The following is a 40,656-nucleotide window of genomic DNA, read 5'->3' as shown; positions in this document are numbered from 1 at the left end:
TCAGAAGTGAAACATCGTAGCGCCAATGGTAGTGTGGTTCGCCCATGTGAGAGTAGGTCATCGTCAGCTCTCTATTCTAGATAAAGCCCCCTTCGCTAACGCGGAGGGGGCTTTTCTTTGTGTCTATCTTTTATTCCTAATGATCTACGCAGAAAATCCTATTTAAAGGTGAGCAAGGAGTAACGACTGTCTGGGAGACAGTCGTCCGTAGCGCAAGACGGAAGGCTATGCCGGTAGATAGCTCTTGCGTTGCCTAGCAAAGCAATGTTTTGCCTTAACGGTGCTCTTCTCGTTCGTCAGCTCTCTATCCTTGAAAAGCTCCTTGATACTGACGTATCAAGGGGCTTTTCTTTGTGCGCGGTTTGGTAATAAAGCTTAGTGCTAGATGTTTCGGTCAAAACTCAAACCTTCCTACAAATCAGTTTGATGTGATACTATTTATTCACTTTTAGAATCTACTATTTGTCATTTATTTTGGAGCATATTATGGGCGTTTCACTCTACTATACTGCTGAACGTTCTACTCTCTTGACTCAACAGGAGCAAGAAAAGATCGCGTCAATAGTCGATGAATATAATGAAAACTTCAAGCATGCAGATGATGCAGAGACTTTCGATCTCTATGCATATGATGATAGTGAGTCTGAGGTCATATTAGCAGGAGCTACAAAGCTACCTGCTAATATGGATGTAGAAGATCTTATGTATACCCTAGAGCATTGGCTACAATGTTTGACTGAGATTCGCCTTGTGGTAACTGATGCAGAATGGCATGTACATCTAGATGATAACGATGCTGTATGGGTAGATGATAAGTGGCAAATGGAAAAGTAGCGCTTCATCGCTATTATTATTTATCTAAATGCTTATATCAGTTTCTATATATTCATATGATATTTACAAAAAAAGCTCTCAACTGCGTAGCAGGCTGAGAGCTTTTTTATGAGGAATTATTTTATTCTGCTTACTTTTTACTATTATCTATATAGACAATTCAAGTATTAAGATTATATTTATAATATGAATATATCCTTTATAATATGCTTAAAATGATTTGACTTCTATCATTATAGCTGCTAATTTTAAACTGTATTTTTATTACAGGTGTGTAAAAAATATATCTAAACCTTGTAGACAATTTAATCTAGGATGAATCAAATTGTCTGCTCGTAACACATTACTCCTATTCTCATAATTATCAAAAGGAATTGATAATGAAGTTAGCTCCTCTTTTTTCAATTGGTGCTTTAGCCGCTATTAGTCTTCTTGGCTGTTCTAACCAGTCTGCTGATACGACTGATGGCTCATCAGCTACTTCTCAAGAAATTACCGTACTACGGTTTTCACATTTTTGGCCAGCAACCTCATCTATCAGTAAAGAAGTCTTCGAGCCTTGGGCAAAACAGATAGAAACAGATTCTAATGGTCGTCTAAAAGTGGAGCTTTATCCATCAGCGGGTCTTGCTAAAGCAGACGTTACTTATGAATCTGCTGCTAAAGGTACGATCGATATCGGTTCACAAGCGCATGGTTATACCAACGGTCGCTTTCCTTTGACTCAGATTACTGAACTTCCAGGTTTATCAAATTCAGCAACTCAAATGGGCTGTATGCTACAGACCTTATATGATGACGGTACTTTAGCAGGTGAATACGAAGACTCACATTTATTATTTATGTACGGGGCTGGACCTGGGGCGCTTCATACAACTGATAAGCTAATTCGAACACCTGAAGACATGAAAGGTATGCGTATTCGCCGTCCTTCAGCTGTTGCTGGTGATATTATTGAAAGCGCTGGTGCCTCGCCAGTAGGTTTACCTGCTAATGATATGTATACCTCGTTACAGCGCGGCGTTGTTGATGGTTTGAGTTTCCCTTGGGAAGCAGTAACAGCGTTTAAAATTGATGAGATTACCAAGTATCATACCAATATTCCTTTCTATAGTTCAGCGCTTATGGTCACGATGAATAAGGACAAATATGACAACTTACCTGATGATCTAAAACAAGTTTTGGATAAAAACTCAGGGATGGCATTAGCTAATAAGGTCGGTGAAGTGTTTGATAAACATGACCAAATGGCAATTCAAGCTGCTAAAGATAAAGGTGATGAAATTATCGAAATTCCTGATCCATTAAATGATCCAGACTGGAAAGGGCCACTTGAAAGAGGAACACAAAAATATCTAAAGGATGTTAATGCTTTGGGTTTGGATGCTGATAGTGTCTATGAAAAAGCAAAAGCTGCCAGTGCTGCCTGTAAGGTTTAACCTATTGGAGGTGTCACATGGCATTTTTAGTCAAGCTCAGCGTCTTAATCTCTAGATTATGCCAGTTCATTGGTGGGATCAGTCTCATCATCATCGTACTAACCACCATGCTCGACGTCAGCGCGCGCTACATATTCAAACTCACCGGCGGTGAGTTTGGCTTTACCGTCAAAGGCAGTGTAGAGATCGTCTCCTACTTCATGCTATTTGCATTACTCGCTGCCTTTGCTGCCTTCGTTGAACGCTCACAAATCATCGTCGACGTCTTCACCCAGAAAATGCCCCAATCTATCAAGGGCTACCTCATGGCTATCTTTATGATGGGCTTCTTTGTCATCGGCATCGTCTTCTCATGGGGACTCTACGAGAGCGCCATTGATGCCTTAGAGTATGGCAAAGTCACCCAAGACCTTCGCATATCTATGATGCCTATCTATATGGTTAGTGCATTCTTAAGCATCCTACTGGCCATTCGCTCATTGATCGAATCCATCAACATCTTTAAGACAGGCGAATTCTTTGACGCCGAGGAGACAGGCGCATGAGTCCAGAAATTATCGGTGCGATTGGCCTAGTGGTCATGATCCTGCTTGTCGTCTTACGAGTACCTGTCGCACTTGCCATGTTAGGGGTAGGCTTAGTCGGTTTTGGTGCGGTTACCGCGCCTAGTGGTGCTCTGCAAATGCTCAAAGATATCCCAGTTGATGTCTTAGCAAAGTATGACTTTAGCGCCATCCCTTTGTTTATTCTGATGGGCGTGTTTGCTACTCACTCAGGTATGGCAGGAAAACTCTTTGAAGCCACCCGAACCATATTTGGCGGAGTAAGGGGTAGTCTTGGTATTGCAGGTATTGGTTCATCCGGTATCTTTGCCTCTATCTCAGGCTCATCGCTTGCCACTGCCTCTACCATGACCAAAGTGGCGTTACCGCAAATGGAGAAGTACGGCTATCAGCCAGGCTTTGCCTGCGGTATCTTAGCCGCTGGTGGTACGCTTGGTATTATGATTCCGCCCAGTATTGCGCTACTGGTCTATGCCATCTTAACCCAGCAGTCAGTAGGTGACATGTTCATCGCTGGGTTTTTACCCGGTATGCTCGGTATGGTGATGTACTCACTGACCGTCATGGTGATGGTACGCTGGAAACCACACTTGGCAAAACGTGGTGAGAAAACGTCTTGGAAAGCCAAGCTATTATCGCTTACGGGGCTGATACCGTTTAGCTTTATCTTTATTGTGATTATTGCCGGTATCTTCTTTGGGTTATTTACCCCAACAGAAGGGGCCGCAGTAGGGGCGTTTGTCTCTTGGGCTTATGCCTTTGCTAAAGGCATGCGTTTAGATGGTCTTAAGCAGTCATTGATTGAGACGCTAGCACTCTCTGCAGTGGTGTTCTTTATGCTACTGGGTGCAGAGGCATTGGGATATTTTATCTCAGTCTCACGCTTGTCTTATACCTTGGCATCTTGGATCGGTGGGCTAGCGGTCAGTCCAATGATTGTGCTGATCTGTATCCTGTTCATGTACTTCCTATTGGGATTGTTCATGGATGCCTTAGCGATGCTAGTAATCACCATTCCCGTGGTATATCCCATCATTCTAGCGTTAGGGTTTGATCCGGTCTGGTTTGGCATCATTGCGGTATTGACGGTGGAGCTTGGTTTGATTACGCCGCCGATGGGCATGAATATCTTTGTGATTAAGGCGATGGCACCGCACATTAAGCTGAGCGATATGTTCCGAGGGGTGGCACCATTCATTGTCTCTGATGTGATTCGTTTGGTTATTTTGGTGATGTTCCCTGCGATTTCACTTGTGCTATTGGGGTAGGCTGAATCTAAACCATAGCTTATATAGCTATTGCATGAAGCCATATTGCTAATAAAGCAGTGTGGCTTTTTTATTGGCTGATATTTTGACTAAGAATTAAGAGAGGAACATTTTACAAACTCACAATCTGCGATGCTGCATGATGATAACTTTTCTTAGTGTTATAAAGGCTTGTGAATGTAGTAAACTGGTTTTCATTCATTTTCCTATATAATTTTATAAGTAGAGATAGTCATGGCTGTCGATTTTAGTAATACGCTTATCGTCGCAATTTCTGCGACGGCACTTTTTGATTTGACTGAGTCAGAAAACTATTTGCTAGAGCTGCTAGAGCAACGACCTACAAGTGCTATAAAAGAGTTTAGGGAGTACATGACCGAGCGTGAAAATGATCCCTTGAATATTGGTGCAGGTTATCCGTTGATCAAAGCGTTACTAAACCTAAATAAGTATTCTGATAATAGCGATGGACAAGATTCAGACATTGAAACACCATTGGTCGAAGTCGTTATCGTGTCAAAAAGTAGTCCAGACACTGGTATTCAGGTACTTAATGCAATTCTAGAACATGACATTAATATCTCCCGTTCTGCTTTTATTTCAGGTAGCCCTGTTGCGCCTTATATCAAAGACTTTAACGTTGATCTGTTTTTGACTACCAATCGTGATGATGCTCAGCAAGTTGCGGATGCCAATATCTGTGCCTGTGCCATACTAGACGCTACGCCTGTGAATACTTATGAGCTGGATACTGAGCAGCTGCGCATTGCCTTTGACGGGGACGCGGTACTTTTTGATGATTCAGGTGAACTGCTATACAAACAAAAAGGGCTACGAGCCTTTCATGATCGTGAAGTACAAATGCGTGATTTACCGATTGAAAAAGGTCCTTACGCTGAATTATTGATTAAATTATCAAATCTGCAAGAGCGCCTACCTGCTGATCTAAAATACTCGCCAATAAAAATTGCGCTTGTGACCGCGCGTAATGCACCAGCTGACTTGCGTGCTATTAAGACATTGCGAGAGTGGGGCGTGAATGTTGATATGGCGTTTTTTTTGGGAGGACTAGAGAAAACAGCGGTACTCAGAACATTTGCGCCGCATATCTTCTTTGATGATTCAATCAAGCATATCGATGCGGCACGTCGCTTTATTCCTACGGCCTTGGTTCCTTATCATTCGACGTCATTATTGCATGGTGATAACTATCTCACTGCGGATGAAGATGCATCACTATTATCGTTCAAACCTGCTGTACGCCCACTATTTGCTGTAAATCATTAAATAGGCATAAAAAATTTAGATAATAAGGATAGGATGGTATATGAATTGGCAGCAGTTGCTTCACTTAATTGTCGTACGAATAAAGCAGGTCATCGGACTATATGCTTTTGTACTTATACCGATGTGGGGTATGTTTTTTCTAAATGAAGTGGCCTTATTTGGACTGTGGAATATCTTTGGTATTGTACCGCGTGCTTTAGATGTGGGTAGTATGATAGGGGTATTTGCTTCATGGACCATGCATGGCAATTTGTCGCATTTGACTGGCAATACGGTGACGCTATTACAGATTTTGTTTTTGTTTGGACTGTTTGAGAAGAATGCTTATCGCACGGTAATTAAACTGGTGGTCGCCTCAGGACTGGTCACTTGGGTTATCGGGTCGCCATCTTCTATCCATATCGGCGCATCAGGGCTTTGTTTTGCAATGTTAGGTTATATGATAGGCGGAGCTATATTTGCGCGGCGTTGGGGTTATCTGATTGCTTGTATTGTTATGGGGACTGGTTATTGGCTGACCATTAAGCAAGGATTGATGCCGCAACAAGGTATCTCATTTGCGGCACATTTTGGTGGCTTGTGCGCTGGGCTATTGCTAGGAGCTAATTCAAAGCATACTTATTCAGCCGCTTCTCAACGCTATTAAAAGCAACTGGATGTCAGTATTTAATGAACCAGCATAATCATAACCGTACTAAGCGTTATAGGATCAGACGATTTCATCAGTACAGATTTTGATAAATAAAGGATCGTCTGTAGTCAGCTCTCGCCACGCAGTGGTCTGTTTAACATGTTCATTCACCGTCAGTGTGTTACCTTTTTCTGGTATTACGTAGTCTGCACGCGCAGGAACACTGCAATCGATAACTTGTGGAACTTTCTCTACACTTCTTCGTCTTTCAAATAAATATAAATTGAATAAATATATATTTGGGTTGTCTACTTGCACACTAGCATTTCCAGTATCAGCAGCGATAAAACGTAATATTTGTGGTTTAGCATAAGACCATGGGCGGAACCATTCCTTGCTTTCTGCTGTTTTGACAACTTCTACGCCTTCTGGCAGATCTCGCACTTGTTGACCATACCAGCTGTATTCCTGGTTTATCTGGAATGCAAACATCCCAATAGCAGCAAATAAGGGAATCAGCCATTTAGGTGCACGTTTGCCTGCCAGTTTGCTGAGGTGAGTTATGATAAGTGCTAGTCCAGCCATACCAAATGCGGCAGCGATGGTAGCGATAAACTCAAAAAGCATAAAATATTCCTTAATGCGTTAGATGTGTCTAATTGAACCTCTTAGATAAAGTAAAAATCTAAAATTTAGTTATTATAGCTATAGGATAAAAAAATCACCCACAAGCAGCTACTGCCTGTGAGTGATATATAGTAACAGAAGATATATCCTCAGTTGTGAGCTTAGTGGTCGACCGCACCGCCAGCGCCACGTGGAGAACGTACGCTCTCAACCAGCTCTTGAATATGTGCTGGTGGTGGCGCAGTAGCATAAGATACAGCGAATGCTACGATGAAGTTAAGCAATGCACCAACTGCACCAAATGATAGTGGTGAGATACCAAATAACCAGTACTCTTCAGTATCAGGGAAGTTCGCTGTACCACTGATGAAGAACCAACCTTTGAACATAAAGATATAGACAAGAACGACTATTAAACCAGTCAACATACCTGCAATAGCGCCAAGATTGTTGATGCGTTTAGAGAAAATACCCATCATTAACACAGGGAACAATGAAGAGGCAGCAATACCGAAGGCCAGTGCTACGACCTGTGCGGCAAACCCTGGCGGATTCATACCTAAGTAAGTTGCTACTACAATCGCCACACCCATAGTGATACGAGCATATTTTAGCTCTTGTTTATCAGTGATATTTGGGTTTAAGTTACGTTTGATCAAGTCATGACTGATGGCTGATGAAATTGCGAGCAGTAGGCCTGCAGCGGTTGATAGTGCTGCTGCCAAACCACCTGCAGCAATCAGACCAATAACCCATGGTGGAAGCTGTGCAATTTCTGGATTCGCTAGAACTAAGATATCAGCGTTAACATCAAGCTCGTTACCTGCCCATCCAGCGTTAGCAAAACGACCATCAAGCTCTGCATCATGTGCAATACGAGCGGTTTCTACCGCTGCAGTTGCTGCAGCAACATCGCCACCGTCAGTTTGAGCAGTATTGAGGGCGATCTGAGCAGCACCTAACCCACTATCACTGTACAACTGAATACGACCATCATTGTTTAGATCGTTATACTTGATAAGACCTGTTTCTTCCCATGTCATCATCCAGTCTGGACGTTGATCATATTCTAGAGGCGCTTCTGCAACCCCTTGTGGGTAAACGGTGTCAATTAGGTTTAGACGAGCCATGGCACCTACTGCTGGAGCAGTAAAGTATAGTAGCGAGATAAATACCAGTGTCCAACCTGCTGTCCAACGTGCATCAGCCACTTTAGGTACAGTGAAAAAACGAATGATAACGTGTGGTAGACCTGCTGTACCGATCATTAGCGTCAAGGTAAATAGCACCATGTTTAGCTTGTTAGGAACATCAGCCGTATAAGAGGCAAATCCTAAGTCAGTCACAACTTGGTTAAGCTTAGTCAAAATAGGGACACCTGACTCGACATGGTTTGAAAACAAACCAAGGCCTGGAATCGGGTTACCGGTCAACTCAAGTGAAATAAAGACAGCAGGAATAGTATAGGCAATCATCAGAACCACATACTGTGCAACCTGCGTATAGGTAATCCCTTTCATACCACCAAGTACGGCATAGAAGAAGACAACAATAGCCGCAATGATAAGACCAGTACTACTCTCAACTTCTAAGAAGCGCGAGAATGCAACACCAGCACCGGTCATCTGACCGATAACGTAAGTGGTCGATGCGGTAATCAAACAGACCACAGCAATCATAGCAGCCGTTTTTGAGTAAAAACGATCGCCGATAAAATCAGGAACCGTGAACTTACCGAACTTACGTAAATAAGGCGCTAAAAGCATCGCTAGCAGAACGTAACCGCCAGTCCAACCCATCAAATAGGTAGAAGCGCCATAACCACTAGCAGCAATAAGACCTGCCATTGAGATAAATGACGCCGCACTCATCCAGTCAGCAGCTGTTGCCATACCGTTAACGACCGGATGGACACCACCACCAGCAACATAAAATTCACTGGTTGAACCAGCACGAGCCCAAATCGCGATACCGAAATAGAGAGCGAAGGATAGACCCACAAAAATAAGATTAATTACAAATTGACTCATGGGGCTATTCCTCGTCTACGCCATATTGTTTGTCTAACTTATTCATACGCCAAGCGTAAAAGAAAATTAGGATGATAAATATACCAATGGATCCTTGCTGAGCAAACCAAAAGCCCAGATCAGTACCACCGATTTTGATACCAGCTAACAATGGACGAAACAAGATACCAAAGCCATATGAGCATAGCGCCCAAACAACCAAGCTGCCGAGAATGAGACGAATATTGGCGCGCCAATATCCAGATGGATCGTTGTGGTTTTCCATAGGACAACTCCTTTTGTCTTACCTAAAAAATATCAACCATATAAAAAGAACTGCGATTATTTCTTACCACGAAAAGTATAAAAAATAGTCAGGTACTGCTTTATATAGTGAAAATGATGATGCGTGATAGTACGTTTAATGCTCGGTAATTCTCTACTTCAAATAAAAGTAGTTAACTATTTAAGCATCGTATTGACCTAAACCATCGAATGGCAAAAATAACGTTTCTTGAGGAAGACAGAAGGGTGGACTATCCAGTGTCTTTTTAACAATCTCGTCTTCCTGACAAGAGTTTTAATCTTTTTAACGCGCTAACCTGTTGTACTGCTTGATAGCTTCGATAACCATAAAACAGTCTAAACGGATATAGAATTCATATTAGCACGGTTTAATAAAGATAATTGCAAACTACTGCGCATAAATAATAAGTAAATTACTAAAAATTAGTTTGCTTAGCCTTCAATGAAAAACCCGACGTTACGGAAATGGTACGGCAACCGTGTAGTTTGTGCGATTAAATTATCACTTAATCTATTCTATATAAGATGAAACATAAGCATTATTTATTTTGAAAATAGTTATATGAATTCGATAAGCAAACGTGATGGTCATATGTCGCTCAATATCTATATCATGCACGGGTCTTTTTGGTATCAGGTATTTTGTGCAGAGGCTTTTATAGTCCATGGCAATCAAAATATGATATCGATATGAAATTTAAGTAACGCGTATAAAGAATGAATAAGGAGCCCATATGAACGAAGGGATAGTAGGTTGGTTTAATAACATCGTAAATTATGGTGTCGGTATTATCTGGGGTAACAATGACTGGCTGATTGCTAGCAACCCTTGGTATGGATTACTGATGTTCTTACTAATTGGTGCGGGTCTTTACTTCACCGTCGTGACACGTTTTATTCAGTTTCGTCATTTTGGTCATATGTGGAAGTTGCTACGCGTGTCCAATCAAGGACGCAAAGATGGTGGTATTAGCTCGTTTGAAGCATTGATGACGTCACTGGCAGCCCGTGTTGGTACTGGTAACTTGGCAGGTGTGGCAATTGCCATCTATCTAGGTGGACCAGGTGCTGTATTCTGGATGTGGATGACGGCACTGGTCGGTATGTCGACCAGCTTTATCGAGTCAACCTTAGCACAGGCCTACAAAGTACCGCACAATGATAATGTGTACCGCGGTGGCCCTGCTTATTACATCGAAAAAGGCCTAGGCAAACGCTGGCTTGCCGTGTTTTTCTCATTATGTTTGTTAGTGGCTTTTGGTTTGGCATTCAATGGCGTACAATCCAACACCATCGCTCAAGCAACCAATGAAGCCTTTGGTGTGCCAACGTGGATGACAGGTTTGGTACTGGTAGTACTGGTAGCGCCAGTGGTATTTGGTGGTTTGCGCTCAGTAGCTCGTATCGCGGGTAAAATCGTACCAGTGATGGCCATTTTGTACATCTTGCTAGCGCTATTTATTATCGTGACTAATTTTAGTCAATTCCCAGCAGCGATCGCGTTGATTGTAAAATCAGCATTTGGCTTTGAACAAGCGGCAGGCGGTGTCATTGGTTATGGTATTGCGCAGGCAATGATTAACGGTATCAAACGTGGTTTGTTCTCTAACGAAGCAGGTATGGGTTCAGCGCCGAATGCTGCAGCAACGGCAAAGAGTCATCCAGATCATCCAGCAGTGCAGGGTTTTATGCAGATGCTAGGTGTATTTATGGATACCCTTATCATTTGTACCGCGACGGCGTCGATTATTATCTTGTCTGGCGTGGTCGACCCTAATGTCGAGCAAGAAGGTATTCAGTTAACCCAGCTAGCCTTATCACAGTATGTGGGTGACCTAGGTGTTGTGTTTGTGGCGATTGCGATTTTCTTCTTCTCATTTACGTCTATTATCGCCAACTATAGCTACGGTGAGTCAAATCTTGAATTTATCTCTGGTGCCAAAAATGCCAAAGTAATGATTATGGTTTTCCGCTTCCTAGTATTAGGTATGGTATTTATCGGCTCTGTTGCTAGTTTACCTGCTATATGGAACTTCGCTGACTTGTCTATGGGTCTGATGGCCTTGGTCAACTTAGTGGCCATCTTGCTCTTATCTCCTGTAGCGCTAAGAATACTGCGTGACTATGAGCGTCAGGTAAAAGAGGGTAAAACAGGGGATCAGATTAAGTTTGATCCTGATAACTTTGTAAAACTTAGAGATGAAGCTAACCGTGACGCTTGGACGGACTAAGCAGCATCGATTAGTAAAAGTTGCTTGTTCTAAGCATTAAAAAACCGCCCGACTCTTATGCAGAGAAGGGCGGTTTTCATTGGAGTACAGTTTTAACGATATTAACTGTACCAGCTCAAATCAGAATTATCCTGATTTACATGTTTGGGTAGTTAGGACCACCGCCACCTTCTGGCGTTACCCAGGTGATGTTCTGTGAAGGGTCTTTGATATCACAGGTCTTACAATGCACACAGTTCTGCGCATTGATGACAAACTTAGCACCTTCAGCGTCTTTGACCACTTCATACACACCCGCTGGGCAGTATAAACGTGCAGGCTCAGCGTACAACGGTAGGTTGATTGAGATAGGTACCGTTGGATCAGTAAGTTTTAGATGCGTTGGCTGATCTTCTGCATGGTTGGTGTTAGAGATAAATACCGACGACAATTTATCAAATACCAACTTACCATCAGGCTTAAGATAAGTTGGTTGATAAGCATGATTAGCACGCTCCAACTGATCGTAATCTGGGATATTGTCATGCAAAGTGAATGGCATTTTACCTTTTAACAAGTTGTGCTCGATAAAGGTGAAAGCGCCGCCCATGAACAGACCCATACGGTGAATCGCCGGTGAAAAGTTGCGCGACTCATAGTTATCTTGATACAACCATGACTCTTTGTACATTGTACTATAAGCAACCACTTCATCATGCTGACGTTCAGCTTGTAGCGCCTCAAAGATAGCTTCGGCTGCGAGCATGCCTGACTTCATCGAGGTATGCGTACCTTTGATTTTTGCTGGGTTTAAGAAACCAGCGTCATCACCTACCAACACGCCACCTGGGAAGGTGAACTTCGGTAATGAGTTTAGACCACCTTTGGTCAACGCACGTGCGCCGTAAGAGATGCGCTTACCGCCTTCTAAAACATTTTTGATAACAGGGTGCGTTTTCAAGCGCTGCATTTCATCGAATGGAGACATGTAAGGGTTGTGGTAAGACAAATCCGCCACAAGACCAAAGCTTACTTGGTTGTTTTCATCAAAGTATAACCACCAGCCACCAGTAGAGCCAGTTTCAGTCAATGGCCAGCCAAGACCATGCATGACAACGCCTTGCTCATGCTTTTCAGGCTCAACTTCCCATAGCTCTTTTAGACCGATACCATAATGCTGAGGATCAGAATCTTTATCTAGATCAAAACGGCTGATTAAGCGTTTGCCTAAATGCCCACGGCTACCTTCGGCAAAAATAGTGTATTTGGCAAGAAGCTCATAACCAGGCTCAAAGCTCGGCTTGGCTTCACCATTGGCGGCTACACCCATATCACCAGTTAACACACCTCTGACCGAACCGTCGTCATTGTATAAGATGTCATCGGCAGGGAAGCCTGGGAACATCATGACTTCAAGCTCTTCTGCCTGTACGGCCAACCAACGAACGACATTACCTAGCGAGACAATATAGTTGCCGTCGTTATGCATCGGACCTGGAATCAAAGAGTCAGGCACTTTAGTTGAGCGTGTGGCAGAGTTTAGATAATAAAAACGATCTTCTGTCGCTGGCACGTTAAGCGGTGCGCCTTTTTCTTTCCAGTCAGGAATCAGCTCATTTAGAGCACGTGGCTCGATGACTGCACCAGACAACGTATGGGCACCAAACTCAGAGCCTTTTTCGACCACACAAACCATAAATTCATCATTACCAGCTTCAATAGCGAGCTGACGCAAACGTATGGCAGCAGACAGACCTGCAGGTCCACCGCCAACAATGATGACATCGAACTCCATTGATTCGCGTTCGACTTCAGGTTCCGCGGCAACTGGCGCTACGACTGGTTCTACTTTATCTAGCGTTGCGGTCTCTGTCGCTACTGGTGCGTCAGCATTCACAGTATTACCATCAATAACTGGCGTTTGATTGTCTTGCTCTTGCATACCTACTCCTAAACTTTTAGTGGCTTATCTCAGGGCATCATTAGCTTAACAACTGAATAATAGACTTGCGGCGCTAACGTCACTCAGACATATGGCTGCCCGATAAAACTGTCTTTGCGGCATCAATTGACCCGTCATGGTTAATACCAATTTATCTAAGAATATCAACGCATAACGTAAGATGTGTCATCAATACAACACCCACTTGACCATTTCAATAAAAAATCGTTACTCATTATAAAAGAAAAGTCCTACAAACACGATACGCATTTATGAGTATCGATGCTAAGGTAATGTTAAGAAAATGAGGTTGTTATAACGATAAAGTTTCATCATACCTGAAACAAAAATTTATAGTAATAATAGATAAGCCAAACTTTGAATACTAAATAAAGGGATTAATAATGAATAACGACAATAATAGTGTTGAAGACAGCCATGAGAAAATAGCAGAAGCCCCGACCAGTAAGACTTCTAGCTTAGATAGCTTAGATAATTTGGATGCACTAAGCCAGTATATTAAGTCTACGAAAGGCACTCGCGAAGGGCGTGCAATACCACCGCTTGAAAAATGGCATCCTAAAGATATTGCTGATATGGATTTGACTATCAAGGCAAACGGAGAGTGGTGGCATGAAGGCGGACAAATGACCCGTGAGTCACTGGTCAGCTTGTTTGCCACGATACTATGGAAAGAAGAGAATAATGGCATTACTGAGTACTTCCTCAAGACCCCTGTACAGAAAATCCGTATCCAAGTTGAAGATGCACCACTTCTGATCAATGATGTTGGTATTGTCCATGAAGATGATATGAGTTGGTTGGAGTTTACAACGACGACAGGAGATGTGGTTCGCTTAGACGATGAGCATTCGATTGTATTAAAGGCGTATAATTCTAATAAGAGCGATTCTAATGAAAGCGACTTTAATAACAGCGACTTCAATAACAGTAATCAAGCGAATCAAGCGAATCAAGTGAGTACAGCTGGCGATGTTGCAGATTCTCAGGAATTAGCATCGACAGAACAGGTACGCCCATACATGATGGTTAGAAATGGTTTAACCGCGCTTATCGGCCGCAATACTTTTTATCACCTAACTGAAATTGGAGCATTATCAGAAGAAAATGGCAAGGCGATATTGACGCTACAGAGTGGTGGCCAGTCTTATTCATTATCGATGCCTACTGATTAAGTATTATGTTTATCTATTAATTGCTGTATGCCGATGAATGCTATAATTTTATAATGTCGCCTGATTCTATTGGTTTGAAAAATTCCTATCGTATAAAGGTAGTTGATATATAGCTGACGTAGAGTAACGCCACACACGCAATATACATATAACGCATTTAACTGGGTAATAAGATTGATGAATAATATGATAATGGCATTAGCATAAAGATGGATATCAAAAACCAGACAGTCGGAAAGCTCAAACCGTGTGTTGATATATCTGTTGACCAGAGTCTCAAAGCTATTGATCTAGTAGATGTCAATAAACATGCTGGTAACACAGTTGTAAGCGATAAAAACCGTAGCGCGCCCATTGGCGTGTTTGACTCTGGTGTTGGCGGTTTGTCTGTTTATTTGCATTTAACACAGCAGCTGCCTACTGAGCGTTATGTATATTATGCTGATACATTAAATGTACCTTATGGTAATCGTGACAGTGAAGATATTGAAGCGCTAACGCTAAAGGCCGTAGAGTGGTTACATCAGCAAGGCTGTAAGCTAATAGTTATTGCATGCAACAGTGCTTCAGCATATGCGCTAGATACTGCTCGACGCTGCTATCCACATATACCTATTGTGGGTCTTGTCCCTGCATTAAAGCCTGCGGTATTGGCCAGTAAGAGTGCTCATGTAGCGGTGTTAGCAACCAAAGCGACGTTGAATGGCACCTTATTAAATGATGTTATTGTCAATTTTGCTCAACCTAATAACACAGTAGTCACTAAGTATTTTGATCCGCAACTGGTACCTTGGGTAGAAGCAGGTATGTCAGAACAAGACGAGACCGCTGAAAGATTACGTCAACAGGTACGAATATTTGCTAATGAAGGTGTCGATCAGTTAGTGCTGGGATGTACACATTATCCGTTTTTTAAGACATTCTTATTGGATGAGATTGTACAGCAGCAGCTATCAATACAAGTCATTGATTCTGGTCAAGCGATTGCTGAACGAGTTAGACAGCTATTGATTGCAAACAACTTATCTGCATCATTGATGAGTGAAAAACAAGAAAATCTGTCACAAAAAACCAGTAAGAAAAATACCATTACTAGACCGCCATTAACTTTTCATGCCACAAAATATAGTGATAGACTATGCGCTTTAGTTGAGCGCTTACTCGGTACAGAAATGGCATTGCAATACTACTCTCATTAGTTATTATCAAAGCTAGTGATATCAATATGCTGTATGCAACGCTGACTCAGTTAAAATAAATTGAGTGCATCTTTTCAAGCCAAGAGTATGCTAGGCTGAGCAAGACAAGATTTTTGTGTTCTATTTTACATCCTATCCTTTTTATGTCACGACCTACGCTTAGAGGTAATTGTGCCGAATCGTCGCTATCATATTCATATTATATGCGCTGACAATGACCAGTTGTTGGTTCTAGACAGCTTAGCGATATTTTTTCAGGCACGCGCATTTCTGACCTATGATGTTTCTAGTAAATTATCTAAAGCCTCTTTTTATGGGCGCCAGTGTATTGACTCTTGCGATTACGCAGTCATGATCGTTGGCGACAGCTACGGAACTGTGCAAAAAAACGGCGTCAGCCAGATGCATTTGAGTTATCTAAATGCCAAAGCGAAGCTTAAGCCGCTAATTGTGCTGGTTAAAAACCACTCTCCAGATGTCGTTATCAGCCGACAACTCCAAGAGTTCATTAAATTAGTGACCAAGCAAGATAACCAGCTACATTACTATGATACGGAAGAAGATATTGAGCCATTGCTAGTACAGGCTCATTATAATGCAATCACCAATAATAAAATGATAGGTGGCTGGGTCAGAGCGAACGACGAGGAGAGTACGACTAGTAAAAAGGTCGTGTATGAGAAGACCGTTGATGTATTACCTAGTACTACCGAGGTAGAGAAAAACAGTCCTAATGACGAAGACTTTATATCGGATAAGGTTAGTGAGCCAATTGAGTTAACAGAGTTTTTTGAGATTCAATATAGTGCTCAGGCTTATGAGGGTGGCAATCTAACGGACGTAACCCGATCGCTAACCCTCTCGTGGCACGAGATACTCATGACACTCATGAGAATACCGTCTACTTTTTCGAGCTATGGCTTGCAAAATGCTATTAATCGTTTGATTACCGCTAAAGCGGAAGTAGACATCAAAAAAGAGATGCCAAACGTTCATGCTGTCTCACGCTGCCAAATCTCTCAAGCTGATATCAATAATTTGCAACGTAAGCTAGTCGGTGCAAACTGGATACAACTAATGACTTATGGCACGCGGGTATCACAAGAGCTTTGGAAACTTACCTTCTACGCAAAATACCTACTGCAAAATCATACCTCAAATACAAACAAACAAGACGAGTAATTATTCGCTAGCGTACTCAATAATAGCCATCTAAAACGTTCACTTAGGCATCACGACTACGTTTTGTAATACAAAGCATACGTGCGATGCTTGTGAATCTTCTTCAGACCCGTAATAATAAAGTCAGTCAGTTAACAAGATTAACAACGTTAACTGTTTTAGAATGACAACTATAATATTAATAATTAGGGAGAGCGTACGATGAGCAATGCTAAAAATGACGAACTAAAAAGAGAGATTGATGGTCTAGAAAAGTCTATGCATGATGCTGATCAGTTTCATACGTTAGAAGAGCAAGTAGCAGATATGAAACGTCGCGGTATAGATCCTAGCAAGGCCTACAAAGATTTAGACAGTAAAGCCGAAGATGAAGATTGGGGCGATGCGACTTGGAAAGAGAATGGTAAGTGGGAGCCAAAAACGGCAGCCGATTTAGACGATAAAGCTCGCGAAAACTGGAATGGTGATAATGGTCAGCCTAAGCCACCGCCTATTGTTTAGATACGTATTTTGAGTCAATTAGATAAGTTCTATTAATAATTATCTATAAATAAAAAAGCCACGCTATCGTTAGCGTGGCTTTTTTGATGCGTCTAAATAGCGTTATTTATATTGCTACTACGAACCTTGGTCTATACGAACAAGTTTGATAGTGCCATCGGCGTCAGTAACGCGGCGATAACGTGTATTGCTAGAAGTTGAGGAGCTCACTGATGGCTGAGATGAGTAGCTACTAGGAGCAGTCGTTTGCTGCTGAATTAATTGTCCCATGCGATCGGCAGGTGCAGGATTCAGGGGTTTGCTGTTTGCAGGCTGGCCGTATTGAGTTTGACTCAGTGCTGCATTACCAACGATGGCGCGATAGAACTTCTGGCCTGCGCGTCCGTCAGCTGGAAAAATACCGCGACTAGTCTGGTATTGTTGGATAGCGGTACGGGTATTGTCTCCGATGATGCCATCTACACCGCCGATATCATAACCGGCATTTAGCAACGCTTGTTGAATGTCTTTGGCCTGCTGGCGGCTGATACCAGGATCGTCTGTCGGCCACGCAGTGATAAAGTCTGTTTTGCTGCTGTCTTCGCGAGTGATTAGATCTGATAAGTGTGCGATAGCCAGCGCGTAGTTTTCTGATGCGTTATAAGAGTAGAAAGTGTCGAAATTTTTACCCACCAAGAAAGCAGGGCCTTCCATACCAGCTGGTAACAATAAGCCTGCACTGCTCAAGTCATACGGTAACGGACTGCCATTAGCCAATGTCAGACCTTGATCACGCCAGTGGCTTATTGACTTTTTGTCTTTACGATTCGAAGCGGCCCAAAATCCATCAGGTAGTTTGACTTCATAGCCCCAAGGCTCACCAGTACGATAGCCGCGATTGTCCAAGAAGTTTGCGGTAGAAGCGAGTGCATCAGGTACGCTATTGACCAAATCACGGCGACCGTCACCGTCAAAATCTACTGCCAACTCTAAGAAAGTACTCGGCATAAACTGTGTCTGTCCGAAGGCACCTGCCCATGAGCCTGTCATATCATTTGGTGCGATATCACCGTTTTGCACAATTTTTAGCGCATTGGCGTATTCACCTTGGAAGTAGCTCTGACGACGATCAAAACAAGATAAGGTCGCTAAAGACTCAAATAATGGTTTTTTACCTAGCGTTTGACCAAAGTTAGACTCTACGCCCCAGACACCGAGCACGTGCTCAGCTTTTACGCCATAACGCGATTCGATTTGACGTAGTGTAGAGCCCCATTGACGCTTGGCTCGGATACCATCCTCGACACGCTCTTTGTCTACCAATGCTGACAAGTAGTCCCAGACGTCTTTTTGAAACTCTGGTTGATAATTCAGTGACTGAATGACACTAGGATCAGGCTGGCTTGGGCGATAGTTATTAAAGGTATAACCATCAACACCGCTAAATTTGCTAGAGTTTTTTAGATTGTCTAAGCACTGCTGAAACTCACTATTGGATAAGTCAGGTGCTGGCTGCTGCGCGGCTTGAGCAGTGGTAGCAAGGCTGATGCCGACAGCAACACTAAGCAGCGACAAAGTAGAAAAAGGAGTCAAACGCATGAAAATATCCTATAAACGTTAAAATAATTATCGAAAGGCAAAAAATGATATTAACGTAGAGTAACCAATCTAAACAGTAAAGAAAAGCTGTCGAAGTACCAAGGTTATAAATGGTTACGATAAATTGACGCTGCCGTGAGATTAGAAGAGGATTCTTAGCTAAAAAGATTTTTTCAACCAGAAATGCTAGATCAACATGTCAGACTATTTTTATCAGCATTGCTATACTGTTATCAGTTCTATATTGCTTACCTTATGAATATGAATAGATTAATCTTAAATTTCACTATTAGAAATAGTTGAGCGCACGCTTCGATTCTTTGAGGAAAAAGTATGACCATGAATTTTAATACCACAAATAGTACTTTCCGTCAGTTGTTAGGTAACGGCTTACGTTATAGTGTACCTCCCTTTCAGCGTGATTATTCATGGGCCGATTTAGAATGGGAAGAGCTGTGGCAAGATATAGAAGCACTGTTTATTGAAGATGCGGAATCTGCACATTATATGGGTTATCTGGTACTTCAAACTACAAATAATAAACAGTTTGATATTATTGATGGTCAACAGCGTCTAACCACACTAAGTATTCTAATACTAGCAGGACTAAGCTTTTTAAAAGATATGATAAGTAATGATGTTGATGCTGATCGTAATAGCCAACGCTTACATCAATTGAAAAACGACTATATTAGTTATACTGATCCAGTTACTCTTATTGAGACACCAATATTAAAATTGAATAGACACAATGATAAGTATTATCGTAATCACTTAATTACGCTGGATAAGTTACCACAGCGTGGACTCCATGCATCTGAGCACAGAATTCGCAAAGCTTTTGATTGGTTCAAAAGTAAGATGAAGCAGAGGTTTGGGATGGAGGAATCTAGTGGTCAGGACTTTGCTCAATTCCTCGATGACTTAGTAGATAAATTGTTTTTTACGGTTATTACTGTAAATGATGAACTTAATGCCTTCAAAGTATTTGAAACGTTGAATGCGCGAGGCGTGCGTCTTTCTTCTACTGATTTATTAAAAAATTATCTATTCTCATTAGCTAGTGTTGATGATTTACATGATAGTCAAATCAAACACTTAGAAGAACGATGGGAAAGCATTATTACATCATTAGGAAACGAAAGTTTCCCTGAGTTTTTACGAGTGTATTGGAATAGCCGGCATAAACTTATACGTAAAACTGACTTATTTAAAACGATTCGTAAGCATATTAGGAATAAAGAAGATGCATTTAGGCTGGTTAAAGAAATTGAGCTATCAGCCGATGCGTATACTGCACTGAAAGATATACAAGATTCTCGATGGTCTGAAGAGTCAAAGCATCTCAAACAATTGACTATGTATAGAGTGAAACAGCCTTTTTCAGTATTGCTTGCAAGTTATGAGAAATTTTTTGAAATTGATAGAAAAGGATTTCTATCAATTGTACGTGCGATAAGCATACTTTCATTCCGTTATAATGTAATTTGTAATAACCCACCTAATGAACAAGAGCGATTTTACAACAAGATAGCGGTTAAGATTGAGTCCAATGAACTGAAATCAGCGCAGTCAGTAATCAAATCTTTAAATGAAATCTATCCTGAAGATGATGTTTTCAGAAATGCGTTTATCGCTAAACAACTAAAAACTACTGATAATCGTAATAAAAAAATTGTTCGTCACATCTTATGTGAAATTGAAAAAGTAGTTAGTGGTGTGGCTGTCGATGAAAATAATGAGCAATTTAATATTGAGCATATCTTACCTGAAAACCCCGACGACTCTTGGAATAATATTGAAGATGCTAAAGTTGACTCAATGACTTATCGACTGGGTAATATGACTTTGCTAGAAACTAGCAGTAATCGTGATGCAGGCAACAAGTCCTATCAAGAAAAACTGATAATTTATTCTACAAGCAGTCTGACAATGACTAAAAATTTGCCAGAAAATTATACTAAATGGAATCTGAACAGTATAGATAGCCGTCAAAAACAGCTAGCAAATCGTGCAACTAGTATTTGGAAGATATCAGAATTATCCTAAGCTATAGTAATTTTTAGGTATTTGTATTAGCACTTTTTAGAGTTTGTAGAATACTCTATAAACTCTGAGCACGCTTGGGTTCCAAACTGCCTTACAGTTATTTACTTCCCAAAACCCCATCCAACTCTTCAATCAACTTATGAATACGCGCCGCATTTTTGCCCAAATCACTCTGTCCAACTCGTGACTTACTGCGGATATCAACTAAGCGCTCGCTATCGTTGTCAGTCACACGAATGATGATATCATCTTTGAAACCAAACCAAGCAGTCGTCTCTGTTGCTTCGATGATGCCTTTATCGGCATCAGTATTTACAAGCTCCCATCCTAAACTTTCTATGGCTTGTTTGGATGCTTCAACCAATTCAGGCTTCGATTGAGCATAGGTCAATGTTTGCAAATCAGGGTAGGCAGTACGTTGTTGTTCAGCCACTTCTGCGCCTGCGTATTCAACAGGATTTGACGCATCTGCACGTAGTGGCGCAATTGCGACAAACTCAGGCGGATTCACTAAATCGGTAGAAATATCGTGAATAGGCGGTACATTTTTGGCCGTATTCATCATGCTAAGCGGGACAGCAATTGCAGCGACAGCAAGTACGGCTGAGGCTAATGCGCTCCCAATACTGGCTGTATTTCGTTTAAATAATAGCTGTATAGCCAACAATACCAATGCTGCGATACCAGCAAATAACCCAAATTTAAACCCTGCAAACGCGGTGCCTAATTCTACAACGCCAAACTTGTACAATGGGCCTGCTAGAGCGACTAGCAGAATAGCAATTGCACTCATTAGACGGACTATCATTTTCATTCAATTTCTCTGTTGCGATTTAGCGGCTTGTTAAAGGTTATATGAGTTTGGTTCATTTACTGCTCAATAGCCAAACGTGTTCTGTGACGGTGATATCAGGTGCAGAACCTATAGAAGAAGGCACGCTTGCTAGCTCATAGATTTGGTAGTGAGCGCTATAATACTGCTCTAGTTGTTCGTTATTAATAGAGAAGGGTGGTCCATTTTTTTTACGCTGATCGTAATTTAGCGTGAGTAAAAGCTGCGGTGTTATTTCATTGTTAGCACCATTAACTTTACTGGTATCGCTACTAAGTTTCCGCACTTGCTCACTATATCTCACACGCATATCGTCTGGTAGGGCGATTAATGCCGCTTTATCATATACTGCATCAATAAAGCCAATATCTTCAAAAGTCAGTGCAAAGATATCAGCAACCCATAAAGTGATGGTTTGTCCCGACAACTGGCCTTGATAGTATTTCATCGTTGGGTTGTCTGCCTGTTGATAGACGGTAGGTTCGATGTTTTGCTCAGCAAAGAATTCTTGTACGGCTGTTTTGACCAACTCAACGCCCACCACGTCATAGCCTTGCGTCGCTAACCAAACCATATCGATAGATTTGCCACAAAGCGGCACAAAAATGCGGCTACCCGCAGTTAGATTGAGGTGGTCGAAATATTTAATCAATAATGGATTGACCATAGATTGATTGAATCCAATGCGACCTTCTTGCCAACGTTTTTGCCAAAACTCAGGGTTCATGCTGCAATCCTCTATTTGCAAGTTTCTATATATAAGGTTCTAATCTTGATCTGATATATCAAAGGAATAACTAATAAAAAGCCAAACACCTATAATATAAGTGTTTGGCTGGTATCTAATATTGGGCTAAGAAATTTTTTGAATAAATAATGTCTTATTTAATTTAACGAACCCTCATTTAACTAACCATATATTTGCTAAATTCTTTACGCAGTTTGGCAAGCTTTGGCGGTATTGCAAAGTTGCAGTAAGCCTGTCCTGGGTTTCTGTTGAAGAAATCTTGATGTGAGTCTTCTGCCTGATAAAATTCAACAGCAGGATGTACTTCCGTCACCACATTGACACCCATATCGCGTAACTTGTTAATGGTGCGGTCAACGGTCGGTTTTTGACTGTCTTCAGTGTAAAAGACCACGCTACGATACTGACTACCAACGTCATTGCCTTGACGGTCCATCGTGGTGGGATCATGCGTGGCAAAGAAGACATCGAGTATTACCTCTAATGGGACGATAGACTCATCAAATTCTACTTTGATGACTTCGACATGGCCAGTCGTTCCACTACAGACAGCTTCATAATTGGCAGAGACAGCATCGCCGCCCATGTAGCCTGAGACGACAGATTGCACACCTTTTACCGATAAAAATACAGACTCGGTGCACCAGAAGCAGCCGCCACCTAATACGATCGTTTGCATAATTTTTCCTATTATTATAAATATGGGTTAAGCGCTATATTTGGTAGTGATACTCTCATTTTTCAATGCTTTTTCAAACGTCTCATTACCCTTGGCACTATTTATTCAGCTTAGCAGGCAAGCCAAAGGCGATAAGTAACAAACAGTAATGTTATAATGGGCTTTTGCTATCTTACTTCTTTATCAACTGATAATGACAAGCAAAAACTACCAAGCAAAATTCACCAAGTAATTCTTAATTTCAGTTCTATTCTAAAAACGAGTCGTCCCATGAGCCAATCCCAGCCTGCTATCAAACATGACACCCTATTTGATAAACCGTTTACCACGCCACTGGATAAGGCCGCACGCTTTTCATTTGATGAGCAAGTGGTGGCTTGTTTCCCTGACATGATTCGCCGCAGTGTACCCGGTTATGGTCAGGTACTGGCGATGCTGCCTATATTCGCCCGTCGTCATTGCAAGTATCGTCAGCAGAGCGATAGTGGTCAGCGTGTTAGTCGTGTTTATGACTTGGGCTGCTCACTGGGTGCAGCCAGCATGACGCTAGCTGGTGAGTTCGACTCACAAGACTTACAGATTAAAGCAATTGATATTTCGCCTGCGATGACGACCGAGGCGACCACGCTACTGAGTGAGAATTATCCTAAGCATGACATCGAAGTGATCACAGCAGATATCCGCGATGTTGAGCTTGAGCCGTGCGATATGGTGATTTTGAACTTGACGCTACAGTTTTTGCCAGCTGCCGATAGAGTCGCAGTGCTAGAAAAGATTTATGCGGCATTGAGCGAAGGCGGCATATTGGTACTGACTGAAAAAACCCATGCATTTGATGAGCAATATGATGCATGGTTAGTAGAGCGTTATTACGACTTCAAACGTGCAAATGGCTACACCGAAATGGAGATTAGCGGTAAGCGTAATGCATTGGAAAATGTCCTCATTACTGACACGTTAGATGAGCATCATGCACGGTTAGATCAAGTTGGTTTTGCGCGTCATCTGACATGGTTTCAGTTTTTAAATTTTGTCTCCATTGTAGCGTTTAAATAGGATTTACTTTGGGAGCGAACAAGGTGTTCATATGATTCCGTCTATAGTTGAACAAAATATTCATCAAGTGTTAATAAAAAAAATGAGCGTACAATCATTTGAGCAATGGTTATATGAAGATGATGTATTAGAGTCTAGCAACCCTGATTTGTATCTTGAACTGATTTCATTTAATTATAGTTCTGAAGATAATTTTTATTACCGTTTTTATGATAGTTTTGCGAAATACGTCCATTTTTATAAATTTGAAGCTGACCGAATAAAAGAATATCTAAACTCAATTATTGATAGAGATGGAAATTGTAGTAATGCGATTTGGGTGATGTATGAGTTATATTGTAAGGGTTATGGTTTTCTCGGCAAGCTAGGAATTATATACGGGTTCTGCCTAGTAGACTACGAAACTTCGGAATCTAACCATAATATAGATACTATCTTAGATAAGTTGTATCCCGAGATTATTGATGATGCTAAAAATGTATTGAACTGGTTAGAAGAAGGCAAAGTTGTTTTCAAAAGTCAGGACAATGGTTATGGTGTTTTTGAATACGACGACCTTCGTAGTGAAACGGAAATTCTGCAAGGAAATGCGTAGTTCACGAATTTCAAAGAGTTTACATATTAAAACTTATCTTTCTTTATTTTAACCCTTTTAATTTTATTCATTTTGAATATTAATCAACACGGTAACCTGCTTTTATGCTCAACGACACTATCATCAACGCCGAACGCGAATTGTATCTAACCCTACTAGAGCTGGCACAGCAGCAGCCGAGCGCTTATGAATGGCTCAAGCAATTACCAACATGGCTAGGTGACATAAAAGATAAAGCCAACTATGCGCATGCGCCTGCCTACCAAGCGTCAGTTGCTCGTTTGCCAAACTTAGCTGTCAATCATGTCGATCTAAACAGCGATACATTGACGATTGAGGCAGATCTAAATGAATCTCAACGCAAACAAACAACAGCACTATTAAAGCAGTTGATGCCGTGGCGTAAAGGCCCATTTCAGATTGGCGGTCAAATCGGCGATGATGAGTCAGGTATTAAGATTGATACCGAGTGGCACAGTGATTGGAAATGGAAACGTGTTGCGCCGCATTTAAGTAGATTGGACGGTCGCCGCGTATTGGATGTGGGCGGTGGCTCTGGTTATCACGGCTGGCGCATGGCAGGGGCTGGCGCGGATACCGTTATTATTATTGATCCGTCATGCTTGTTTTATCATCAGTTTATGGCGATTCGTCATTTCATTGGTGCCGCAGATGCTAGTGATACAGGCAGCTATCGGACACATTATATTCCTGTACCGCTTGAAGCCTTACCTGAGCACAGTCAGCTGTTCGATACCGTATTTAGCATGGGAGTGCTGTACCATCGCCAGTCACCGTTTGAGCATTTACAACAGCTGAAAGGACAGTTAGTCAAAGGTGGTGAATTAGTACTTGAGACGCTAGTGATTGAAGGTGATGCCAATACTGTACTGGTGCCGCATGACCGCTACGCGCAGATGAATAACGTCTATTTCTTACCATCGGTGGCGGCACTAATTGGCTGGTTAGAGAAAGCAGGGTTCTCAGATGTGCGCTGCGTCGATGTGGCAGTCACCTCGACTGAGGAACAACGACAAACCGAGTGGATGACCTATCATTCGTTAGCAGATTTCTTAGATCCTAATGATTCTACTAAGACCGTCGAAGGATATCCTGCTCCAATTCGTGCGACTTTAATTGCAAAAAAGTAGCATTGATGATGGTAGCTAACATAAGGAAAGCACTATGAAGACATTGAAGACATCAAAGACTTTGATGGTAGCTACCATCAGCTTGCTATCGCTACCTGCTATGGCAGGTTATGGAACTGTATCCGAAGGCTGGGGCTTTGTAAAAGACGACTGGCAAGTGGTTTGTGATAATACGTGGACTTGTCGAGCTGCTGGATATGCCAGTGAATCGCTGATAGATGAGCCTGCTTCAATATTGTTCACAGCATTGCCAAAAGTAGCTCTACCAAAAGCGCAAATTCAGTTTGTCTCAGAAGTGCCGATAGGTGAGCTGAAGCGTGCTGAGCTTTGGCTGAATAACAAAAACTATGGTGTGATACAGCCCAATAAAGAAGACAGTCTACTATACGACTTGTCAGCCAAGCAGACGCAGGCGCTGCTTGATCATGCTCGTATCGCGACCAAGATAGAAATTAGAGCGGGCGATAACCACTGGCAGATCAGCGATAAAGGCATGTCAGCAGTATTGCTCAAACTAGACGATGAGCAAGGTCGAGTAGGGACGCCGATAGCATTGGTCAGTAAGAATAATCCAAATCGTCAACGTCCTAAAGCAGCCTTGCCAAAACCAATTATTCAAAAAGCATTTGCGTATTCAGCAAAAGACAACAAAACACTCACTCCATCAAAGCTGGCGTATTTTCAGAAAAATATTGATAACTGGGTCGATATTAATGCCGAGCAGCTTATAGGGTCCAAGGACGCGATGGGCGACTGTGAGCTGATTAACCCAAAAACTGAAACATATCAGCGGATGTCAGAGTATGGCTCTACGATGCTTGATTGGGACTTTATACCAGTTAATGATAGCTATACATTAGCCGCTCATAGTTGCTGGCTAGGTGCTTACAATTTTAGTAACGGCTATTGGCTCATTGATAATGCAAAGCCTAGCAAACCTACGCTTATCACGACAGCAGGGAATGATTATTTTGATGGTGAGATTTCGGCCACTCATAAAGATCGAGGCATTGGTGATTGCTGGAGCCGTACTGCATGGATATGGAATGGTGAGACATTTGCTAAGAGCGAAGAGTCTAGTACGGGAATGTGCCGAGGTTTTGCTGGTGGAGCGTGGGACCTACCAACGTATGTGAGTCAGGTTATAGAGAATAATGCTAAGGCTCAATAGCTTCTTTTATTTAAAAGGCCTTGATTTAAATGACTGACACCTTATCAAGCGCAGCAGTCATAGGCTGTATATTACGTTTTTAGTTTTGCTACTTATGTCCTAAGCAATATCAAAGGATAGTGATAAAAATGGCCAATTAGATTAACCATTTTTTGAAAGCGACTTCCATGACTATCTTAAGGATAAAACCAACAGAACCTGCGCCTAGGGCTAAGAATATCCAAAAAGTACCAGCGCGCCCCGCTTCAGACGTTTTAGAGATATCCCACATAATAAAAAACAAGAAAGCGATGAATATCGGCAACAAGACGTACAGTCCCCAACTGGTGACAGTACTGGCGGCAATGGCAAACATGGCGTAATCCTATAATAGAGTAGTAACGCGTCTTCTATATTTTAGAAGAGCCGTACAAACCAATATTATAACGTGGAAGTAGTCAGGTATAAACGACTGCCCAGTATTGAGCAACAGTAACGCTACAATTCACGTTATGAGTTATTTATCAGTTTTGCATCATTGATATTAGTCAGCCCAAATCCTGATAACGGTAAGATTTTAGTGCTAATTTTGGCGCAAATGGTGCAATAAAGCGCAAAGATTGTTATATTTACAGGTTACTTATCTTTTTACATTATTCTATCCCTGCAATGTCGGTCGCTATTATAATAAGCAGTTATCGATTGCTCGCATTCGCACCGTTTTTGTTGTTTATTTAATTGAGTTCAAATTCCTATGTCACAAGCCCAAATTGATACGCTTGCATCCCTATTTAACGATGCAATTCAAACCCTACAAGCAGATGGTACGCTACCAAGCGATTGGCAAAACAACAGTCAAATCACCCGTACAAAAGATTTAAGTCACGGTGATTTTGCCAGTAATATCGCGCTAACGGCAGCGAAAGCAGCTAAAGCCAATCCGCGTCAACTTGCTGAAAAAATCGTCAGTGCATTGCCTGACAATCAAGATATTCGCCAAGTAGAAATCGCAGGACCAGGGTTTATCAACGTATTCTTAAACTCGGAAGCTAAATTTTCTGTATTGGACGATATTTTCACGTTGCAGGACCGCTTTGGCTTGAGTAATCAGTTTGACGATCAAAAAGTCCAGGTTGAATTCGTCTCTGCCAATCCAACGTCAAGTCTGCATGTCGGTCACGGTCGCGGTGCTGCATTTGGCATGAGCGTCGCTAACTTGTTAGAAGCTATTGGCTATGACGTCACGCGTGAATATTATGTCAATGACGCTGGTCGTCAAATGGACATCTTGGCCACCAGTACATATTTGCGTTATCTACAGCTAAATGGTGAAGAGATAACTTTCCCAGTCAACGCCTATCAAGGTGATTATGTTAGTGATATCGCCCAGACGCTAAAAACACAGCATGGCGATAGCTACGTACATAGCTTTGCAGACGTTGCCAAAGATGTGCCAGAAGATGCCAAGTTTGAGATTAATGCTGATGGCGAAAAAACCGTCATTTCAGGTGATAAAGAAGCGCATATTGATGGCTTGATTGCCAATAGTAAGACTTTGCTAGGTGACAGCTATGCGTTATTTTTAAACGCGGCATTGAGCAGTATTTTGGCGGATATTAAAGACGACTTAAATGACTTTGGCGTGAGCTACGAGTGCTGGTTTAGCGAAAGATCTATCGATAGCGAGATTGAGCCTGTATTACAGATACTAGATGACAAAGGCTACCTATATGAAAAAGATGGCAACATCTGGTTTAAGTCGACTGATTTCGGCGATGAAAAAGACCGTGTTGTACGCCGTGCCAATGGTCAATCAACGTATTTCGCTTCTGACATCGCTTATCATAAGAACAAGTTTGATCGCGGCTTTGATAAAGTCATTAACGTTTGGGGCGCAGACCACCATGGTTATGTCCCACGCGTAAAAGCCGCTCTACTAGCCCTTGGTATCGATGCCGAACGCCTTGATGTAGTGCTTGTACAGTTTGTCGCGTTATGGCGCGGTAGTGAAAAGGTACAAATGTCTTCGCGCTCAGGTCAGTTTGTGACCTTGCGTGAGCTACGTGCAGAAGTCGGTAACGATGCTGCACGATTCTACTATGTAGCGCGTAAGCCTGAAGTGCATGTTGATTTTGACTTAGAACTTGCCAAATCACAAAGCAAAGACAATCAAGTGTATTATATTCAGTACGCTCATGCGCGCGTTTGCCGCGTGTTAGAAAAATTAGCAACTTATGATTTGACCGTAGATGATGCTGTTGGTTTGGCACATCAAGATCTGCTAAGCGCACCAAATGAAGACGAGCTGATTAAACTGTTAGCAGGATATCCAGCAACGTTACTTCGCGCAGCGACTGGTTACGAGCCGCATGTATTGACCAATTACCTAAAAGAGCTCGCGGCATTGTTCCATGGTTGGTATGACACCAATCGTATCTTGCCAATGAGCTTGACATCAGGTGAAACACCAAGTCAGGATGAGCTAGACTTAATGCAAGCACGTTTGCGCTTGTCCAAAGCCGTTAGACAGGTATTGGCAAATGGGCTTAGTCTGCTAGGCTTGTCTGCACCGTCTAGCATGTAGTACTTTTCTAATATGTGACATGAGTATAGACAGCTGATAGCATTAATTCGATGATGATAGTTAAATCCAGTAGGGAGAACGAGATCCATGCTAGCCAAAAAACCTAAAGGCGCGACAGAAAAGCGCAAATCAAGTAGCGTATCAGGCTTATTGTGGATGTTTGTTGGGGCCGTATTGACCCTTATGATCGGGGTGTTTATCTACCTCTCACCATTATTCAATTTCAGCCCCGCTGATGGTAGTGCTGAGAACGATCCTGATCGCCAAGTACAGCCACGCGTGGATACTGATACCGATAATGGCGATTACGAGTTCTACGATATCTTGCCAAATCAAGAGATGGCCACCATCCCTGACGAAGATATCGCTGACATTGATAATGATCAAATAGGCGATATCGGTGCGTTTGAACCAGACGTCGTCGTGACTCAACCAGATAGCGATGCAGGCAGTACAGCAACGGGCAGCTTCGGTGGTTCGGAAAATGCGACTGTCGAACCTGCTGGGTCTAATAATGCTGGGTCTAATGAGGATATCGTTGTCGTTGAAGAAGATGCAACTTATGATGGTACGCCGCCTGCTACTAGTAACGCTACAACCCGTAATAACAATGCAGCAGCAGGTACGGCGAGCATCCAAGCTGCCAAACCTGCGGCGACCTACATCTTGCAGATCAATAGCTTTAGTGATGCAGATGAAGCGGATCGTCGCCGTGCGCAAGTACTGATGGCGGGTGTCGATGCTCGCGTGGTCAAAAACACGACGGGTAATGGCTTGCCAATTTATCAAGTCATCTCGCGTCCTTTGAATAACCGTCAAGCAGTAACGACAGCACAGCAGCGCTTACAAAACAATGGTATAGACTCTATTATTGTTGAACAGCGTCGCTAGGTTCAGTTGTTTACAGTTATTGTATTTATCAAAAAAGCGTCGTAATGACGCTTTTTTTATCTCTTTATTTTATCAAAAGCTTTCTAGCTGTTTTATCCTATTAAACGTCCATTAAGAGTATGGTTATGACCGTATCTAACTCAGTAACACCGCAAGCAGTCATCATTAAAGCGTTCTTTCAAAAATACTTTATCGATGCTTTTACTGGTATGGCTTTAGGGCTATTTGTCACGTTGATCGCAGGTCTGATTATCTCGCAAATCGGTGGTTGGTTAGATTTACCAGCATTGGTCGCGGTCGGGAAGCTTGCCTCGATATTGATGGGTGCTGGCATCGGTGTAGGTATCGCTTACTACTTAAAAGCACCAACGCTAGTGATGCTTAGCGGTCTCGTAGCAGGTATGCTTGGTGCCCATTCCGAAGCACTAATGGCAGGTACGCTCTTTACGCCGCAAGTGGGTGGACCTGCAACCTTCGTAGCATTGCCGGGTAATCCAATCGGTGCTTATCTGACTTCTGTGTTTGCTTATCGTGCTGGCACTTGGGTCGCTGGTAAGACGAAGCTTGATATTTTATTGGTGCCATTGGTTGTATGCGGTATTGCTCTTTTAGTTTGCGCTCTGCTCAATCCGCCTATCGTAGCAGGGGTCGCAGCTATCGGTCAGGGTATTCATGCCGCTACTGAATTACAGCCACTGCTAATGGGTATCGTCATCGCTGTAGTGGTTGGTATTTTATTGACCTTACCAACGTCGAGTGCAGCTATTTGTATTGCTATTGGGCTGGGTGGATTGGCGGGCGGGGCAGCAGTGGTGGGTTGTGCAGCGCATATGATTGGTTTTGCTGTTGCAAGTTTTAAAGACAATGGCGTTAGTGGCGTTATCTCTCAAGGCTTGGGTACCAGTATGCTGCAAATCCCTAATGTGCTCAGAAAACCTATCGTTCTGCTACCTGCTGTCATTGCTAGCGCTATCGTTGGGCCGATCGCGACCGTTGGTTTTGGATTAGCTTGTACCGCGACAGGTGCGGGTATGGGTACTGCTGGTTTGGTCGGTGTGTTTGGGGTGATTGAAGCGTCACAAGCAATTATGAGCACTGGTCAGCTGTGGACAGCGATTATTCTATTGATGTTTGTACTGCCTGCGGTGATTGCAGGGTTAGTGGCTTATATTATGCGCCGTATGGGCTGGTTAGTCGCTGGCGATATGAAGCTGCCTTAATCTTTGAAGTATTGAGTTAAAATATCATCACCAGTCTCAAAATTCAGTCTTATCCTTCATCAATAATGGCAACTCTCAAAAAGCCCAGATACGGTTATAGTTGAGCTTTTTATATATAAATTCATCAATTTCTCATGATAGAGGGAATGTTGATAGCATACTATTTAACGGTCTTTAGCTTCTTATGACGACGTGGTTTTAGTTTGCGGGACAGTTGATGGAAGTCGTTCAGCACTTGGCTATAGTGCGATGGAAATACACGTTGAACGGCATCGACTATCTTGGCATCGTTACCAATCAGGCAGCGCTGTTGGTTGGTCGCTGCTGCCTGTAGGATAATCCAAGCTGCTTCATTGGCATCGAATTTTAAGAATTTATTAAAATTTCTGATGGCTTTGGGCCTGGTACTCATGCCAATATCATGGATGCTCTCATTACCGCGCGCGCTGTTGGCGATATTGGTTTTGATGCCGCCCGGATGGATACAAGTCGCTGATACCCCGCAGTTCTGGATATTTAGCTCTTGACGTAAACTCTCTGTGAAGCCGCGTACGGCAAATTTGCTAGAGTTGTAGGCTGACTGTGATGGCTGAGCGGTCAAACCAAACAGACTTGAGATATTGATAATATGTCCATGCTCGCCAAACTGGCTCTGTTTCGCGCTGTTTTTGATTAACGGTAAAAACGCCTTAGTACCGTAAACCACACCCCAAAAGTTAATGTTCATTACCCATTCAAGCTCACTAATACTACTGCCTTCGACGGTAGAGTAGAGTGCGACACCTGCATTGTTAAAGATGAAATTTACTTTACCATGATCGCTCATCACACTATCAGCCCATGCTTCTACAGCTGTATTGTCTGACACATCGAGTACGGTCATAGTGACGTTGACATCATAATTGGCAAGTAACTGTTTGGTCGCTGCCAGCTGTTCAGGATTGATGTCCGATAGTGCAACATGACAGCCCATTTTCGCTAAATGAATGGCCAGCTCACGCCCCATACCAGAGCCTGCGCCCGTAATAGCAGCGACATGGTTGCGATAGTAGGATGCAATGTCTGAGTCATCCAATGAAGTATGGTTAGAAGAAAACGGTAGATGTTGGCGCAATGAAGTCGCCATAGCGGTCACATGGTTGAGCATAATAAACAATCCTTTGTCTTATTAATCATATGAGTTGTACGGACTATATATAGTGGTATATAGAAATAAAGTATAAAGGTCAAAACAGTCTATCTACATTAGCATGGTTTGTGCTGATGTCTGCTAGCGATTGATAAACGCTGCTGTCATTTCAGAGCAGGTGTAATGGAAATCGCCAATTTTCAGTAGGCAAGTTATCTAACAGGCAAGCTATCCAACAGACAAATTGGTTAAATAATAGGCATAAAAAAAGCGCCTTAGCTTATTCAGCAAGGCGCTTTTTGAGTAGTCCGTTAATGATAACGGACTATTTATATCAGTTATAAATTAAGCAATTTTAGGCACTTTACCTTCATTGATAACGTCCGCATCAACCATTACAGTTTTAGCATTTTCCATAGAAGGTAGCTCATACATAGTCTCAAGCAGGGCGTTTTCTACGATAGAACGTAGACCACGAGCACCAGTTTTACGCTCCATGGCTTTTTTGGCGATGGCATCTAGGGCTTCTTGGGTAAAGCTAATCTCAGCACCTTCCATATCGAACAAGTACTTGTACTGTTTTACCAGTGCGTTCTTAGGTTCGGTCAGGATTTGTACTAGGGCCGCTTCATCTAGCTCTTGCAGTGCCGCAAGTACTGGCAGACGACCGATTAGCTCAGGAATCAGACCAAACTTGATCAAATCTTCTGGCTCGACTTCTTGTAGCAAGTCTGAGCTGCGACGGCTGTCGTCTTTTGAGCTGACATCAGCGTTAAAGCCGATACCGCCTTTTTCGGTACGTTGCTGAATGACTTTATCAAGTCCAGCAAATGCACCACCAACGATGATTAGGATGTTGCTGGTATCCACTTGGATCAGCTCTTGCTGTGGGTGCTTACGACCACCGTGCGGCGGGATAGCAGCCACAGTACCTTCGATTAGCTTTAGCAACGCTTGCTGTACGCCTTCACCTGATACATCACGGGTAATAGATGGATTGTCGCCTTTTTTACTGATTTTGTCGATTTCATCAATATAGATGATACCTTGCTCAGCTTTGGCCACATCATAGTCAGAAGCTTGGAGGAGCTTTTGTACGATGTTTTCAACATCTTCACCAACATAACCAGCTTCAGTTAAGGTAGTGGCATCAGCCATCGCAAAAGGCACATCTAGCAGACGAGCCAAGGTTTGCGCAAGCAATGTCTTACCAGAACCAGTCGGACCGATTAGCAAGATATTACTCTTAGCCAATTCTACCATTGCATCGTCAGCGCCGATCTTGGCTTTTTTGCTGTCGTTGGCTAGCGTTTGGCTAACTTTTAGACGTTTGTAATGGTTATAGACGGCAACAGCCAATGCTTTTTTGGCAGCGTCCTGACCGATGACATATTCATCAAGCTTGGCACGCAGCTCTTTTGGCGTTGGTAGTTTTTTATTGACCCAAGAAGTGTCTACTTCGCTATCGTCATCACCGTGCTCTGCGCTGTCTGCGATTAAGTCAGTACATAGCTCGATACATTCATTACAGATGTTGGCATCGTCAGCAGCAATCAGTTGCTGTACATCGCTTTTGGCTTTACCGCAAAACGAACACTGCGGGGTATTATCTTCTGCCATAAAAGGCGCTCCTAAAATTTAAAACTGGTTAGTTTATTTGTAGTATGTCGATTATCGTATCAATTCAATGGTCATACCATCTAATAGTCGGGCATGACATTGATAACGGTTTACTGTACGGCAAATAAACTATAAAAGGTCTTATGATTGCACTCTCAATGAAGAGGCATCACGTTAATGCTTAGATTACAAAGATTCAGGACGACGCTCTAATACTTCGTCAACCAAACCATACTCTTTGGCTTCTTGTGCATCTAACCAATAATCACGCTCAACGTCTTTTTCGATTTTCTCTACTGGCTGACCAGTGCGCTCAGCTAAGATACTATTTAGACGTGCACGAGTTTTAAGAATTTCACGAGCGTTAATTTCGATATCAGTTGCTTGACCCTGCGCGCCGCCTGAAGGCTGGTGAATCATAACGCGAGCATTAGCCAGTGAGTAGCGCTTGCCTTTTTGACCAGCAGCCAATAGGAATGAACCCATGCTATAAGCACCGCCCATACAGATAGTGGATACTTCAGGTTTGATGAAGTTCATGGTATCAAAAATAGCCAATCCAGCGCTTACTGAACCACCTGGTGAGTTGATATACAAATGGATATCTTTATCAGGATTTTCAGCTTCTAAGAATAGCAACTGGGCGACGATAAGGTTGGCCATGTTGTCTTCGACCTGACCGGTCAAGAAGATAACACGCTCACGTAATAGACGTGAAAAAATATCAAACGAGCGTTCACCGCGTGAGGACTGTTCAACCACCATAGGTACTAAAGCCGCTTGTGTGGTCTGTACTTCTTTGTGCGCACTCATCAGCATATCAAAATGCGGGTTGGCAGTGATGCGATCATAATCTGTCATAGAAAAGTCCTATCGATAAATGTATAAAATAAAAATGGATTGAATGATTTTATTGTCTAGTAGTTTTTGACTAATGGGTTGTTTATAAGGGGGCTGCGCTCACTATTCAAGCCTATAAAATGGGTTTGTGCATAAAATAGCTGAAAAAGTGACCCTCCGATATGTCTAGGACTCATTGCTTATATTAAAACTTATACTAAAAATACGTCTAAAAGTAGATAAATACTATCTTATCTATTATCAAGTCATACAGATATTGATAGTACCTGTATCGACAGTGTCTATATCGATACAAAGAGCGTAAATCATGTCTGACCTGACTTTTTAACATAGAATACCTGATTAATAGCCCTACAATCTACCTATCTTACTGACTAAGCCTGCAAATAGTTATGCGTTTAGTATTTTTGCTTATCTAACATCTTCATAAAGTATTGCGCTAACAATAACGCTAAAAAATGCACTGTTATGGACAAAATGTACTATTTTGGTGCAAATATCTGCTGATTTTATAAATAGATAAGGCTCAAAAAACGTTAAGAAAATAGCTGGAAATATACGGTTATTTTTATCATTTAAGTTAAATAAAAAAAAGCGCAGACAAATCAAGGTTTTGAGCCGATAAGGTTGTCTATTTGATTATCTGCTATCAAGAGTTGGCACAGTGCTTGTATCAATAAAAACATTGACGCTTTGATTTATTGTGGTGCGCTAGGCACGATAAATGATATACGCTGTATTTCTCCGTTACTATTCTAAGGTTACTGTAGTTAATGAACTGTAATTAACGATTGGCAATAGAGTTCTTAACGGATAGCAAATGATAGCTGTCACATAAAATACTGAAACATATTTAATTGGTAAATGAGTATACAAAATGAGTTGGGCCTCTTCTTTAGCATTAAGCTTTGACACTGTTAGCAGGACAAGTACGGCCAAAGAGGGTACGGCTGATAACTCAAAAACGCGGCTTTATCATCGTAAGCATACGGGTGCCTTGATGGTACAGCGTGCTCTGTATCCTGAGCCAAGCGTACAGCAGGGTATTTGTCACATACTGATGTTGTACCCGCCAGCCGGTATCGCAGGTGGCGATACGCTGTCCATAGACCTAAACTTAGATAGTGGCAGCCACGCTGTTATCACCACACCAGGTGCAGGTAAATGGTATGGCAAAGACAGCGTCAGTCAAAAACATAAAGCTCCGTTGGGCGACGACGTTACTCACCGAAGTATGAGCCAAGACGAGATAGCTGCCTATGCGAGCCAACACGTACAAGCCAACCTCGCAGCAGATACCCGTTTAGAATGGCTGCCCCAAGAGAGTATCATTTATAACGAAGCCAATATGCATGCAGTGAGTCGCTTTGATTTAGCTGATTCCTCTAGCTTGCTGACATGGGAGATTAGCGTATTTGGGCGGCAAGCTTACGACGAGCAGTTCTTACAAGGGCATTACCATACTGGATTAAATATCTACCGAGAAGGTAAGGTTATCGTTGCTGAACGTGTAGATCAGTCTGCTGGCAGTCGCTGGTTCTCCTCAAATTTGGGGCTGGCAGGTCAGCATATTTATGGATCGTTTTGGGCCGTACCGAGTTTGAGCGATGTACATGACAACCGTGCATTATCTGCCTCCCAAACCACGCAATCAACGGAGACGGCATTAGCCACGACCAAACAGGCATTAACCCGCTATCTAGACAATACTGTAGCAGCATTGCGACAAGTTATTGCTCAAGCACAACTGCCTGTCTACTGCACTCATAATTGCCAAGCGATCAATATCCGCTATATTGGCTCAGATGTACGCGGTTGTTTTGAAGCGTTTTATCAGCTGAGAGAAGTCTTACGAGATCATTGGTGGCAACTTGAGCCTTGTCGTCCGCGTATTTGGGATACTTAATACGGCCACTTTTAATAATGAAATTAAGATATATTGCGACTGTTTTTAATCGATATCAAATGCTTTGAAAACCCCTAATCTGCTATAAATATAATGATAAGTACAACAAGGAATTGTCATGCACCTGACCCCAACAGAAAAAGATAAACTCATGCTATTTACGGCTGGTATGGTGGCTGAGCGTCGCAAAAATCGCGGTGTTAAGCTTAACTATCCCGAAGCGATCGCTTATATCAGTATGCTGCTGATGGAAGGGGCTAGAGATGGCAAAAGAGTTGCCGAATTAATGAGTGAGGGCGCCACTTATCTGTCGGCTGACGATGTCATGGAAGGTGTCGCAGAGATGGTAGATGAAGTGCAAATCGAGGCAACCTTTCCTGATGGCACCAAACTGGTCACGGTACATAATCCCATCGTGTAACGCTGTATACCATTGTTATAGCACTAAAATGCTCACTATAAAATAAGGCGGCTACCATGCAAGCAGGCGAATACCATATCCAAGATGGCGATATTATCTTAAACCAAGGTCGACAGGTGCAGACCATCAGTGTCAGCAATACTGGTGATAGACCTATCCAAATCGGCTCGCATTATCACTTTTATGAAGTCAATGATGCCTTGAGTTTTGAGAGAGAGCAGACTCGAGGTTTTCGCCTAAATATTATCTCTGGAACCGCCGTACGTTTTGAGCCTGGTCAATCGCGGGAAGTAGAATTGGTAGCATACGCTGGCAAGCAAGATGTATATGGTTTTGCTGGGCGCGTCATGGGCGCCGCTCATCCAGACGAAGCATCAGAGAGTGTTACTGATAAAAAGGCAACTGCTACTTCGCAGAAGCGAGTCAGTCGTCGTATTTATGCTGAGCATTTTGGTCCCACCACAGGTGATAAAGTCCGTCTTGCCGATACCGAGCTGTGGCTACAGGTTGAAGCAGATTTAACCAGTCATAAGGATACTACTGTTGACCAAGCAGATACGTCGCAAAGTGGTGAAAGTAGCAGCAGGCCTATTGAAATCAAAGGTGAAGAAGTCAAATTTGGCGGTGGTAAAGTCATCCGTGATGGTATGGGGCAAGGACAATTACTAGGCGCGGAAGTTGCCGATACGGTTATTACTAATGCATTAGTCGTTGACTATACAGGCATCTATAAAGCGGATATTGGTATCAAAGATGGTCGTATCAGTGCCATTGGCAAAGCGGGCAATCCTGATATCCAGCCTGCCATCGATATTGCGATTGGCGGTGCTACTGAGATTATAGCTGGTGAAGGTAAAATTCTGACAGCAGGTGGCGTCGATAGTCATATCCACTTTATCGCACCTCAGCAATGCGAGACAGCGCTTATGTCAGGAGTTACGACGATGCTGGGCGGCGGCACAGGGCCAGCTCAAGGAACTCTCGCGACTACTTGTACGCCAGGGGCTTATCATATTGCCTCAATGCTAAAGTCTACGGACAGTATTCCCATGAATATCGGATTACTGGGCAAAGGAAATGTGAGTGTACCAGAACCCATTGCTGAACAAATCGAAGCAGGTGCCGTAGGGCTAAAGCTACATGAAGATTGGGGTACAACCCCGCAAGCCATCGATAACTGCTTGAGTGTCGCTGACGACTATGATGTGCAAGTGGCTATTCATACCGATACTTTAAATGAAAGTGGCTATCTCGAAAGTACGCTCGCTGCTTTTAAAAACCGCTGTATCCATACTTTTCATACTGAAGGGGCAGGTGGTGGCCATGCGCCCGATATTCTAAAGGCTATTGGCGAGTCGCATGTGCTGCCATCTTCAACCAACCCAACGCGCCCATACACCGTCAATACTATTGATGAGCATCTCGATATGCTGATGGTTTGTCATCACCTAAGTCCTGCTATTGCTGAAGATGTGGCCTTTGCTGAAAGCCGTATTCGTCAAGAAACCATTGCCGCAGAAGATATCTTGCATGATTTGGGTGCCATCTCGATGATGAGTAGCGATTCACAAGCCATGGGTCGAGTAGGTGAAGTAGTCATTCGCACGTGGCAGACCGCGCACAAAATGAAAGTTCAACGTGGTCATCTAGCACCAGATGCAACAGCGACCATTGAGGATGAGCAACAGTACATCACTTTGACAGACTATGATCAAAGCACGGACAACGATAACTTCCGTATCAAACGCTATATCGCAAAATATACAATAAACCCTGCGATTACTCACGGTATCAGCGATATGGTCGGCTCAATCGAAGTAGGTAAATGGGCAGATATGGTGCTCTGGTCGCCCAAGTTTTTTGGGGTAAAGCCTGAATGCATTATAAAAGGTGGGCTCATTGCTGCAGTACCGATGGGTGATATCAATGCCTCTATTCCCACACCCCAGCCTGTACATTATCGTCCTATGTTTGCGACATATCCAAAATCGGTTGCCCAAACCAGCATTACTTTTATGTCGCAAGCGGCGATCGACAAACAAGTGGATAAGCAGCTTGGATTGACCAAAGTCATTCAGCCAGTACACGGTATCCGTAAAATTCGTAAAAGCGATATGCGCTTTAACAGCTACTGCCCAGATATGGATATCAATCCTGAGACCTATGAAGTACGCGCTGATGGTAAGACACTCACCTGTGAGCCAGCCGATGTATTACCCATGGCACAGCGTTATTTTTTATTTTAGAGCTTATGATGCACGTTTATAGGAGCTCTCTAAGACAGTGAGCCATAAACCATGTATGCCAATGGTCAGTTGGTTTCTTGAATGAGATCGTATCTTTATTCCCAATACTTTTACCATCAATACTATTGACCAATAGTTTGAGCAACAACAGCCAGAGAAGAATAATGAAAATATTTAATACCCGTTTAAGTACGCTTAGCGATACCCAAAAAGCACAATTGGTAGAACAGTATCAAGCCGATGATTACCTGCTATTGGATTTTGATACTCGTCAGCATTCCCGCTTTAGAGCCATTACTGTTTCAGGTGAGGCAGTTGGTGTTGACTTGCCTCGTACAGGTGTACTAAAAGGAAATGATGTCCTTATCAATGCAGCAGGGGAGTTGATGCAAGTCATCGCCAAGCCGCAAGCGGTGACCAAAGTGACGGCTGACGATGACTTTCTACTAATGAAAGGCGCTTATCACTTGGGCAACCGTCATGTGCCATTGATGTTTGACCACAGTTTTGATCAGGGTAATGCAGGCTATGCGTTATATTTTGAAAACGATCATGTACTTGCACAAATGTTAGAAAATCTTGGTCTACATATCGAGTCTACCTCAGTGCCATTTGAGCCTGAAACGGGCGCTTATCAAACGGGACAAGGGCATTCGCATGGTCATGCTCACTCCCATGCACATTCGCATAGTGACTCTCATAGTCATAAGAAAAGTCATAGCCATGACGAAAGCCACAGCCACGGA

General features: G+C 42.6%; 35 protein-coding genes (1 of these 35 cut by a window edge). 23 read left to right on the top strand and 12 right to left on the bottom strand.

Annotation, left to right across the window (positions count from 1 at the left end; genetic code table 11):
* Positions 1–486: 486 nt before the first annotated feature.
* The 6 genes from HCZ91_RS11630 to HCZ91_RS11605 all read left to right on the top strand — a co-directional run bounded on the left by HCZ91_RS11630 (position 487) and on the right by HCZ91_RS11605 (position 6,037).
* Positions 487–834 (top strand): hypothetical protein, encoded by a 348-nt coding sequence (locus HCZ91_RS11630; RefSeq protein ID WP_179799517.1) that lies wholly within the window; start codon positions 487–489, stop codon positions 832–834.
* A 380-nt stretch (positions 835–1,214) separates the two neighbouring features.
* A complete protein-coding gene (locus HCZ91_RS11625) occupies positions 1,215–2,273 on the top strand; it encodes a TRAP transporter substrate-binding protein (RefSeq protein ID WP_179799516.1) in 1,059 nt (352 codons plus the stop codon).
* Positions 2,274–2,290: 17 nt separating this feature from the next.
* On the top strand, positions 2,291–2,818 hold the full coding sequence (locus tag HCZ91_RS11620) for a TRAP transporter small permease subunit (protein WP_179799515.1): 528 nt from the start codon (positions 2,291–2,293) through the stop codon (positions 2,816–2,818).
* Positions 2,815–4,104 carry a TRAP transporter large permease gene (locus tag HCZ91_RS11615; protein WP_102093493.1) on the top strand — a complete coding sequence of 430 codons (1,290 nt, stop codon included), beginning with the start codon at positions 2,815–2,817 and terminating at the stop codon, positions 4,102–4,104. The genes HCZ91_RS11620 and HCZ91_RS11615 overlap by 4 nt, the downstream gene beginning before the upstream one ends.
* 234 nt (positions 4,105–4,338) lie before the next feature.
* Positions 4,339–5,391 (top strand): 5'-nucleotidase, encoded by a 1,053-nt coding sequence (locus HCZ91_RS11610; protein WP_179799514.1) that lies wholly within the window; start codon positions 4,339–4,341, stop codon positions 5,389–5,391.
* 40 nt (positions 5,392–5,431) lie between these two features.
* Entirely contained in the window at positions 5,432–6,037 is a 606-nt protein-coding gene (locus tag HCZ91_RS11605) for a rhomboid family intramembrane serine protease (protein WP_179799513.1), read from the top strand.
* Positions 6,038–6,100: 63 nt separating this feature from the next.
* Here the strand turns inward: HCZ91_RS11605 and HCZ91_RS11600 are convergent, their stop codons facing one another.
* The 3 genes from HCZ91_RS11600 to HCZ91_RS11590 all read right to left on the bottom strand — a co-directional run bounded on the left by HCZ91_RS11600 (position 6,101) and on the right by HCZ91_RS11590 (position 8,944).
* Positions 6,101–6,649: a hypothetical protein gene (locus HCZ91_RS11600; RefSeq protein WP_101204398.1), complete on the bottom strand. Its 549-nt coding sequence runs from the start codon at positions 6,647–6,649 to the stop codon at positions 6,101–6,103.
* A 161-nt stretch (positions 6,650–6,810) separates the two neighbouring features.
* Positions 6,811–8,679 (bottom strand): sodium:solute symporter family protein, encoded by a 1,869-nt coding sequence (locus HCZ91_RS11595; RefSeq protein WP_101205297.1) that lies wholly within the window; start codon positions 8,677–8,679, stop codon positions 6,811–6,813.
* 4 nt (positions 8,680–8,683) lie between these two features.
* The gene (locus tag HCZ91_RS11590) at positions 8,684–8,944 is read right to left on the bottom strand and encodes a DUF4212 domain-containing protein (protein ID WP_101205298.1); all 261 of its coding nucleotides are present in this window, start codon (positions 8,942–8,944) and stop codon (positions 8,684–8,686) included.
* Positions 8,945–9,698: 754 nt separating this feature from the next.
* Between HCZ91_RS11590 and HCZ91_RS11585 the strand changes: the two genes are divergently transcribed.
* Positions 9,699–11,195 (top strand): alanine/glycine:cation symporter family protein, encoded by a 1,497-nt coding sequence (locus tag HCZ91_RS11585; protein ID WP_102093499.1) that lies wholly within the window; start codon positions 9,699–9,701, stop codon positions 11,193–11,195.
* Positions 11,196–11,331: 136 nt separating this feature from the next.
* On the opposite strand, the gene HCZ91_RS11580 is transcribed toward HCZ91_RS11585, so the two are convergent.
* Complete coding sequence (locus HCZ91_RS11580; RefSeq protein WP_102093511.1) at positions 11,332–12,969, bottom strand: electron transfer flavoprotein-ubiquinone oxidoreductase; 1,638 nt, start codon at positions 12,967–12,969, stop codon at positions 11,332–11,334.
* 551 nt (positions 12,970–13,520) lie between these two features.
* On the opposite strand from HCZ91_RS11580, the gene HCZ91_RS11575 reads away from it, so the two are divergent.
* The 4 genes from HCZ91_RS11575 to HCZ91_RS11560 all read left to right on the top strand — a co-directional run bounded on the left by HCZ91_RS11575 (position 13,521) and on the right by HCZ91_RS11560 (position 17,194).
* Positions 13,521–14,312 carry a DUF1285 domain-containing protein gene (locus tag HCZ91_RS11575; RefSeq protein WP_179799512.1) on the top strand — a complete coding sequence of 264 codons (792 nt, stop codon included), beginning with the start codon at positions 13,521–13,523 and terminating at the stop codon, positions 14,310–14,312.
* A 209-nt stretch (positions 14,313–14,521) separates the two neighbouring features.
* Positions 14,522–15,511 carry a glutamate racemase gene (gene murI, locus HCZ91_RS11570; protein ID WP_179799511.1) on the top strand — a complete coding sequence of 330 codons (990 nt, stop codon included), beginning with the start codon at positions 14,522–14,524 and terminating at the stop codon, positions 15,509–15,511.
* Positions 15,512–15,682: 171 nt separating this feature from the next.
* Positions 15,683–16,693, top strand: a complete 1,011-nt coding sequence (locus tag HCZ91_RS11565; RefSeq protein ID WP_179799510.1) for a DUF4062 domain-containing protein — start codon at positions 15,683–15,685, stop codon at positions 16,691–16,693.
* A 201-nt stretch (positions 16,694–16,894) separates the two neighbouring features.
* A complete protein-coding gene (locus HCZ91_RS11560; protein WP_057761845.1) occupies positions 16,895–17,194 on the top strand; it encodes a hypothetical protein in 300 nt (99 codons plus the stop codon).
* A gap of 117 nt (positions 17,195–17,311) precedes the next feature.
* Here the strand turns inward: HCZ91_RS11560 and HCZ91_RS11555 are convergent, their stop codons facing one another.
* Positions 17,312–18,772: a lytic murein transglycosylase gene (locus HCZ91_RS11555; protein ID WP_179799509.1), complete on the bottom strand. Its 1,461-nt coding sequence runs from the start codon at positions 18,770–18,772 to the stop codon at positions 17,312–17,314.
* Between the two features lie 333 nt (positions 18,773–19,105).
* Here HCZ91_RS11555 and HCZ91_RS11550 point away from each other — a divergent pair, with 333 nt between their 5' ends.
* Positions 19,106–20,821: a DUF262 domain-containing protein gene (locus tag HCZ91_RS11550; protein WP_218870166.1), complete on the top strand. Its 1,716-nt coding sequence runs from the start codon at positions 19,106–19,108 to the stop codon at positions 20,819–20,821.
* 97 nt (positions 20,822–20,918) lie between these two features.
* Here HCZ91_RS11550 and HCZ91_RS11545 read toward each other — a convergent pair whose 3' ends face one another.
* The 3 genes from HCZ91_RS11545 to msrA all read right to left on the bottom strand — a co-directional run bounded on the left by HCZ91_RS11545 (position 20,919) and on the right by msrA (position 23,080).
* The gene (locus HCZ91_RS11545; RefSeq protein WP_179799508.1) at positions 20,919–21,635 is read right to left on the bottom strand and encodes a DUF1499 domain-containing protein; all 717 of its coding nucleotides are present in this window, start codon (positions 21,633–21,635) and stop codon (positions 20,919–20,921) included.
* Between the two features lie 52 nt (positions 21,636–21,687).
* Entirely contained in the window at positions 21,688–22,380 is a 693-nt protein-coding gene (gene tmpT / locus HCZ91_RS11540; RefSeq protein ID WP_179799507.1) for a thiopurine S-methyltransferase, read from the bottom strand.
* A 178-nt stretch (positions 22,381–22,558) separates the two neighbouring features.
* Positions 22,559–23,080, bottom strand: coding sequence for a peptide-methionine (S)-S-oxide reductase MsrA (gene msrA / locus HCZ91_RS11535; protein ID WP_057761837.1), 522 nt, complete (start codon positions 23,078–23,080; stop codon positions 22,559–22,561).
* A gap of 270 nt (positions 23,081–23,350) precedes the next feature.
* Here msrA and cmoA point away from each other — a divergent pair, with 270 nt between their 5' ends.
* From cmoA to HCZ91_RS11515, 4 genes are all read left to right on the top strand, one after another.
* Positions 23,351–24,136, top strand: coding sequence for a carboxy-S-adenosyl-L-methionine synthase CmoA (gene cmoA / locus HCZ91_RS11530; RefSeq protein ID WP_179799506.1), 786 nt, complete (start codon positions 23,351–23,353; stop codon positions 24,134–24,136).
* Between the two features lie 31 nt (positions 24,137–24,167).
* Positions 24,168–24,731: a hypothetical protein gene (locus tag HCZ91_RS11525; RefSeq protein ID WP_179799505.1), complete on the top strand. Its 564-nt coding sequence runs from the start codon at positions 24,168–24,170 to the stop codon at positions 24,729–24,731.
* Between the two features lie 104 nt (positions 24,732–24,835).
* On the top strand, positions 24,836–25,882 hold the full coding sequence (cmoB, locus tag HCZ91_RS11520) for a tRNA 5-methoxyuridine(34)/uridine 5-oxyacetic acid(34) synthase CmoB (RefSeq protein WP_179799504.1): 1,047 nt from the start codon (positions 24,836–24,838) through the stop codon (positions 25,880–25,882).
* 34 nt (positions 25,883–25,916) lie between these two features.
* The gene (locus HCZ91_RS11515; RefSeq protein WP_179799503.1) at positions 25,917–27,053 is read left to right on the top strand and encodes a DUF1176 domain-containing protein; all 1,137 of its coding nucleotides are present in this window, start codon (positions 25,917–25,919) and stop codon (positions 27,051–27,053) included.
* A gap of 136 nt (positions 27,054–27,189) precedes the next feature.
* On the opposite strand, the gene HCZ91_RS11510 is transcribed toward HCZ91_RS11515, so the two are convergent.
* Entirely contained in the window at positions 27,190–27,408 is a 219-nt protein-coding gene (locus tag HCZ91_RS11510; protein WP_101205310.1) for a DUF2788 domain-containing protein, read from the bottom strand.
* Positions 27,409–27,786: 378 nt separating this feature from the next.
* On the opposite strand from HCZ91_RS11510, the gene argS reads away from it, so the two are divergent.
* The 3 genes from argS to HCZ91_RS11495 all read left to right on the top strand — a co-directional run bounded on the left by argS (position 27,787) and on the right by HCZ91_RS11495 (position 31,727).
* On the top strand, positions 27,787–29,616 hold the full coding sequence (argS, locus tag HCZ91_RS11505; RefSeq protein WP_179799502.1) for an arginine--tRNA ligase: 1,830 nt from the start codon (positions 27,787–27,789) through the stop codon (positions 29,614–29,616).
* Positions 29,617–29,703: 87 nt separating this feature from the next.
* Entirely contained in the window at positions 29,704–30,507 is an 804-nt protein-coding gene (locus HCZ91_RS11500) for an SPOR domain-containing protein (protein WP_179799501.1), read from the top strand.
* Positions 30,508–30,632: 125 nt separating this feature from the next.
* Positions 30,633–31,727 carry a PTS sugar transporter subunit IIC gene (locus HCZ91_RS11495; protein ID WP_179799500.1) on the top strand — a complete coding sequence of 365 codons (1,095 nt, stop codon included), beginning with the start codon at positions 30,633–30,635 and terminating at the stop codon, positions 31,725–31,727.
* 160 nt (positions 31,728–31,887) lie between these two features.
* Here the strand turns inward: HCZ91_RS11495 and HCZ91_RS11490 are convergent, their stop codons facing one another.
* From HCZ91_RS11490 to clpP, 3 genes are all read right to left on the bottom strand, one after another.
* Entirely contained in the window at positions 31,888–32,874 is a 987-nt protein-coding gene (locus tag HCZ91_RS11490; RefSeq protein WP_179799499.1) for an SDR family NAD(P)-dependent oxidoreductase, read from the bottom strand.
* A gap of 327 nt (positions 32,875–33,201) precedes the next feature.
* Positions 33,202–34,476: an ATP-dependent protease ATP-binding subunit ClpX gene (gene clpX, locus HCZ91_RS11485; protein WP_057761822.1), complete on the bottom strand. Its 1,275-nt coding sequence runs from the start codon at positions 34,474–34,476 to the stop codon at positions 33,202–33,204.
* Between the two features lie 186 nt (positions 34,477–34,662).
* The gene (gene clpP, locus HCZ91_RS11480; protein WP_197411852.1) at positions 34,663–35,289 is read right to left on the bottom strand and encodes an ATP-dependent Clp endopeptidase proteolytic subunit ClpP; all 627 of its coding nucleotides are present in this window, start codon (positions 35,287–35,289) and stop codon (positions 34,663–34,665) included.
* 925 nt (positions 35,290–36,214) lie between these two features.
* Between clpP and HCZ91_RS11475 the strand changes: the two genes are divergently transcribed.
* The 4 genes from HCZ91_RS11475 to ureE form a co-directional block, all read left to right on the top strand.
* Positions 36,215–37,243, top strand: a complete 1,029-nt coding sequence (locus HCZ91_RS11475) for an urease accessory protein UreD (RefSeq protein ID WP_179799498.1) — start codon at positions 36,215–36,217, stop codon at positions 37,241–37,243.
* Between the two features lie 118 nt (positions 37,244–37,361).
* Positions 37,362–37,664, top strand: a complete 303-nt coding sequence (ureA, locus tag HCZ91_RS11470; protein ID WP_057761815.1) for an urease subunit gamma — start codon at positions 37,362–37,364, stop codon at positions 37,662–37,664.
* Between the two features lie 56 nt (positions 37,665–37,720).
* The gene (ureC, locus tag HCZ91_RS11465; RefSeq protein ID WP_179799497.1) at positions 37,721–39,910 is read left to right on the top strand and encodes an urease subunit alpha; all 2,190 of its coding nucleotides are present in this window, start codon (positions 37,721–37,723) and stop codon (positions 39,908–39,910) included.
* A gap of 164 nt (positions 39,911–40,074) precedes the next feature.
* Positions 40,075–40,656 carry the 5' portion of an urease accessory protein UreE gene (gene ureE, locus HCZ91_RS11460; protein WP_179799496.1) on the top strand. It continues 63 nt past the right edge of the window, so only the first 582 of its 645 coding nucleotides appear in the window; it begins with the start codon at positions 40,075–40,077; its stop codon lies beyond the right edge, outside the window.

It is taken from the genome of Psychrobacter sp. BI730 (assembly GCF_013414195.1).
Lineage (GTDB): Bacteria > Pseudomonadota > Gammaproteobacteria > Pseudomonadales > Moraxellaceae > Psychrobacter.
The sequence above is the reverse complement of the archived record's forward strand: the minus strand, read 5'-3'. Positions and strand labels throughout refer to the sequence as shown.

What these genes read in the sequence shown, in the direction of transcription:
- HCZ91_RS11610 (WP_179799514.1), top strand. Translation starts at nt 4,339, where the DNA reads ATGGCTGTCGATTTTAGTAATACGCTTATCGTCGCAATTTCTGCGACG.
- cmoA (WP_179799506.1), top strand. Translation starts at nt 23,351, where the DNA reads ATGAGCCAATCCCAGCCTGCTATCAAACATGACACCCTATTTGATAAA.
- HCZ91_RS11575 (WP_179799512.1), top strand. Translation starts at nt 13,521, where the DNA reads ATGAATAACGACAATAATAGTGTTGAAGACAGCCATGAGAAAATAGCA.
- HCZ91_RS11490 (WP_179799499.1), bottom strand. Translation starts at nt 32,874, where the DNA reads ATGCTCAACCATGTGACCGCTATGGCGACTTCATTGCGCCAACATCTA.
- HCZ91_RS11600 (WP_101204398.1), bottom strand. Translation starts at nt 6,649, where the DNA reads ATGCTTTTTGAGTTTATCGCTACCATCGCTGCCGCATTTGGTATGGCT.
- HCZ91_RS11580 (WP_102093511.1), bottom strand. Translation starts at nt 12,969, where the DNA reads ATGGAGTTCGATGTCATCATTGTTGGCGGTGGACCTGCAGGTCTGTCT.
- cmoB (WP_179799504.1), top strand. Translation starts at nt 24,836, where the DNA reads ATGCTCAACGACACTATCATCAACGCCGAACGCGAATTGTATCTAACC.
- HCZ91_RS11545 (WP_179799508.1), bottom strand. Translation starts at nt 21,635, where the DNA reads ATGAAAATGATAGTCCGTCTAATGAGTGCAATTGCTATTCTGCTAGTC.
- HCZ91_RS11615 (WP_102093493.1), top strand. Translation starts at nt 2,815, where the DNA reads ATGAGTCCAGAAATTATCGGTGCGATTGGCCTAGTGGTCATGATCCTG.
- HCZ91_RS11500 (WP_179799501.1), top strand. Translation starts at nt 29,704, where the DNA reads ATGCTAGCCAAAAAACCTAAAGGCGCGACAGAAAAGCGCAAATCAAGT.
- HCZ91_RS11510 (WP_101205310.1), bottom strand. Translation starts at nt 27,408, where the DNA reads ATGTTTGCCATTGCCGCCAGTACTGTCACCAGTTGGGGACTGTACGTC.
- clpX (WP_057761822.1), bottom strand. Translation starts at nt 34,476, where the DNA reads ATGGCAGAAGATAATACCCCGCAGTGTTCGTTTTGCGGTAAAGCCAAA.
- ureA (WP_057761815.1), top strand. Translation starts at nt 37,362, where the DNA reads ATGCACCTGACCCCAACAGAAAAAGATAAACTCATGCTATTTACGGCT.
- HCZ91_RS11620 (WP_179799515.1), top strand. Translation starts at nt 2,291, where the DNA reads ATGGCATTTTTAGTCAAGCTCAGCGTCTTAATCTCTAGATTATGCCAG.
- clpP (WP_197411852.1), bottom strand. Translation starts at nt 35,289, where the DNA reads ATGAGTGCGCACAAAGAAGTACAGACCACACAAGCGGCTTTAGTACCT.
- msrA (WP_057761837.1), bottom strand. Translation starts at nt 23,080, where the DNA reads ATGCAAACGATCGTATTAGGTGGCGGCTGCTTCTGGTGCACCGAGTCT.
- argS (WP_179799502.1), top strand. Translation starts at nt 27,787, where the DNA reads ATGTCACAAGCCCAAATTGATACGCTTGCATCCCTATTTAACGATGCA.
- HCZ91_RS11555 (WP_179799509.1), bottom strand. Translation starts at nt 18,772, where the DNA reads ATGCGTTTGACTCCTTTTTCTACTTTGTCGCTGCTTAGTGTTGCTGTC.
- tmpT (WP_179799507.1), bottom strand. Translation starts at nt 22,380, where the DNA reads ATGAACCCTGAGTTTTGGCAAAAACGTTGGCAAGAAGGTCGCATTGGA.
- HCZ91_RS11515 (WP_179799503.1), top strand. Translation starts at nt 25,917, where the DNA reads ATGAAGACATTGAAGACATCAAAGACTTTGATGGTAGCTACCATCAGC.
- HCZ91_RS11585 (WP_102093499.1), top strand. Translation starts at nt 9,699, where the DNA reads ATGAACGAAGGGATAGTAGGTTGGTTTAATAACATCGTAAATTATGGT.
- murI (WP_179799511.1), top strand. Translation starts at nt 14,522, where the DNA reads ATGGATATCAAAAACCAGACAGTCGGAAAGCTCAAACCGTGTGTTGAT.
- ureC (WP_179799497.1), top strand. Translation starts at nt 37,721, where the DNA reads ATGCAAGCAGGCGAATACCATATCCAAGATGGCGATATTATCTTAAAC.
- HCZ91_RS11475 (WP_179799498.1), top strand. Translation starts at nt 36,215, where the DNA reads ATGAGTTGGGCCTCTTCTTTAGCATTAAGCTTTGACACTGTTAGCAGG.
- HCZ91_RS11560 (WP_057761845.1), top strand. Translation starts at nt 16,895, where the DNA reads ATGAGCAATGCTAAAAATGACGAACTAAAAAGAGAGATTGATGGTCTA.
- HCZ91_RS11625 (WP_179799516.1), top strand. Translation starts at nt 1,215, where the DNA reads ATGAAGTTAGCTCCTCTTTTTTCAATTGGTGCTTTAGCCGCTATTAGT.
- HCZ91_RS11595 (WP_101205297.1), bottom strand. Translation starts at nt 8,679, where the DNA reads ATGAGTCAATTTGTAATTAATCTTATTTTTGTGGGTCTATCCTTCGCT.
- HCZ91_RS11495 (WP_179799500.1), top strand. Translation starts at nt 30,633, where the DNA reads ATGACCGTATCTAACTCAGTAACACCGCAAGCAGTCATCATTAAAGCG.
- HCZ91_RS11630 (WP_179799517.1), top strand. Translation starts at nt 487, where the DNA reads ATGGGCGTTTCACTCTACTATACTGCTGAACGTTCTACTCTCTTGACT.
- HCZ91_RS11590 (WP_101205298.1), bottom strand. Translation starts at nt 8,944, where the DNA reads ATGGAAAACCACAACGATCCATCTGGATATTGGCGCGCCAATATTCGT.
- HCZ91_RS11605 (WP_179799513.1), top strand. Translation starts at nt 5,432, where the DNA reads ATGAATTGGCAGCAGTTGCTTCACTTAATTGTCGTACGAATAAAGCAG.
- HCZ91_RS11525 (WP_179799505.1), top strand. Translation starts at nt 24,168, where the DNA reads ATGATTCCGTCTATAGTTGAACAAAATATTCATCAAGTGTTAATAAAA.
- HCZ91_RS11550 (WP_218870166.1), top strand. Translation starts at nt 19,106, where the DNA reads ATGACCATGAATTTTAATACCACAAATAGTACTTTCCGTCAGTTGTTA.